The sequence below is a fragment of the Nocardia cyriacigeorgica genome (assembly GCF_010868145.1).
In the GTDB taxonomy this organism is placed as follows: Bacteria; Actinomycetota; Actinomycetes; order Mycobacteriales; family Mycobacteriaceae; genus Nocardia; species Nocardia cyriacigeorgica_D.
The window spans coordinates 1-55525 of the sequence record NZ_JAAGUY010000004.1; the positions used below are offsets into that span (position 1 = coordinate 1).

59 protein-coding genes (1 of these 59 cut by a window edge) are annotated in these 55525 nt (G+C 67.5%); 22 read left to right on the forward strand and 37 right to left on the reverse strand.

Features of this window, described 5'->3' with window-relative positions; translation table 11 throughout:
- Nucleotides 1-95: 95 nt before the first annotated feature.
- From GV792_RS07910 to GV792_RS07930, 5 genes are all read right to left on the reverse strand, one after another.
- Nucleotides 96-1658, reverse strand: coding sequence for a bifunctional uroporphyrinogen-III C-methyltransferase/uroporphyrinogen-III synthase (locus tag GV792_RS07910; protein ID WP_163823265.1), 1563 nt, complete (start codon nt 1656-1658; stop codon nt 96-98).
- Complete coding sequence (gene hemC / locus GV792_RS07915) at nt 1655-2692, reverse strand: hydroxymethylbilane synthase (protein ID WP_163823267.1); 1038 nt, start codon at nt 2690-2692, stop codon at nt 1655-1657. The genes GV792_RS07910 and hemC overlap by 4 nt, the downstream gene beginning before the upstream one ends.
- Nucleotides 2689-4128: a glutamyl-tRNA reductase gene (locus tag GV792_RS07920; protein WP_163823269.1), complete on the reverse strand. Its 1440-nt coding sequence runs from the start codon at nt 4126-4128 to the stop codon at nt 2689-2691. Before GV792_RS07920 ends, hemC begins: the two co-directional genes overlap by 4 nt.
- Complete coding sequence (locus GV792_RS07925) at nt 4125-5087, reverse strand: redox-sensing transcriptional repressor Rex (protein WP_163823271.1); 963 nt, start codon at nt 5085-5087, stop codon at nt 4125-4127. The genes GV792_RS07920 and GV792_RS07925 overlap by 4 nt, the downstream gene beginning before the upstream one ends.
- Before the next feature lie 262 nt (nt 5088-5349).
- Complete coding sequence (locus GV792_RS07930; protein ID WP_163823273.1) at nt 5350-5634, reverse strand: glutaredoxin family protein; 285 nt, start codon at nt 5632-5634, stop codon at nt 5350-5352.
- A gap of 185 nt (nt 5635-5819) precedes the next feature.
- On the opposite strand from GV792_RS07930, the gene GV792_RS07935 reads away from it, so the two are divergent.
- Entirely contained in the window at nt 5820-6776 is a 957-nt protein-coding gene (locus GV792_RS07935; protein WP_256668019.1) for an HAD family hydrolase, read from the forward strand.
- 108 nt (nt 6777-6884) lie between these two features.
- Here GV792_RS07935 and GV792_RS07940 read toward each other — a convergent pair whose 3' ends face one another.
- From GV792_RS07940 to GV792_RS07980, 9 genes are all read right to left on the reverse strand, one after another.
- Nucleotides 6885-7898, reverse strand: a complete 1014-nt coding sequence (locus GV792_RS07940) for a lysophospholipid acyltransferase family protein (protein WP_163823277.1) — start codon at nt 7896-7898, stop codon at nt 6885-6887.
- Nucleotides 7895-8971, reverse strand: coding sequence for an NAD-dependent epimerase/dehydratase family protein (locus GV792_RS07945; RefSeq protein ID WP_163823593.1), 1077 nt, complete (start codon nt 8969-8971; stop codon nt 7895-7897). The genes GV792_RS07940 and GV792_RS07945 overlap by 4 nt, the downstream gene beginning before the upstream one ends.
- 205 nt (nt 8972-9176) lie before the next feature.
- Nucleotides 9177-9278: a 30S ribosomal protein bS22 gene (locus tag GV792_RS07950; protein ID WP_003402602.1), complete on the reverse strand. Its 102-nt coding sequence runs from the start codon at nt 9276-9278 to the stop codon at nt 9177-9179.
- 186 nt (nt 9279-9464) lie between these two features.
- Entirely contained in the window at nt 9465-9710 is a 246-nt protein-coding gene (locus GV792_RS07955) for a helix-turn-helix domain-containing protein (RefSeq protein ID WP_036540611.1), read from the reverse strand.
- Between the two features lie 144 nt (nt 9711-9854).
- On the reverse strand, nt 9855-10673 hold the full coding sequence (gene proC / locus GV792_RS07960) for a pyrroline-5-carboxylate reductase (RefSeq protein ID WP_163823279.1): 819 nt from the start codon (nt 10671-10673) through the stop codon (nt 9855-9857).
- 96 nt (nt 10674-10769) lie between these two features.
- Entirely contained in the window at nt 10770-11660 is an 891-nt protein-coding gene (locus GV792_RS07965) for a thioesterase family protein (RefSeq protein WP_163823594.1), read from the reverse strand.
- Nucleotides 11661-11757: 97 nt separating this feature from the next.
- The gene (locus GV792_RS07970) at nt 11758-12669 is read right to left on the reverse strand and encodes a sugar phosphate isomerase/epimerase family protein (protein ID WP_163823595.1); all 912 of its coding nucleotides are present in this window, start codon (nt 12667-12669) and stop codon (nt 11758-11760) included.
- A gap of 70 nt (nt 12670-12739) precedes the next feature.
- Entirely contained in the window at nt 12740-14626 is a 1887-nt protein-coding gene (locus tag GV792_RS07975) for a hypothetical protein (protein WP_163823281.1), read from the reverse strand.
- A complete protein-coding gene (locus GV792_RS07980; protein ID WP_309139084.1) occupies nt 14623-15654 on the reverse strand; it encodes a Ppx/GppA phosphatase family protein in 1032 nt (343 codons plus the stop codon). Before GV792_RS07980 ends, GV792_RS07975 begins: the two co-directional genes overlap by 4 nt.
- Nucleotides 15655-15844: 190 nt before the next feature.
- Here GV792_RS07980 and GV792_RS07985 point away from each other — a divergent pair, with 190 nt between their 5' ends.
- The gene (locus GV792_RS07985) at nt 15845-16672 is read left to right on the forward strand and encodes a hypothetical protein (protein ID WP_163823597.1); all 828 of its coding nucleotides are present in this window, start codon (nt 15845-15847) and stop codon (nt 16670-16672) included.
- 34 nt (nt 16673-16706) lie between these two features.
- Here the strand turns inward: GV792_RS07985 and GV792_RS07990 are convergent, their stop codons facing one another.
- The 3 genes from GV792_RS07990 to GV792_RS08000 form a co-directional block, all read right to left on the reverse strand.
- Nucleotides 16707-17396 carry a response regulator transcription factor gene (locus tag GV792_RS07990; protein WP_163823283.1) on the reverse strand — a complete coding sequence of 230 codons (690 nt, stop codon included), beginning with the start codon at nt 17394-17396 and terminating at the stop codon, nt 16707-16709.
- Nucleotides 17393-18628 carry a sensor histidine kinase gene (locus GV792_RS07995; protein ID WP_163823286.1) on the reverse strand — a complete coding sequence of 412 codons (1236 nt, stop codon included), beginning with the start codon at nt 18626-18628 and terminating at the stop codon, nt 17393-17395. The genes GV792_RS07990 and GV792_RS07995 overlap by 4 nt, the downstream gene beginning before the upstream one ends.
- Nucleotides 18629-18795: 167 nt before the next feature.
- Nucleotides 18796-19161 (reverse strand): winged helix-turn-helix transcriptional regulator, encoded by a 366-nt coding sequence (locus GV792_RS08000; RefSeq protein WP_309138563.1) that lies wholly within the window; start codon nt 19159-19161, stop codon nt 18796-18798.
- Between the two features lie 93 nt (nt 19162-19254).
- Between GV792_RS08000 and GV792_RS08005 the strand changes: the two genes are divergently transcribed.
- Nucleotides 19255-19920: an NADPH-dependent F420 reductase gene (locus GV792_RS08005; protein WP_163823287.1), complete on the forward strand. Its 666-nt coding sequence runs from the start codon at nt 19255-19257 to the stop codon at nt 19918-19920.
- 228 nt (nt 19921-20148) lie between these two features.
- On the opposite strand, the gene GV792_RS08010 is transcribed toward GV792_RS08005, so the two are convergent.
- The 3 genes from GV792_RS08010 to GV792_RS08020 all read right to left on the reverse strand — a co-directional run bounded on the left by GV792_RS08010 (nt 20149) and on the right by GV792_RS08020 (nt 24260).
- Nucleotides 20149-22200 (reverse strand): CocE/NonD family hydrolase, encoded by a 2052-nt coding sequence (locus GV792_RS08010; RefSeq protein WP_163823290.1) that lies wholly within the window; start codon nt 22198-22200, stop codon nt 20149-20151.
- 243 nt (nt 22201-22443) lie between these two features.
- The gene (locus tag GV792_RS08015; protein ID WP_163823292.1) at nt 22444-23181 is read right to left on the reverse strand and encodes a phosphoglyceromutase; all 738 of its coding nucleotides are present in this window, start codon (nt 23179-23181) and stop codon (nt 22444-22446) included.
- 182 nt (nt 23182-23363) lie between these two features.
- Nucleotides 23364-24260 (reverse strand): ROK family protein, encoded by an 897-nt coding sequence (locus GV792_RS08020; protein WP_163823294.1) that lies wholly within the window; start codon nt 24258-24260, stop codon nt 23364-23366.
- Nucleotides 24261-24421: 161 nt separating this feature from the next.
- Here GV792_RS08020 and GV792_RS08025 point away from each other — a divergent pair, with 161 nt between their 5' ends.
- Nucleotides 24422-24757, forward strand: coding sequence for an antibiotic biosynthesis monooxygenase family protein (locus GV792_RS08025; protein WP_309138564.1), 336 nt, complete (start codon nt 24422-24424; stop codon nt 24755-24757).
- 107 nt (nt 24758-24864) lie between these two features.
- Here GV792_RS08025 and GV792_RS08030 read toward each other — a convergent pair whose 3' ends face one another.
- The 4 genes from GV792_RS08030 to GV792_RS08045 all read right to left on the reverse strand — a co-directional run bounded on the left by GV792_RS08030 (nt 24865) and on the right by GV792_RS08045 (nt 27700).
- Nucleotides 24865-25485, reverse strand: coding sequence for an antibiotic biosynthesis monooxygenase (locus GV792_RS08030; RefSeq protein WP_163823298.1), 621 nt, complete (start codon nt 25483-25485; stop codon nt 24865-24867).
- Between the two features lie 124 nt (nt 25486-25609).
- Nucleotides 25610-26380: an SDR family oxidoreductase gene (locus GV792_RS08035; protein ID WP_175583329.1), complete on the reverse strand. Its 771-nt coding sequence runs from the start codon at nt 26378-26380 to the stop codon at nt 25610-25612.
- Nucleotides 26381-26459: 79 nt separating this feature from the next.
- The gene (locus GV792_RS08040) at nt 26460-26906 is read right to left on the reverse strand and encodes an SgcJ/EcaC family oxidoreductase (RefSeq protein WP_163823300.1); all 447 of its coding nucleotides are present in this window, start codon (nt 26904-26906) and stop codon (nt 26460-26462) included.
- A 56-nt stretch (nt 26907-26962) separates the two neighbouring features.
- On the reverse strand, nt 26963-27700 hold the full coding sequence (locus GV792_RS08045) for an SDR family NAD(P)-dependent oxidoreductase (RefSeq protein WP_163823302.1): 738 nt from the start codon (nt 27698-27700) through the stop codon (nt 26963-26965).
- 168 nt (nt 27701-27868) lie between these two features.
- Between GV792_RS08045 and GV792_RS08050 the strand changes: the two genes are divergently transcribed.
- The 3 genes from GV792_RS08050 to GV792_RS08060 all read left to right on the forward strand — a co-directional run bounded on the left by GV792_RS08050 (nt 27869) and on the right by GV792_RS08060 (nt 30714).
- Nucleotides 27869-28690, forward strand: coding sequence for an alpha/beta fold hydrolase (locus GV792_RS08050; protein WP_163823304.1), 822 nt, complete (start codon nt 27869-27871; stop codon nt 28688-28690).
- A gap of 135 nt (nt 28691-28825) precedes the next feature.
- A complete protein-coding gene (gene mshA, locus GV792_RS08055) occupies nt 28826-30205 on the forward strand; it encodes a D-inositol-3-phosphate glycosyltransferase (protein WP_163823306.1) in 1380 nt (459 codons plus the stop codon).
- Nucleotides 30202-30714, forward strand: coding sequence for a type III secretion system chaperone family protein (locus GV792_RS08060; RefSeq protein ID WP_163823308.1), 513 nt, complete (start codon nt 30202-30204; stop codon nt 30712-30714). Before mshA ends, GV792_RS08060 begins: the two co-directional genes overlap by 4 nt.
- A 10-nt stretch (nt 30715-30724) precedes the next feature.
- On the opposite strand, the gene GV792_RS08065 is transcribed toward GV792_RS08060, so the two are convergent.
- Entirely contained in the window at nt 30725-31966 is a 1242-nt protein-coding gene (locus GV792_RS08065; RefSeq protein WP_175583065.1) for a L,D-transpeptidase, read from the reverse strand.
- Between the two features lie 153 nt (nt 31967-32119).
- Nucleotides 32120-33208, reverse strand: a complete 1089-nt coding sequence (locus tag GV792_RS08070; RefSeq protein ID WP_375154325.1) for a UDP-N-acetylmuramate dehydrogenase — start codon at nt 33206-33208, stop codon at nt 32120-32122.
- 42 nt (nt 33209-33250) lie between these two features.
- Here GV792_RS08070 and GV792_RS08075 point away from each other — a divergent pair, with 42 nt between their 5' ends.
- From GV792_RS08075 to GV792_RS08085, 3 genes are all read left to right on the forward strand, one after another.
- Nucleotides 33251-33736 carry a DUF2505 domain-containing protein gene (locus GV792_RS08075; protein ID WP_163823312.1) on the forward strand — a complete coding sequence of 162 codons (486 nt, stop codon included), beginning with the start codon at nt 33251-33253 and terminating at the stop codon, nt 33734-33736.
- Between the two features lie 104 nt (nt 33737-33840).
- The gene (locus GV792_RS08080) at nt 33841-34356 is read left to right on the forward strand and encodes a DUF2505 domain-containing protein (protein ID WP_163823314.1); all 516 of its coding nucleotides are present in this window, start codon (nt 33841-33843) and stop codon (nt 34354-34356) included.
- Nucleotides 34353-35111 carry a class I SAM-dependent methyltransferase gene (locus tag GV792_RS08085; RefSeq protein WP_309138567.1) on the forward strand — a complete coding sequence of 253 codons (759 nt, stop codon included), beginning with the start codon at nt 34353-34355 and terminating at the stop codon, nt 35109-35111. Before GV792_RS08080 ends, GV792_RS08085 begins: the two co-directional genes overlap by 4 nt.
- A 13-nt stretch (nt 35112-35124) precedes the next feature.
- Here the strand turns inward: GV792_RS08085 and GV792_RS08090 are convergent, their stop codons facing one another.
- Entirely contained in the window at nt 35125-35766 is a 642-nt protein-coding gene (locus GV792_RS08090; protein ID WP_256668018.1) for a hypothetical protein, read from the reverse strand.
- Nucleotides 35767-35884: 118 nt separating this feature from the next.
- On the opposite strand from GV792_RS08090, the gene GV792_RS08095 reads away from it, so the two are divergent.
- Nucleotides 35885-36610: an LmeA family phospholipid-binding protein gene (locus GV792_RS08095; RefSeq protein WP_163823318.1), complete on the forward strand. Its 726-nt coding sequence runs from the start codon at nt 35885-35887 to the stop codon at nt 36608-36610.
- Between the two features lie 47 nt (nt 36611-36657).
- Here the strand turns inward: GV792_RS08095 and deoC are convergent, their stop codons facing one another.
- Nucleotides 36658-37326, reverse strand: coding sequence for a deoxyribose-phosphate aldolase (deoC, locus tag GV792_RS08100; protein ID WP_163823320.1), 669 nt, complete (start codon nt 37324-37326; stop codon nt 36658-36660).
- Between the two features lie 107 nt (nt 37327-37433).
- Between deoC and GV792_RS08105 the strand changes: the two genes are divergently transcribed.
- Both GV792_RS08105 and purU read left to right on the forward strand, forming a co-directional pair.
- The gene (locus GV792_RS08105; RefSeq protein WP_163823323.1) at nt 37434-37955 is read left to right on the forward strand and encodes a GNAT family N-acetyltransferase; all 522 of its coding nucleotides are present in this window, start codon (nt 37434-37436) and stop codon (nt 37953-37955) included.
- Between the two features lie 60 nt (nt 37956-38015).
- Nucleotides 38016-38906: a formyltetrahydrofolate deformylase gene (purU, locus tag GV792_RS08110; protein WP_163823325.1), complete on the forward strand. Its 891-nt coding sequence runs from the start codon at nt 38016-38018 to the stop codon at nt 38904-38906.
- 52 nt (nt 38907-38958) lie between these two features.
- On the opposite strand, the gene GV792_RS08115 is transcribed toward purU, so the two are convergent.
- The 5 genes from GV792_RS08115 to GV792_RS08135 form a co-directional block, all read right to left on the reverse strand.
- Nucleotides 38959-39999 (reverse strand): alpha/beta fold hydrolase, encoded by a 1041-nt coding sequence (locus tag GV792_RS08115; RefSeq protein ID WP_163823328.1) that lies wholly within the window; start codon nt 39997-39999, stop codon nt 38959-38961.
- Nucleotides 40000-40239: 240 nt separating this feature from the next.
- The gene (locus GV792_RS08120) at nt 40240-40536 is read right to left on the reverse strand and encodes a DUF2516 family protein (RefSeq protein ID WP_104360649.1); all 297 of its coding nucleotides are present in this window, start codon (nt 40534-40536) and stop codon (nt 40240-40242) included.
- A 145-nt stretch (nt 40537-40681) separates the two neighbouring features.
- Nucleotides 40682-41362, reverse strand: coding sequence for a heparin-binding hemagglutinin (locus tag GV792_RS08125; protein WP_163823330.1), 681 nt, complete (start codon nt 41360-41362; stop codon nt 40682-40684).
- Nucleotides 41359-41859 carry a helix-turn-helix domain-containing protein gene (locus GV792_RS08130; RefSeq protein ID WP_163823332.1) on the reverse strand — a complete coding sequence of 167 codons (501 nt, stop codon included), beginning with the start codon at nt 41857-41859 and terminating at the stop codon, nt 41359-41361. Before GV792_RS08130 ends, GV792_RS08125 begins: the two co-directional genes overlap by 4 nt.
- Before the next feature lie 104 nt (nt 41860-41963).
- Entirely contained in the window at nt 41964-43313 is a 1350-nt protein-coding gene (locus GV792_RS08135; RefSeq protein ID WP_175583066.1) for a DUF445 domain-containing protein, read from the reverse strand.
- Between the two features lie 252 nt (nt 43314-43565).
- Here GV792_RS08135 and GV792_RS08140 point away from each other — a divergent pair, with 252 nt between their 5' ends.
- The 9 genes from GV792_RS08140 (at nt 43566) to GV792_RS08180 (ending at nt 51794) form a co-directional block, all read left to right on the forward strand.
- Nucleotides 43566-44276 carry a TetR/AcrR family transcriptional regulator gene (locus tag GV792_RS08140; protein ID WP_163823334.1) on the forward strand — a complete coding sequence of 237 codons (711 nt, stop codon included), beginning with the start codon at nt 43566-43568 and terminating at the stop codon, nt 44274-44276.
- A 139-nt stretch (nt 44277-44415) separates the two neighbouring features.
- The gene (locus tag GV792_RS08145; RefSeq protein WP_163823336.1) at nt 44416-45828 is read left to right on the forward strand and encodes an ABC1 kinase family protein; all 1413 of its coding nucleotides are present in this window, start codon (nt 44416-44418) and stop codon (nt 45826-45828) included.
- An 8-nt stretch (nt 45829-45836) separates the two neighbouring features.
- On the forward strand, nt 45837-47087 hold the full coding sequence (locus tag GV792_RS08150) for a saccharopine dehydrogenase family protein (RefSeq protein WP_163823338.1): 1251 nt from the start codon (nt 45837-45839) through the stop codon (nt 47085-47087).
- A gap of 48 nt (nt 47088-47135) precedes the next feature.
- Entirely contained in the window at nt 47136-47768 is a 633-nt protein-coding gene (locus tag GV792_RS08155) for a class I SAM-dependent methyltransferase (RefSeq protein WP_163823340.1), read from the forward strand.
- A 261-nt stretch (nt 47769-48029) separates the two neighbouring features.
- Nucleotides 48030-48419: a hypothetical protein gene (locus tag GV792_RS08160; RefSeq protein ID WP_163823342.1), complete on the forward strand. Its 390-nt coding sequence runs from the start codon at nt 48030-48032 to the stop codon at nt 48417-48419.
- Between the two features lie 27 nt (nt 48420-48446).
- Nucleotides 48447-49046, forward strand: coding sequence for a hypothetical protein (locus GV792_RS08165; RefSeq protein ID WP_163823344.1), 600 nt, complete (start codon nt 48447-48449; stop codon nt 49044-49046).
- Entirely contained in the window at nt 49043-49774 is a 732-nt protein-coding gene (locus GV792_RS08170) for an ESX secretion-associated protein EspG (RefSeq protein ID WP_163823346.1), read from the forward strand. Before GV792_RS08165 ends, GV792_RS08170 begins: the two co-directional genes overlap by 4 nt.
- A gap of 30 nt (nt 49775-49804) precedes the next feature.
- Entirely contained in the window at nt 49805-50650 is an 846-nt protein-coding gene (locus GV792_RS08175; protein WP_163823348.1) for a polyphosphate kinase 2 family protein, read from the forward strand.
- A gap of 154 nt (nt 50651-50804) precedes the next feature.
- Nucleotides 50805-51794: an AurF N-oxygenase family protein gene (locus GV792_RS08180; RefSeq protein ID WP_163823350.1), complete on the forward strand. Its 990-nt coding sequence runs from the start codon at nt 50805-50807 to the stop codon at nt 51792-51794.
- Between the two features lie 124 nt (nt 51795-51918).
- Here the strand turns inward: GV792_RS08180 and GV792_RS08185 are convergent, their stop codons facing one another.
- The 4 genes from GV792_RS08185 to GV792_RS08200 form a co-directional block, all read right to left on the reverse strand.
- Nucleotides 51919-52323, reverse strand: a complete 405-nt coding sequence (locus GV792_RS08185) for a hypothetical protein (RefSeq protein WP_163823352.1) — start codon at nt 52321-52323, stop codon at nt 51919-51921.
- Nucleotides 52324-52332: 9 nt separating this feature from the next.
- On the reverse strand, nt 52333-53064 hold the full coding sequence (locus tag GV792_RS08190) for a DUF6745 domain-containing protein (protein ID WP_163823354.1): 732 nt from the start codon (nt 53062-53064) through the stop codon (nt 52333-52335).
- A 484-nt stretch (nt 53065-53548) separates the two neighbouring features.
- Nucleotides 53549-54361 (reverse strand): alpha/beta fold hydrolase, encoded by an 813-nt coding sequence (locus tag GV792_RS08195; protein WP_309138568.1) that lies wholly within the window; start codon nt 54359-54361, stop codon nt 53549-53551.
- A 15-nt stretch (nt 54362-54376) separates the two neighbouring features.
- Nucleotides 54377-55525, reverse strand: partial view of an FAD-dependent oxidoreductase gene (locus GV792_RS08200; protein WP_163823358.1) — the 3' portion only. Its footprint extends 30 nt past the window's final position; the window shows 1149 of its 1179 coding nt (coding positions 31-1179); the start codon falls outside the window, past its right edge — the gene reads right to left on this strand; it ends in the stop codon at nt 54377-54379.

Genomic DNA, 55525 nt, shown 5'->3' on the forward strand with positions numbered 1-55525 from the left:
GGGGCGAGGTGGGGGTGGATGACCCCCGAACACCAGCAGCGCGATCAGTGATCGCGCTGCTGGGTCGAACAGCGTGGTGCCGTGCGGCCGCGGGGCTAGCGGCTGCGGCGGCTCTTCTTACGCGGCGGCGGCAGCAGGCCCTCGGCACGCAGCCGGGCGGCGTGCTCGGCCAGCGCCTCCACCAGCGGGCCGACCTGGGCGGTCTCGGGCTGCACATCGACACGCAGACCGAACTCGATCGCGGTCTCGGCGGTCTTGGGGCCGATGCACGCGACGATCGTGCGCGCATGCGGCTTGCCCGCGATACCGACCAGGTTGCGGACCGTGGAGGACGAAGTGAACAGGACCGCGTCGAAACCACCGGTCTTGATCATCTCGCGGGTCTCCGCGGGCGGCGGCGAGGCACGCACCGTGCGGTAGGCGGTGACGTCATCGATTTCCCAGCCGCGGTCACGCAGACCCTCGGCCAGGGTTTCGGTGGCGATATCGGCGCGCGGCAGCAGAACCCGGTTCACCGGATCGAAGACGTCGTCGTAGGGCGGGAAGTCGGCGAGCAGGCCCTCGGAGGACTGTTCACCGCTGGGCAGCAGCTCCGGGTTGATGCCGAAGGAACGCACCTTGTCCGCGGTGGCCTCACCGACGCAGGCGATCTTCACACCGGAGAACGCCCGCGCGTCCAGCCCGAATTCGGAGAACTTCTCCCACACCGCGCGCACCGCGTTGGTGGAGGTGAACACCACCCACTGGTAGCGGCCGTCGACCAGGCCCTTGACCGCACGTTCCATCTGCGCGGGGCTGCGCGGCGGCTCGACCGCGATGGTCGGCACTTCCATCGGGATGGCGCCGTGGGTGACCAGTCGCTCGCTCATCTCGGCGGCCTGATCCTTGGTGCGCGGCACGAGCACGGTCCAGCCGTAGAGAGCGCGCGACTCCCACCACGACATCTTCGACCGCTGCGCGACCACCTTGCCGATGGTCACCACCAGCGGGCCGACCAGCTCGGAGGCGGCGCTGTTGAGCGTGGCAAGGGTGGCTTCGATGGTGCGCTGCTGGCGGGTGGTGCCACGTACGGTCACCGCGACCGGCGTCTGCGGGGCCATACCGTGCTCGACCAGCGCGCTCGCGGTCTCGGCCAAATGTCCCGACGTGGCATGCAGCACCAGCGGTCCGGGTGCGGCGGCGAGTGCCGCCCAGTCGACCTCGCCGCGCACATCGGCCTCGGTGTGACCCGAACCAAGTGCGATACCCGCGTAGCTCGGCACCGCCGACCCACCGGGCAGACCGGGCAGCACCTCGAACACCATGTGCGACCGGGTCACGGTGGTGACCTCGGCGATCACGGCGTCGGTGGTCAGCGGATCACCGGCGACCACGCGGACCACATCGTGTCCGGCGCGCGCCTCGGCGATCAGCGTTTTGGCGACCTCGGCCGGCTCACCGAGCGCGGGGCGCACATCGACGGCGGACTCACCGTCGGGGCCCGGCTCGACGGCGGTCCCGATCAGGGCGAGCACGCCCTTGTCGACATCGGGGTCGGTGAAGGCGAGCGTTGCCCGGCCGAGCACCTCGCGCGCCCGCACGGTGAGCAGCGCCGGATCGCCTGGACCCGACCCGACGAAAAGGATCCGACCGGGATGCTTCTTTGCGGCTCGACTCATCGGTTGTTCTCCATTGGACTGGGATCGGTGACGTCTGTGGGGGCGGCCGCCGCCGGGGCGGGTTCGGCGGCGAGCAATTCGCGCGCGCCGAGCTCCAGCAGCTCGCGGGCCAGCGCCCGCCCCAATTCGGCGGCATCAGCGGGCGCACCCACCACCGACGCGCGCAGCACGTCGGAGCCGTCGATGGCAGCCGCGCAGCCGCGCAGCGAGAGTTCCTCGACGATGCGGCCTTCGTCGTCGAGGGATTCGACCACCTCGGCGATGGCGCCGACCGGTGCGGTACAGCCGGCCTCGAGTTCGGCCAGCAACGCCCGTTCGGCGATGACGGCGGCGCGGGTGGCGAAGTCGTCCAGCGCGGTCAGCAGCTCGATCAGTTCGGCATCGTCGCTGCGGCATTCCACCGCGAGGGCGCCCTGCGCGGGCGCGGACAGCATCTGCACCGGTTCCAGCGCTTCGGTGACGGCATCGAGGCGGCCGATGCGGGACAGGCCGGCGCGGGCGACGACGATCGCGTCGAGTTCGCCCTCGCTGACCTTGCGCAGCCGGGAGTCGAGGTTGCCGCGCAGCGGCACGATCTCCAAACCGAGCCCGAGGGCACGCAGCTGGGCACCGCGGCGCGGGGCCGAGGTACCGACCACCGAACCGGAAGGCAGCTCACCGAGTACCAGGCCGTCGCGGGCGACCAGGGCGTCACGCGGGTCTTCGCGCGGCGGGATCGCGGCAATCGTGAATCGGTCGTCCGGTGCGGTCGGCAGGTCTTTATAGGAGTGCACCGCGATATCGACGGTGCCCGCGGCGAGTTCGTCGCGTAGCGCGGAGGTGAACACGCCGACACCGATCTTCTCCACCGGATCGGAGGACAGATCGCCGGGTGTCTTCACCACGACCAGTTCCGCGGGACGTCCTGCGGCGATCAGCGAGTCACGCACGGTCCCCGCCTGGGTCAGCGCCAGCAGGCTTCCTCTGGTGCCGATCCGCAACGGGGCGCGCACCTCCGAAGCCGACCGCGTGGTGGCCGTCATCGAAGCGTTCATGCCGTCTGCTCCTCTTCGTCGCCGAAATGACCGGCGGTGAAATCGTCTGCCAAAGTGACCTCGCCGTCCTCGATGGCAAGGATTACGCCATTGCGCTCGCCCGGCGCCGGGACCGCGTGAATTTCCATCGGCGTGGCAACCGCCTGCGCCGCACCGGGTTTGAGCTCGAATAGTTCGCGCAGCGCCTCGGCGTAGCTGTCGCCGCCCGGTGTCGAGGCCAACTGCTTGACCCGGACCGTCGGGGCGTGCAGCAACTTGTCCACCACCCGGCGCACGGTGCGCGCGACCTCGTCGCGGTCGGGATCGGCCAGATCGGGCAGCCGCGAATCCAGCCGCATCAGTTCGGCTTCCACCACTTCGGCGGCGCGCTGGCGCAGGGCCGCGACGGTCGGCGTGACCTCGGCCATCCGCTGTCCGGCAAGGTATTTGGCGAGTTCGTCGGCGACGATCGTGCGGGCGGCCACGGTGTCGTCGGCGGCCGCACCCGCGGCGGGATCGCGCTGCAGGGTCTCGATATCGATGACGGTGACGCCGGGGAGCCCGGCCACCGCATGCTCCACATCGCGGGGCAGGCCCAGATCGCAGAACACCAGCGGACGCTCGCCAACCCGGTCCCGATCGGCCAGCGCGGTGTGGGTGTCGGCCAGGGTGACCACGGCGCCGACCGCGCCGGTACAGGTGATCACCACATCGGCGACCGACATCGCCTCGGTTAGCCGCGACAGCTCCATCGCCTGCGCGGCGACACCGTGTGTCTCGGCGGTGGCGGCCAGGCGAGCGGCCCGCTCCATGGTGCGATTGACGACGATGATGCGGCCGATACCCGCCCGCGACAGGTGCGCGACGGCGAGTCCGCCCATCGCGCCCGCGCCGACGACGACCGCGGTCCGTCCGGTGAGCGGTCCGAGCACAGCGTTCGCGCGATCGAGGGCCACCGACACCACCGAGGCGCCTGCCCGGTCGATCCCGGTCTCCGAATGCACCCGCTTACCGACCCGAAGCGCGTGCTGGGCCAGCTCGTGCAGGGTGCGACCGACAGCCTGCTGGGCATCGGCGGTGGCGTAGGCGCTGCGGATCTGGCTGAGCACCTGCTGCTCGCCGATCACCATCGAATCCAGGCCGCTGGAGACCGCGAACAGATGCTCGGCGGCGGCTTCGCTGTAGCGGACGTAGGCGTGCTTGGTCAGATCCGGGAGCGGAAGTCCGGAGTGCTTGGTCAGCAGGTCGCCGACCTCGGCGAGACCGCCGTGGAAGGCGTCGACCACCGCGTAGACCTCGACGCGGTTGCAGGTGGAGACGATCATCGCCTCGGACACGTGGCTCGACGTCAGCAGCCGGTCGATCAGCTTGGGCCGATCGGAGTCGGTGATCGCGACCTTCTCCAGCACCGAGACCGGGGCACTGCGATGGGAGATGCCGACGAGAAGAACACTCATGGTGTGACCACCGATCCCTTGCTGGTTGGCTCCGTTGCCGAATGCGAGGTTGCCGGATGCTGTGGGGTTGCCGGATGTTGTGTGGCCGGCGCCGGGTGGGCGCGGCCGGGATGGGCGGGCTGCGGATGGGTATTCGACGCCCGGCGTGCTACTCGTCCGGACCCGAGCGCGTGGGCGACCGGGATCGAGTCACCGCGCTCGTCACCGACGGCAGCTTGCTGCTGTTCGGCATCGGCATTGCGGACCCGCTCGAACGACAGCATCTGCATCTCGACGGCGAGATCCACCCGCCGCACCTCCACCGTGGCCGGTACCACCAGCTCACAGGGGGCGAAGCTCAGAATCGACTGCAGACCCGCGGCGACCAGGGCGTCGCAGACGTCCTGCGCGGCGTCGTCGGGGACAGCAATGACGGCGATCGTGGGCTCGAGGGCGGTCACCGCCGCGGCCAGCTCGGCGGCGTCACGCACGCTGAGCCCGGCCACCGACCGACCGATCACCGCGGGATCGTTGTCGAACATGCCGACCACGGTGAAACCACGGCGCCGGAATCCGCCGTAACCGACCAGCGCACGTCCGAGATTTCCCGCGCCGACCAGCACGACGCGGTGGCCCTCGGACAGGCCGAGGACGTCTTCTATCCTGGTCCGCAGCTTGGCCACGTCGTAGCCGACGCCGCGAACACCGTTGGGGCCGAGGAACGACAGGTCCTTGCGCAGCTTCGCGGAATTGACACCCGCCGCGACAGCGAGTTCCTCACTCGATACGATGAGCACACCGTCATCGGCCAACATGGCGAGGACTCGAAGGTAGGTGGCCAGCCGCGCCACCGTCGCCTGCGGAATGTCCTTATGGGTACGATTGGCGGCCTCGTGGTTGCGCGAGCTGCCGCCGCCGGACCCGTCGTTCGACCGCAGAGCCTTGGAGACGCCACCCGGCGCCTCATGTTGCTCTGTCACGTCCTCGGCTCCTCGCCCGTCCTGAGTTCAGGTCCGGTTCGTCTGTGACCTCCGTCCCGGGCTGCTCCGGTGACGGGATCGAATGTCGGGTTGATTCACCGCGCGCCGGCACACTCGAGAACGCTGCTCGAGAAGCCTCTCGAGAATCCTCGGCCCGCGGGTCGCGTGCCACCACCGTAACCGCTTGTGAAGCCCTGCACAAAGTCGGTGAAATTGGCCTCATTTTCCCCCGCGACCAGCACAGCGCCGTTCGGCGCGCCGATCAACGGCTCAGGTCGGCCCGCAATCGGGGTTCGTCGACGTCGAAATAGCTGTGCTCACGACCGTTGAGCAGCACCACAGGAAGCCGGTCGCCGTACTCCGCGCGCAGGCCAGGGTCGGTGGCGGCGGCCTCGTCGACGTCGACGGTGGCGACCTCGATGCCGAAGTCGGCGCAGATGACACGCAACTGTTCGAGTGCTGTACCGCACATTCCACAACCCGCCCTGGTCAGCAAGGTCACCACCGGGCGCGCGCCGGATTCGGCATTTTCTGTGGGATTGGTCATGGAGGCTATTAAATCCCCTTGCGACGCGAGTGCCGCTGCGCACGGTCCTCGGGTGACGGGGCCGGAATCCGGTTACTGTTGGACGTGGCTTGCGACGGGCGGAGGTACTGGTGCCGGAACGATCGAGGGTGGCGAGGACCGGATTCATCGCGGGACGGTTCGGCGAGTTTCCTGCGCGATGGAATCTGGGTCCGCTCGGCCATGGGCTGACCGATCAGCTCGCCCGCATCTCGCGCAGCCCGTTCGGCCCGAGCGAGGAGGAGCTGCGGGCCAATCTGGCAGGTGAGGCCAGTGCGGATGCGGCGCTCGCACTGCACGATGCGGAGCTGGCCTCCGCGGCCGAGGAGGAGACCGAGGGGCCGGAGGTTCCCCGCGACCTGACCGCGGCGGCCTTCTTCGACGTCGACAACACCATGGTGCAGGGCGCCTCGATCGTGCATTTCGCGCGCGGGCTGGCCGCCCGCAAATACTTCAAGACCTCGGATCTGGTGGATATCGCCTGGAAACAGGTGAAGTTCCGGGTCACCGGCAAAGAAAACAGCACCGATATGGCCTCGGGTAAGGAAAAGGCGCTGGAATTCATTGCCGGGCGCCCGACCGCCGAACTGGCCGCACTCGGTGAGGAGATCTACGACGAGATCATCGCCGACAAGATCTGGCCGGGCACCCGCGCGCTGGCCCAGATGCATCTGGACGCCGGTCAGCAGGTGTGGCTGGTCACCGCCACACCGGTGGAGCTGGCGCAGGTGATCGCGAAACGACTCGGGCTCACCGGAGCGCTCGGCACGGTGGCCGAGAGCGTCGACGGCAAGTTCACCGGACGCCTGGTCGGCGACATCCTGCATGGGCTCGGCAAGGCGCACGCGGTACGCACCCTGGCCATCCGCGAGGGCCTCAACCTCAAGCGCTGCACCGCCTACTCCGACAGCCACAACGATGTGCCGATGTTGTCGCTGGTCGGCACGGCGGTGGCGATCAACCCGGATTCGGACCTGCGTGAGGTCGCCAAGAACCGCGGCTGGGAGATTCGCGACTTCCGCACCGGCCGCAAGGCCGCCAAAATCGGCGTACCGACCGCATTGGCCGTCGGCGCGGCGGGTGGTGCGGTGGCTGCCGCGATCACCCGGCGCCGCAGTATCTAATTGCCGCTGGCGCGGCGTGTTCGCGGCCCCTGTGTGGCTCGTGTTTCCGCGCCGGGCCGCGAACGGGGCTCCTCGGGGTCGCCCCTAACGTGACCGGCCCAGTGGTCCCTACCCCGTGAACGGGTTGCGGCGCTTGGTGAGCAGTTTGTAGAGGGTCTGCTGGATGGTTTCGCGGACCTGGTCGGTGACCTCGAACATCGTCATCGGGTCGTCGGCCGCCTCGGGCTCATAGCCGGTAGTGGCGATCGGCTTACCGAATTCGATGTACCACTTCGACGGCAGCGGCACCGCGCCGAGCGGGCCGAGGTGCGGGAAGGTCGGCGTCACCGGGAAGTACGGCAGGCCGAGCAGCCGGGCCAGCGGCTTGATATCGGCGAGCTTCGGATAGATCTCCTCGGACCCGACGATCGAGCACGGAATGATCGGCACCCCGGTGCGCACGGCGGCCGCGACGAAACCACCGCGACCGAAACGCTGCAGCTTGTACCGGTCGGCGTACTGTTTGCCGACACCCTTGAAGCCCTCGGGGAACACGCCGGTCAGCTCACCGGAGCGCAGCAGCCGTTCGGCGTCCGGCCGGCAGGCCAGGGTGTGTCCGGCCTTGCGGGCGAGCACGCCGAGCATGGGTGTCTCGAAGACCAGATCGGCGGCCAGCAGACGCAACGCGCGCTGTTTGGGGTGATGGTCGTGGATGGCGAGCTGAAGCATGAGCCCGTCCAGCGGAACCGTGCCCGCGTGGTTGGACACGATCAGCGCGCCGCCCACCTCTGGAACGTTCTCCATGCCGCTGACCTGTACCCGGAACCAGAAATCCGAGAGCGGGCGCAGCGCGGGCAGGATCACCGATTCGAGCAGGTGCTCGTCGAAGCCGAATTCGTCGACCTGATAGTCGCCGGTCAGCCTGCGGCGGGCGAATTCGGCGGCCTTGCTGATCTGTGAACCGAGCGCACCGCGCACCAGTTCCGAGAGCGATTGCGGTGCGGTGGGGGCCGCCGCGGCCAGCCGTTCGGTCAGCGACGTCACGGCGGGGACGGGTCCACTCCAGTCCCGTGGCGGCGCGGACCGCGGACGCGGTTCCACGGCGAGGTCGTGCAGCTGAATCACTTTCGCTACGTCGTTCATGTATTGGCTCCCGTACCGGCCCTAACCAGGCCGAGCAGTTTGTGTTCTGCGGCATCGATCCACGTGGGATCGACTACGGGCCGCAGCGCTGCGCCCCCGATGAAGTCGTCGAACGCCTGTACCGTCGTCCAGCGCGGCTCGAATCCGAGCTCGGTGCGCATGCGCGTGGTGTCCAGGCCACAACCGAAGTGAAAGTAGTCGAGCTGTTCGGCGCTGAAATCGCGCATCACCGGGCCCATCAAACCCCGGCCGATGGTGCGGAACAGCGCCCACGGGACCGGCATCGCGACCCGGCCCGCACGGCGAACTGCTTGGGACAAGGCCAGCGCCCCATCGCCTGCGATATTGAACGTTCCTCCGGGTGCACCCAGCGCTGCGTGCACCAAGGCGGCGACCGCGTCTTCTTCGTGCAACAACTGCATCCGTGCGTCGCGGCCGAGCACCGTCGGTGTCAGCGGCGAACGCAGGAACTGGGCGCCACGTCCGGCCAGTCTAGGCCCGACGATGGGCGCGAAGCGCAGAATCGGCGCGGCGATATCCGGGCGACGCCGGGCCAGCCCGCGCACGAACCCTTCGATCTCGATCATGTCGCGGGCGAACGCGCCGCTGGGCGGCGTGCGCGCGCCCATCTCTTCGGTGAATTTCGCGGGGTCCTTGGCGCTGCCCCCGTACACCGCCGACGACGAGCGCAGCACCACGCGCCGCACAGCGGGCGCCTTCTGGCACACCGCGAACAACTGCATGGCGCCGAGGACGTTGAGGTCTTTCATGGCGGCTCGGCTACCGCCGGCGGGCGGATGCGACAGTACCGCGGCGTGGACAACGGTATCGACGTCCTTGCCTGCGATGACCTTGCGGATCAACGGGTTACGGATATCGGCGCGGACGAACTCGGCGCGGCCCATCCGGCGGCGCAGCTCGGGGTTCGGGGTCAGCGAATCGACCGCGATGACGCGCGAGATCCGCTCGTCCTGGGCCAGGCGGGAGACCACATTGCCGCCGAAGAACCTGGCCGCACCGGTCACCATCACCACGTCGGGCAATCGTGCACCCCTACTAGCCTCAACGTCCATACGCACCGGGCCGTCCCACCATTCGAGCCCCCTCGGATTTATTCCCGTTCCAGCCTAACTGCTGCGCTACCCACTGCCGGGAAATTTAACCGGCTTCTAACGATGACTTCAATCACCAGCAACACGCCAGGTTTCAAATCTCTGTATTTCAAAATGAAAGACCCGCCACCTGATCGGTGACGGGCCCTTCTGCTGTCATCAGCGCTTACTTGCCGAGTTTGCGCCGCTGCACGCGGGTACGACGAAGCAGCTTCCGGTGCTTCTTCTTCGACATGCGCTTACGGCGCTTCTTGATCACAGAACCCATAGGGTGTTCCTCGCGTTCTCTCTACTCGGCGCGCACGCGCTCACGTACGCCAACTGTCCGGTCGCTCGGCAAGCCTCACTCCCAATGTTCGCGCCACCTGGGCTAACGAACATGCGGTAGCCGCGGTGCGTGAACACGAACCGAGGGTCCATCGTACCGGCCCGCACACACGCGCCGGTAATCGACTCATCCCGCGTCGAAGTAGGACGTCTCGAGGTATTCGTGCACCGCTTTGGCATGCACCCGGAACGACCGGCCGACGCGCACCGCGGGTAGTTCACCCGAGTGCACCAGCCGATACACCGTCATTTTCGACACCCGCATCAGATTCGCAACCTCGGCGACAGTGAGGAACTGGGTTCCTCCGCCGAGCACGGGTTGTCCCTGTGGCGAACCGCCACCACTTGGAGACATCTTGTTCGAAGACATCATCGCACCACTGACCTCCGGCACGTCCGCGCCGCCGGCTTCCCCACCGGCGGAACAGACACGCACGTGCTCCTTGAAGCTTAGCGGGACCAGTGGGATTGCTGCGACGGGAGTGAGAAATCGGTTCGTATGCTGGGAATGCGCTGTCTACTCGGCGGCCATACCCTGTTCCATCGACCGATGCTTGGCCGCATGCAGGGCCTCGAGGAACGCCGAACGCACACCGCCGCGCTCCAGTTCGCGAAGCGCCGCCGCCGTGGTTCCGGCCGGCGAGGTGACCGCGGCGCGCAGGTCGGCGGCATGCTGACCGGATTCCTCCAGCAGCGCCGCAGAGCCGACCATGGTCTGCACGACGAGCTTGGTGGCGACATCGCGGGTCAGGCCGAGGCCGACGCCCGCATCCACCATCGCCTCGACGACGAGGAAGAAGTACGCGGGGCCGGAACCGGATACCGCGGTCACCGCGTCCATCTGTGTCTCCGGCACCACCGCGACCTCGCCGACGGCGCCGAGCACCTCGGAGACCAGATCCAGCTGGTCGGCCTTGGCATAGCGACCGGGCGAGACGACGCTCATGCCCTGCCCGACGAGCATCGGAGTATTCGGCATCACCCGCACCACCGGGAAACCGGCGGGCAACTTGTTCTCCAGCCTGGCGGTGGGTACACCCGCGGCCAGCGAGACCAGCACCTGATCACGATCGCCGCCGAGTTCGGCCTTGCCGAGGTCGGTCAGCACGGCGTCGACATCGCCCGGTTTGACCGCGATGACGAGCAGATCCGCGCCGACGGACGCGTCGGTCACCGAATCGGTCACCCGGATACCGAACCGGTCGGCGAGCACCTCGCCGCGATCGGCATGGGTCTCCACGACCACCAGATCCTTGACGGCACGCCCGGACTCGAGCAACCCCGCGATCAACGCCTCGCCGATCCGCCCGCCACCGATCACAGCAATTCTGGTCATGAGCCATAAGGCTAGACGGCCTACTGGACGTACTGCCAATACCGCGGCCTATCGGCCGCTCGGTCGTACGAGCCGGTTACTCGACTCCTGCCACGCTCAGCGCGGAGTCGGCATCAGGGCGAGCTGGCGGCTCTGCGCGACAACAGAACCCGTGGAATCGATGACGAGCTGGTCTTCGTCGAACATCCGGCCACCCACTTCGTGCGTGGTGGCGATGATGCGCAGCCAACCGGGTGCGGGCCTGCGCCGCAGATACGTGGTCATCTGCACGGTCGGCGCCCAGCCGAAGCTGCCGAGGTTCGCGGGCACCGGCGGGCTCATATCGGCGGCCATCATGGCGAAGTACATGGCGACGTCCGGATCGTTCTGGTCGGCCTCGCGCGGGCGCATCCACAGCCGCAGTCGCGGCTCGCCGGTGGCGTTCGCCAGGAACCGGGCCCATTCGGAATCGATGCAGAGATCGGCACCCTGCGCGACGTGCACGATCCGGCCCATCGGCGAATCCGGGTCATACGAGACCGCGGTGGCGCCCGGCTCGGCGGGCATATCGGTGTGTGACGGGGCGTAGGCGGGCGGGGTGTCGGCGTCGTCGAGATGACCGAACGTGAACGTTGTGCGCACCATGACCCGGCCGCCCTGGCTCAGCGTGGTGTCCAGTAGGCAGATCTGGCGGCCGACCTTGCGCACGCTCACCTCGTACTCGACCGCACCGGGCTCCGGGGCGCCCAGGAAGTCCGAGCTCGCCGCGATCGGTGCCATGTCGGTGCGCTCGGGGTCGACGGTGCGCAACCAGGTGGTCGCAGCGGCGGCCGACGAGGCGACCATGGTGCCGCCGTGCACCTTGGAGCCGATCGTCCAGATCGGATCGATGGTGCCCGCGTAGCGACCGGTGTCCTGGCCCGTCGTGGTGACTTCGGTGAGGGCACACACCTGGCTGAAGGGGGCGGCGGTGGCCTGATCGGGGTCGGCGGTCAGCTCCGGCGTCATCATCACTCCTGTCGTGCGACCTATGCGTCGTTCGTACAGCGTACAAGTCAGCACCGGCGCATCGATATTCCCGGGTGCCGGAATGCGACCCTCGCTATCAGACCGATTCGCTGCGCGGCGACGTCGGTGCCGGCGCGGGGGCGAGCCCGTTGAGGTGCTCACGGGCGAAGGCCAGCGTTCGGCCGAGCATGCCCGCCCGGTCGGCGGTGGTGCGCGCGTTCTGGGTATTGATCTCGGCGACCGCGTGGCCGGTGAATCCGGACTCCACCAGCGCAGCGCACACCTCGACGCACGGTTGTGTCCCGTCACCGGGGACCAGATGTTCGTCGTGTGCCGCACCACGGCCGTCGGCCAGATGCAGATGTGCGAGGCCGGGGCCCATCCGCGCGGCCAGCGCGAGCGGATCTGCTCCTGCGGTCGCGGTATGCGACAGGTCGAGGGTGTAGTGCTGGAAACCGGTGTCGGTCGGGTCGTAGGACGGGCTGAACGCCGTCAATGCCAATCCGGGCCCACCGCGCCGTTCCAAGCGCTTGGCTGCTCCGCCGCGGCGTCCGAACAGGGTGTCGGCGCGCATGGGGAACATGTTCTCCACCGCGACCACCACGGAGCTGTCGGCCTCCAGTTCTGCCACCTGTTCGGGGAAACCCTCGGCGTAGCGGCGCTGCCAGCGGAACGGCGGATGCACAACCACGGTGTCGGCACCGAGCGCTTCCGCGGTACGGACACTGCGCTCCAGCTTGGCCACCGGATCCGGACCCCACACCCGCTGGGAGATGAGCAGGCACGGGGCGTGCACCGCGAGGACCGGCACCTCGTATTTGCGGACGTAGGCCTGCACCGTGGCGATGCTCTGGCTGGCCGGTTCGGCCCAGACCATCAATTCGATGCCGTCGTAACCCAATTCGGCGGCGTAGCGGAAGGCCGACTCGGTGTTCTGCGGGTACACCGAGGCCGTGGACAAACCGACGCGGATCCGTCCGCGCTCGGGCGAGGCATCGGAGTCCCCCACCGCGCCTGTGTGGCCCGGCACCACTCTGGGCTCGTCCGCCTGCCCGATATTCCCCACAGCCGCTCCCTACTCAGTTCGTACTGAGAAGAAAGGCTAGCGGTCCGAGCGTCACAAAGATGCCGACGACGACAGCAATCACAGTGCTGAGGATGTCGTCGGTGCGCCGCAGTATCCGCACCAGGGCGACCAGACCGAGAATCACGACCATGGCCAGCGCGAGCGCCACCCAGGGCAGCATCTCCCACATCCGCTCGAAACCCTTGAACAGCAACATGCCCGCGACCGCCGCGCCAGCGCTCTGGCCGCCGAGGATCATCCACTGCCGTTTGTTGGCGTCGTACTCGGCCTTACGAGCACTGCGCGTGCCACGCGCGGCTGGAACGGCACCAGCGGAGGAGCTCTTGCCGAGCGTCGCGGCCTTCGCCCCGGCGAGGGTCTTCACCTTGCCGAGGGCGCCTGCCTTGCGGCGCAGCGAACTCGACGTGCGGCTCAGCGCCGCGGTGCGGCGGCCCCAGGACGATTCGGCCTCGTCCTCGTCGTCGAGCTCCTCGTCGAGCAGATCATCGTCGTCGTAGAAGTCGTCGGCCTCGTCGTGGTCGAGGTCATCGTCGGCGACCGGCGCGAAGAAGTCGGTGCGCTGATCATCGGGCTCGACGACATCGCCGCGGCCGCGGCCCTTGCGACCAGCCGCGGCCCGCTCGGCGCCGTCGCGCAGCAGATCACCTGCGACGGTTTGACCGGACACCAGCTGCTGGTCCTGACTGGCCAGCGACCACGCGGACGTCGGAATGCCACCGGTCTCGGGCCCGGAACCGGGCCGATGCCTGCGCGCAGACCACGCCGGTAGCCCGTTCTCGCCCTGCGCCTCGCGACGACGCGGCAGTTCGGGACGAGTATCGCGGACGGGTGGTTCGGGTTCGGCCTTCGGACTCGGCGCGAAACCGTTGATGGTCGGCGACCAGGCGGCGGTCGCCTGGCTCTGGTCGTCGGGAGGTTGCGGGCCGGGCGAGTAGCCGTTGACCGGCGGCGGGGTCCAGGCGGCCGTGGCAGGCCCCGGATCCTGGGAGCTCAGCGGGGCGGGCGGACCGATCTGCTCGGTGGGCTGCCACTGCGGTGCCGGTGCGGGACCGTAGCCGTTCGCCGGCGGGGTCCAGGCCGCTGGGGGTGAGCCGACCTCGGGTCGAGTGGCCCTGGCCCGAGCGGCATTGGCTTGCGCCGCGGCCTCCGCTGCCGCGGCAGCCCGGGTTTGCGCCTCAGCGGCAGCCTGCGCGTCGGCAGCGGCCTGCGCCTCGGCAGCCTCTGCCGCCCTGCGGCGAGCGGCCCGGCCGCTGACGGAGCTGTCCCGGCCGTTGGGTGCCTCCGGCGCAGGCTGCCAGCTCCGGCGCATCGGGTCGGTCTCGTGGGTGGTGGCCGGCGCCTGCGGTTCGGCGTCGTACTCGTCGTCCGGATCGGCGCGTCTGCGACGTCGACCGGTGCGGCCCGAACCGGCGACGTCGGTGGACAGCGGCTGACCGTTGACGATGGGACCCGAGTCGGACTCCGGCGCGCTGTGGCGCGACCTGCGCCGCTCTTGTGGCTCGGTACCGGTCTCACCGGCGAGTGGGTCGAATCGGGTGATCGGACCCGACATCGGCGAATAGACCGGGTCCGGCTCGTAAGAAGCCGGTTGCGGCGCAGGGGATTCGTAGGACGGGGCCGGATAGTGCGTGGGGGCCGAAGCGGGTCCGTAGCCGTTCACGCCATACGAGGCGGGCGGTTCCGGCTCGGCCGCCTCCTCGTCCGGCGCGGAATGTGCCGAGCGACCGCCGTCGATCACCGGCAGATCGCCGGTCAGTTCGGCGACCGAGAGCCCGCGCCCGCCGCGACGGCGTCGCCCGCCACCGGACGAACCGGCGCCCTGCTGGCCGTTACGGGCCAGCAGTTCGGCGACCGATAGCTGTTTGGAATCCTCACTCATGAAGGCACCGTTTCGATCGGGCCCGCCGACGTGGCGCCGCCGGGTGCGGCCGCGCTGTTGCCAGAGGCCGTTCCCGGTGCGCGTGTGACAAGCGGTCCACCGTTCATATCGGTATCCAGTTTGCGCAGGATCAGTCCCTCCCGCAGCGCCCACGGACAAATTTCGATGCTATCCAGCGATAGAGCCCGCATACTCGCCTCCGCGACCAATGCACCGGCCACCAGTTGCTGGGACCGGTCCGAACTCACGCCCTCCAACTCCGCCCGGTCCGAGGCGGTCATTCTGGAGATGAAGCCGATCAGTTGACGAAGACCTGAGCTGGTGAGTGTACGTCGCACCCGCGGTCCCGCGCCCGAGGGCGCCGCACCGGTGAGGCGGGCAAGGGAACGGAACGTCTTCGAGGTGCCGACGGCCAGATCGGGTTTACCCGCATCGATCACCTGCTTGGCCGGTGCGACCAGTTCTGCATCCAGCCAATCGCGCAGCACAGCGACCCGCCGCTTGCCCGGCGGGTCCTCGTGTAACCATTCCCTGGTCAGCCGCCCCGCCCCGAGCTGCAGCGACAGTGCGATATCGGGATCTTCGTCGCCGCCGATGGTCATTTCCAGTGAGCCACCGCCGATATCGAGATTGAGGATGCGGCCCGCGCTCCAGCCGTACCAGCGGCGGACGGCGAGGAAGGTCAGCCGGGCCTCGTCTTCGCCGGACAGCACCCGCAGATCGACGCCTGCCTCGGCCCGCACCCGCGCGAGAACCTCATCGGAATTGGTGGCGTCGCGCACCGCGGACGTGGCGAACGGCATCAGTTCGACGCACCGGGAGGTTTCGGCGATACTGGCGAACTCTTTGACCGTGGCGATCAGTTTCTCGGCGCCGGCGGGGATGAGTTTCCCCTCGTCATCCATGTTTTCCGAAAGCCGCAATGTTGCTTTCGTTGAACTCATCGGCATCGGATGGCCACCCCGATGCGCGTCCACCACCAGTAGGTGAACGGTATTGCTGCCCACATCGAGTACCCCGAGACGCACATGAACACGGTACTCGTGACCGAGCGGCATGCCAGGAGGCGGTAGCCGAGCGGCACCCTATGACCTGGGACGCCGACCGCGGATTCGGTGGAGGCGAGCTTCAGGTCAGGCGACCGAACTGTTAGCGTCGACAGGTGTGACGGCAGGCGCAGCGGCAACCGGCCAGACCCGGCCGCGACCAGCGGGAAAGATGGACCCGACCCCCGAAGTCGACCTCGATTTCCCGCGTGAATGGATCGAATTCGTCGATCCGGCAAACGATGAGCATCTCATCGTCGCCGACCTCACCTGGCTGCTGTCGCGGTGGACATGCGTGTTCGGCACTCCGGCCTGTCAGGGCATCCTCGAGGACCGACCCGATGACGGCTGTTGCTCGCACGGCGCCTTCCTCGCCGACACCGACGACCGTAAGCGCCTGCAGAAGGCTGTGAAAATGCTCACACCCGAGGACTGGCAGCTGATGGATGAGGCCCGCAACGACGAGGGCAAGGTCAGCAAGAAGGGCTATCTGGAAGTCGACGACCTCGAGGACGAGCCCGCACTACGCACTCGCCGCTACGACGGCGCCTGCATCTTCCTCAACCGTCCCGGTTTCGCGGGCGGAGTGGGCTGCGCATTGCACACCATGGCGTTGCGCCGCGGCATCGAACCGCTCGAGGTCAAGCCGGATGTGTGCTGGCAGCTACCGATCCGGCGCACCCAGGACTGGGTGGACCGCCCCGACGGCGTGCAGATCCTGCGCACCGTGATCACCGAATACGACCGGCGCGGTTGGGGCCCCGGCGGCGAGGACCTGCGCTGGTATTGCTCCGGCTCTCCGGATGCCCATGTCGGTGCCCGCCCGGTCTGGCAGTCCTATGGTCCCGAGCTGACCGAACTACTCGGCAAGCCCGCCTACGACGAGCTGGCGCGGCATTGCAAGCGCCGCGCGGGGCTCGGGCTCATCGCCGTGCACCCCGCCACCGTGCACGCCGACCGGATGCGCGCCGACGCGCCGGCCACCGAACAATCCGCATAGGCCCTCGGGCTACGGCGCCGGCGAGCGGATCCGATCAGGCTTCGAGCTTGTAGCCGAGCCCGCGCACGGTCACCAAGTGCTCCGGCCGGGCCGGATCGGCTTCGATCTTCGACCGCAGCCTCTTGACGTGCACGTCGAGGGTTTTGGTGTCGCCGACGTAGTCCGCGCCCCAGACCCGGTCGATGAGCTGCCCGCGGGTCAGCACCCGGCCGGAGTTGCGCAGCAGGTATTCGAGCAGGTCGAACTCCTTGAGCGGCAATGTGACCGGCTTGCCGTTCACCAGCACGGTGTGCCGGTCGACGTCCATCCGCACCGGCCCGGCCTCGAGCACACCGTTCTCGTTGGCGCCGTCGAGTTCGTCGCCCGCGCCACGGCGCAGCACGGCCCGGATACGGGCGATGAGCTCACGCGCCGAGTACGGCTTGGTGACGTAGTCGTCGGCACCGAGTTCCAGCCCGACGACCTTGTCGATCTCGCTGTCGCGCGCGGTCACCATGATCACCGGCACGCCGCTGCGGGCACGCAGCTGCTTGCACACGTCGGTGCCGCTCATACCGGGCAGCATCAGGTCGAGCAGCACGATGTCGGCACCGGACCGGTCGAACTCGGCGAGCGCGGACGGGCCGTCACCCACGACGGTGACCTCGAAACCCTCCTTCTTGAGCAGGAAGGCGAGCGGGTCGGCCAGCGACTCCTCATCCTCGACGATCAACACACTCGTCATCTGCGTGCCTCCACACCATTGGTTCGGCCCGGCCCCGGGGGACGCGGGCTGGTTTCCTTCTTGCTCATCACCACGCCGCCGGATTCTTCTTCTCCGTCGGCTTCGTGATGTGCCGGTATACGCAGGGTGAAAGTCGAGCCGGTGCCCAACTTGCTCCACAGCGTGATCTCACCGTTGTGGTTGGCGGCCACGTGTTTGACGATAGCCAGCCCGAGGCCGGTACCGCCGGTCGAGCGCGAGCGCGCCTTGTCCGAGCGGAAGAATCGTTCGAACACCCGCTCCTGGTCTTCCTTGGCGATACCGATACCGCGGTCGGTGACGGCCATGGCGACGTGGTCGCCGCGCAACGAGCGGCTGACCGAGACGTGCGAGCCGGCAGGCGAGTAGGCGATGGCGTTCTCGACCAGGTTCGACAACGCGGTGACCAGCAGTGTTTCATCGCCGAGCACCTCGAGCCCGCTGGGCCGGTCGGTGCTGACGGTAATGCCTGCGGCTTCGGCGGTGGTGCGCGAGCGGTCGACGGCATGCATGACGACGGTGTCGACGTCGACCACTTCCAGCTGCGGCAGCTTCTCCGCGCCCTGTAGCCGCGACAGCGCGATCAATTCGGTCACCATCTTGCCGAGCCTGCGCGACTCGCCGAGGACGCGTTCGCCGAAGTGACGCACGGCGTCGGGATCGTCGGCCGATTCCAGCAGGGCCTCGGCGAGCAGGCTCATCGCACCGACGGGGGTCTTGAGTTCGTGGCTGACATTGGCCACGAAGTCGCGGCGGGTGGCCTCCATGCGGGCCTGTTCGGAGTCGTCGTCGGCGAACAGGACAGTGAAGTTGGTTTCCTCGCGCGACAGTGGCCGGGCCACCCCGCGGACCGCGATGCGGCTGCGGCCGGGCACCGGGTTCTTGGCCGTCAGATCGAATTCGGCGGACTCACCGCTGGCCAGCACCTTCTCCACCGCGGCCCAGGCCCGTTCGTCGAGCAGCCGGTTGCGGACCAGGCCGAGTTCCTCGGCGCGCGGGTTGACCAGCACCACGTCGCGGTATTCATCCACGACCGCGATACCGCTTTCCGAAGCCAGCACGATGAGGTCGAGCACCTGGGACATGGTGAGCCCCGACTCGGCCTGCCTGCGAGCGGCCTGCCTGGCATTCATATACGGGATGAGCAGCCCTCCGATGGCCAGTCCGACGACAGCCGCCAGAACTGCCAGCAGCACGGCCTGGGGAACACTCACACCTTGAATCGTACGGTCGCCAGGATCGCTCCCGACGGCAGGTCCGGGAAGTTTCACGCAGGTCACAGCCGCTTACAGCGACGTTAGCCAGGCGTTCACTTGCTGTTCGGCCAAAACCGCGGCGGTCTGGTCGCGGCCGTGGATCGCGGCGTGTCGTCGATCGTCGATCACGACGTGTGGTCGTGCACCGCGGCGTTGACCGCGGCACCGTGCTTGTCGACCCAGGCGCCGAGCGCATAGATGGGGCCGAGCAGATCGTGGCCCGCGTCGGTGAGGGCGTATTCCACCCGCGGCGGGGCCTGTGCGTATTCGCGGCGCTCGACCAGGGTCATGCGCTCCATCCGGCGCAGCGTCTGCGTCAGCATTTTCTGGCTGATGCCACCGATCGCCGCCCGCAGGTCGCGCGGACGCATCTGCCCGTCCCGCAGCATGTACACCACGACCGGCAACCACGAATTGCCGAAGATATCGACGGCCATGCGCGCCGGGCAGTCCGATTCGAAATCGCCGTACGGGGCGAACTCCACCTCCACGGCTCCAGAGTGCCATCCGGCTCGGGCACCCGAAGGTGCCTATCGGAATGCCTAACGTCGGCGCAGGCAGATCTTCGAGCAAAGGGAATCGGCATGCGAATCGGAATCATCGGCGCCGGGCAGATGGCGCAGGCACTCGGCGGAGGTTGGGCCGCGGCCGGGCACGACGTCCTCATCGGAGCAAGAGACCGGGCAGCGGCAGCCGCGGCAGCACATCGCATCGGCCACGGCGCGGACAGCGGCGATATCCGCGACGCGGCCGGATTCGGCGAGGTAGTGCTGCTCGCCGTCCCGGTCGGCGCACTCGACGACATCCTCTCGGCGGCCGCCGACGAGATGGTCGGCCGCGCCGTCATCGACTGCACCAATGCCTTCGCCCCGGACACCGCGGCCCCCGAGGGTGTCACCGCTTTCATCCTCTCCGAGGACGCAGTCGCGGAGCGGATCGCCGCGGCCGCACCGGGCGCGCAGGTGGTGAAGGCGTTCAATGTGTGCGCCGCCGAGGTATTCGCGAGCCCGACAAGGGTTTTCGAGAATCGGCCGCTAGCCGTGCCGATCTGCGGTGACGATCCGGCCGCCCTGCAACTGGTCAGTGGGCTGGTGGAGGACCTGCGGCTGGTCCCGGCGCTCGCAGGCCGCCTGCACCGCGCCCGCTACCTGGAAGCTACTTCGGTGTTCACTGTCGGGATGTGGTTCGCCGGGTATGACGTGCGTGCCGTGTTCCCGCCTGTCGAAGCTGCGTTCGCGGTGACCGACTGATGCCCCCGGGGTGCGGGCGGACGTGTCAGCGATAGGCCCTGGCACCGCCGGGCTGAACGAGGCGATGCGCGCAACCCCCCGTGGCCCGGGGTTCACCGCGTGAAACGAGCAACGGGGCCGCGCGAGTGCGAACACTCACGCGACCCCGCTGGGCCGCAGGCCTGTCGGCGCGGCGATTCCCCTCCGATGATCGCCGCGCCCGATTCGGGTTCGGTCGACGGGCGGGCACTACCAGCCGGTGTTGCCCCGCACCGGGATGTTGACGAAACTCGGCCGCTGCGGATCCAGCTGGACGTGCTGGGGCTTCAGCCCCGTGTCGACCAGCATCGGCAGGACCGGAAGGCCCTTCGGGAAGTTGCCCGCATAGACGTCAACGCGCAGGCGGTGGCCGGGCTTCAGCAGGGCTTCGGTCGCCGGGAGGCCGATATCGAGGGTGGTGGCCTCGCCGGGGACGGTAGGCTCGCGCTTCTCGATCGAGGTGAACGGGCGCGGATCGGTGTAGTCGCCGTTGGCCGAGCGAGTGCTGTTGGCCTGGTCGACCTCGCGCAGCGAGGCCATCAGCTGCCCGGACGACAGCACGGTGGACTGGCCGTCGGGCGCCACATCGTTCACGGTCACCACCCAGTAGCCGTCGGCCGCGTCCTGAACGGTGTTGAGCCGCACTGCGATCGGACCGGAGATGGTGGTCGCCTCCGCGACCGGCGCACTGGTGAAGGTCAACCCGTTGAGCTCTTGGATGCGGGAGTCCTTCGCGCAACCGTCGATCACGGACAGCACGCCCGCACTCCCCTGCGCGGCGTCGTTGGAGCACAGGCTGGTCAGCCCGGGCGCCACCGACAGGCGGGCGGTGTCGCCGTTGGCGGCGGCGGTCAACGAACCGTCGTGCACGCTCTGCGCGGTTCCGCTCGGAGCGGCCGACAGATACATCCGCCGGTGGTCGGCGCGCTGATCGGCCGGAGCCGAGGCGCCGAAGCCTTCGCGGGTCACCCAGCCGCCGCCCTGCTGACGCAGCGTCACCGGACCGTAGCTGTCGATGCCGTTGTCGATGCCCTTGAGCCACTTGTCGAACCATGCGCGCTGCAGTACATCCAGGCGCGGCGGCAGTCCGGGCTTGCCGTACTCGTTACCGGAATTCAGGTGATAGGTGTTGCCCATCAACAGCTGCTTCTGGCCGGGCGGCAGCGAGATCTTGTTGTAGATCTTGGATTCGGAATAGGTGAACAGGTCGTGCCACCCACCGACCACGAAGGTCGGGGTCGTGATCTTCGCCGGATCACCGAGCCACGCCTGCCGTTCCGGGCTGGTGTGGTCGAGCATGCCGTGCAGGCGCGGGTCGATGTCGTCGATGTTCACCTTGGTGTAGGCGTTCAGGAAGACGTCGAGGTAGGTGAAGGGCGACGCCATCCGGTCTGCCAGCCACTTCTGGTCGAAGTTGCCGAGGGCGAGTGAGGACACATCGGGCACCCATTTGAGGCCGTTGATGGCGGTCAGCCACAGCGGGATGAAGTTGAAGCCGAATCCGCCGCCCGGCATGAGGACGTCGTTGGCCAGGTCGCTGCCGGGCACGACCGGGAAGATCGCCTTCAGTGCGGCGGGCTGCTTCTCGGCGGCCTGCACTTGGTTGATGCCGGAGTAGGAGATGCCGTTCATGCCGATCTTGCCGGTCGACCACGGCTGGCGGGAGGCCCAGTCGATCACCTCGACGGTGTCGCGCTGTTCCCGATCGCGCAGCATGTCCCAGACACCCTGGGAGAACCCGGTTCCCCGGACATCCACCACCACCTGCGAGTAGCCACTCTTGACGAGCTGGCGGTCGACGGCGAAATTGCGCAGCTCACCACCGGCGAAGGCCTTGGTCAGGTCGGTGACGCCGGACAGCGGCGTACCGCTGAGGTCGATATCGCGCAGCAGTTGCAGCAGGGCGTCCGACAGGCCGGGAATCGAACCCGCATGATCGGCCAGATTCGACACCAACTTGGTGTAGGGCGTCATGTTGACGATGGTCGGGGTTTTCGTGTCAACGGGCCGCCCGGACTCGTCGGCGGGCCGATAGACGTTGCCCTTGAGCACCGTCCCGTCGTCCATCGTGATGGGCACGTCCCATTCGATGTGGATCTTGGGGTACTGCTGGGGGCCGTCGTGGTTCGCCGCCCAGCTCGCACCCGCCGCACCACCGTCCGGGCCTGCCGCTACCGGTGCCGCGAATGCGCTCTGTCCCAGTAGGGGAAACAGCAGCACCGCCGACACCATCATCACAACGGCCCGTAAGACGTACTTCATCGGACGTGACCCACCTCTCGCACTGGTCAGACGCTGAGCAGCCTACACACCACTTACCGGGGAGTAATAATCGTCAGTCACTTAATGTGCTCACGGCTGGTCACGCGGCGGATTCGCGGGGCCGCCCGCGCCGAAGAACACTGACCGACCCAGACGGAAGGGTGCGGGCATCGGGCCGAAACGCTAGCGCGCCGCGCCCCTGAACGGGACGCGGCGCGCTGATCGAAAGGTAGTGCCCGGGCTCTATTTCCCACCCTGGCTCGCCACGGCGGCCGCGCCGGCAGCGGCAGCCTCCGGGTCGAGGTACTCGCGCGGACGCACCGGACGAAGGTCGTCGTCGAGTTCGTAGCGCAGCGGGATGCCGGTGGGGATGTTGAGGCCGGCGATGTCGTCGTCGGAAATCTGGTCAAGGTGCTTGACCAGGGCGCGCAGCGAGTTGCCGTGCGCGGCGACCAGCACGGTCTTGCCCGAAAGCAATTCCTTGGAGATGGTCGACTCCCAGTACGGGACCATCCGGTTCACCACATCGAGCAGGCATTCGGTCTGCGGAACATCGATACCGGCGTAGCGGGGGTCGCCGGTCTGGCTGTACTCGTTGTCGGCTTCGATCGGCGGCGGCGGGGTGTCATAGCTGCGACGCCACAGCATGAACTGGTCATCGCCGTACTTGTCGCGGATCTGCGCCTTGTTCTTGCCCTGTAGCTCGCCGTAATGCCGCTCGTTGAGACGCCAGTCGCGCACGACCGGGATCCAGTGGCGGTCGGCGGCGTCGAGCGCGATATTGGCGGTGCTGATCGCGCGACGCAGCAGCGAGGTGTAGACGATGTCGGGCGCGATGCCGTGCTCGGCGAGCAGCTCGCCGGCCCGCTTGCCCTCGGCGATGCCCTTGTCCGTCAGATGGACATCCACCCAGCCGGTGAACAGATTAAGGGCATTCCATTCGCTCTCGCCGTGGCGCAGCAACACGAGGGTGTACGTCATGCGGGCCATCCTGCCATGGTCGGATCGACGCCGTGCGTGCACCTCGAGCGGCTGACCCGCCGGTCAGGGGGTTGGGTGGAGATACGTCGCGGCGAGGGTTCGCGGGGCAGGCGGCCGTTCGGCGGGGACGGACCGGTTCAGCGCGCGGGCGGACCGGTCCAGCGCAGGCCGGGCGGGCAGGTTCAGTCCGGCGCGGGCAGGTCGGCTGCGAGGATGGCGGCGCCGACCAAGGTCGCACCGTCGGCCAGCGCGGACAGCTCGACCCGCAGGTCTCGGATGAAATTCAAACCCGCGTGCCGGGTAATGGCCGCGCGCATCGGCGCCCACAGCGGTTCACCCGAATCGGCGAAACCGCCCCCGATGACGACGGTGTCGACGTCGAGCAGCGCCGCCGCGGAGCTGATGGCCTGACCGAGCGCCGTCCCGGCACGTTCCAGCGCGGCGCGCGCGATCGGATCGCCGGCAGCCGCCGCCTGCGCCAACTCGACCCCGTTATCCCCCACCCAGCCCTGTTCCCTCGCCCACCGAACCGACGACAATCCGCTGGCGACCGCTTCGACACAACCGACCCCACCGCAGGCGCAGGGCACCTCGCAGCCCGGCACCACGATGTGGCCGATATGCCCGGTGTTGCCGGTCCGGCCCGAGGACACTCGTCCGTCGACCAGCAGCCCGCCGCCGATTCCCGATGACACCGTCATCGCCAGCGCGTTCCGCACACCACGCAACGCACCCGAATGTTGTTCGGCCAGTGCCAGACACGCACCGTCGATGGCGAATCGCACTGCGGCACCGGGAAACAGCTCGCCGACCGCAGCCACGAGGGCGAACCCTTCGCGCCATTCGGGGATATTGAGCGGCCCCGCGATCCCGCCCGGCACATCCACCGGCCCCGCCGATCCGATCCCGACCGCCGTCACCGGCTTCCCCTCGGCGACCTCGAGCAACAGCTGTCGGCAGGCCGGCCACACCCCAGCCGCCGGCACCGGAACCTTTCGCACCGCACGCACCCTGCCCGCGCTGTTGACGAGCCCCGCGGCGAACTTCGTCGCCCCGATATCGAGTGCCAGAACCGCCACCGAGCCTCCCTGATCGTCGTCGCTCGGGAACGATTGTCGCCCAATGAGCCGCGGTCGGCCGGCGCCACGACCTCGAGCGGCAGTGCTTGCCGCGCCCGGGTCTGTCCGCCGATCTCGAAAATCACTGGTGCTCGGTCATCGGCCGACGCATGCTCAGGAACGTGACCGACGACGACCCGCAGATAGTGACCATCTTCCGTTCGCGCCTGCGCCCCGACGCCGAAGCCAACGGCTACTCCGCGATGGCGGACCGCATGGAAGAACGCGCCAGGACCATGCCCGGTTTCCTCGACATCAAATCCTTCACCGCCACCGACGGCGAGCGCGTCTCCATCGTCGTCTTCGACAACCGCGCCCACCACGACGCCTGGCGTGCGGACCCCGAACATCGTCGCGCCCAGCATCTCGGCCGCACCGATTTCTACAGCGAATACTCCATCACCGTCAGCGAACAGTGCCGTCACCACAGCTTCCGGCACATACCGGAACAGGCCTAGGAGTCGCACCCAGCGCGGGTGATTCGGTGGCAGCGGACGCTGACCCGGCGGGCCGCTCGCCCGCGACCCGCCGGTTCACCTGCGCTTCACCGAACTCGCAGAACCCCTTACGCCATTTCCGGCACCCGCAGATGCGCCAACGCCAGTTCGAACTCACGAACGTCGAGTGCCTCGACACCGGCCTCCCGAGCGGCGTCGACCCGCAGGGAAGCCGACTGCTCACGGCCGCGCCGCATGGCCTCGGCGTTGTCGTAAGTGGTGCAGGAGACGGCTCGGCCGGACTTGCGGTTGATCATCAGGCTCGCGCTGCAGAACCCGTCGAGTTCCTCCATCGCGGGCAGTGTGCTGGCCTTGTAGACCTCGACGGCCGCATCGACGCGGCTCGGATCGGTCTTGACCCAGGTTGCCCTCACACAGGCACCTTCGCGGGACAGATGGGCCCGGTGCAGACCGGCGATCTCCCATTCTTCTACGTGCGCGCTCCCGCCGAACAAGGCGATCGCGCGTTCGCGAATCGGACCGACCCGCTCCATGCTGTCGCGCATGGCCGCTTCCGATTCCCAGGAACTCGTGGCGATGCACCGGCCGTTGGTCCGGTCCACCATCAGCGACAATCCGACACACCCTGGTATTTCGTGGAGTTCAGGCAGCACGACATCACGCATATGCGCGATCCCGGCGTCGATAGCGGAGGGTTGCGCCTGAATCGTGGTAGATCGCGCGAACACGACCCACCCCCTCTCTGCTCAGGGCAGCGCCCGGCGGCGCCACCGGTGCCCTTCACGATGCTCCCTCGTGGTCGCGGAGGCAAGGGGCGAAGCTGATCTTCCGGTGACGCCGAAAACCGGCAGGCTAGCTGTTCGCGGGATAGTGCTGGTCGAGCCACTGCTCGAAGGTCGGGCCCGCGATGATCGCGCCGGGACACGGCAGCAGGGCACCCGCGGCCTGCGGGTCCCGGTTCGGATCCTCGTTGTCGGTTATCTCCTGCACCCTGGCCGGGGCACCGCGACGGGCGGCGAGGCGCGCCGTGGCCGCGGCCAGGTTCAGTTCTTCCGGGCCGGCGATCTCGGTCATCTCGAGGGCAGAATCCGCCGTCGCCAGCTTCGCCAGTTCCTCGGCGACCGTGCGTGCGGCGACGAGCTGGGTGCGCGTCGCCGGGACGTAGGCGGTGTCACCGCGGGTCGTCCACTCCACCATCATCTCGGTGAACTCATGGAACTGCGCGGCCCGCAGAATCCGCACCGGCACCGGACCTTCCCGGTAGGCGCGCTCATGGGTGAGCTTGCCCGCGTAGTGGCCAGCGGTGAACGCATCGATGCCGATGATCGACACCAGCACGATCCGTTGTACGCCCGCCGGCGCCGCCCGCTGCACATTCCGGGCGATGGTACGGAAGAAGTCTTGTACCGCAGCGGTTTCCGTCGTCGACGCATTGGTCGCGTCCACCACCGCGTCCACCCCGGTAAGCGCCGATTCCAACCCGGCACCGGTGTAGGCGTCGACCCCTGCCGCCCGAGTCAGTTCGGCAACCTCATGCCCCTGATTCTTCAGCACATCCACGACCTCACGGCCGATCCGTCCACTTGCCCCGAGCACCGCAACCCGCATCATTACCTCCTCCATCCGATGTCCTTCACCGCATCGACGACGTAGGACAGGCGAGTGTGACAACGCTGCGTGCCGCGGCGGAGTTCGGCTCGGGTCAGGCGGCTGGGACCGGGGTGTTGTGACGGGTGGCGACCCACCAGCGGTTGTTCTCCTTGACCAGGACATAGAGGGCGACCATCGCGGGGTCCTCGTCGATGAGGGTGCCGTCGGCGGTGGTTGCCCTCGCCGCCTTGTGCGCGATAGCGATATCGGGGCGGAGGAAGGTGATATCGGTGACTTCGTAGTGGACGTACTCGTTCTTCAGAAAGCCGGCGAGCCCGCGGCGGCCGGCGTCGAGCAGGGCGTCGCGGCCGGTGATCACCGTGCCGACCGCATTGCCCGCCGACGCGTTCGCGGTGAATCCGCTGATCATCAATTCGGCGTCGTTGGTGTTGTAGCCGGTCTCGACATCGGCGACCAGTTGTTCGATCGCGGCGATATCGGCGGTGTGGTCGACGGAGGTGTCTTCGACGACCGGTGGCTCGGATGTTGTTGCGCTCATGATGAACAGCGTGATATCTGAACCATTCTTCAGGTCAAGCGCCACTCGTGCCGGTATCAGGAGGTGCGGCGGGCGAAGCGGCCTGGGTCGGCCTGGTCGCGGGGTTTGACGATGATCTGGTCGAGATTGACGTGGGATGGGCGGGACGCGGTGAAGGCGACGATCTCGGCGATGTCCTGGGCGACCAGCGGGTCGATGCCCTCGTAGACCTTGGCGGCGCGCTCCTCGTCGCCTTCGAAGCGGACGAGGGAGAACTCGGTTTCCACTGCGCCGGGAGCGATTTCGGTGAGGCGGACCGGTTTCCCGAGCAGCTCGCCGCGCAGCGTGCGGTGCAGGACGGCTTGGGCGTGCTTGGCCGTGGTGTAGCCGGAGCCGTTGTCGTAGGCGTGGAAGGCGGCAACGGAGGTGATGGTGACGATGAGTCCGTCGCCGGAGTCGATGAGCTTGGGCAGCAGCGCCTTGGTCACCCGCAGCGTGCCGAGGACATTGGTTTCCCACATCCAGCGCCAGTCGTCGAGATCGGCCTCGGCGACGGTCGCGAGGCCCTTCGCGCCGCCGGCATTGTTCACCAGCACGTCCACCCGCTCGATCGCGTCGGTGAACGCCTGTACCGAATCCTCGGAGGTGACATCGAGTTCGAGCGCGGTACCGCCGATCTCGTCGGCGAGCCGCTGCAGGCGGTCGAGCCTGCGGGCACCGACGTATACGTGGTAACCCTGCTGTGCCAGCTCCCGGGCGGTGGCCTCCCCGATTCCCGAGCTGGCTCCGGTGACGACGGCGGTGCGTTGGCTCATGCTTCCACCTCGCTAGCGCTCGGCTCCAGCACGAGCAAACTCGGGGCTGTGGTGAATGTTCGCTCGCTGCGCTCGCTCATGCGCCAAGCCTAAAGGGATGGATTTCGCCGGCGACCGCCCCGGCCCGAGCCCGACCTGTCCACCGGGGGGAACGCTAGCCTGACGGGCATGGCTATTCGGGACGTCGTCAGTGCTGACGGAACAAGCATCGTCTACCGGGTCAGCGGCCCGGCCGAGGGCAGGCCGCTGGTGCTGTTGCACGGCTGGTCGGCGAATCTGCGGTGCTGGGGTCGGGCTGCCGACGATCTCGCCGAGCGGTACCGGGTGATCGCGGTCGACCTGCGCGGGCACGGGTACTCGGAGGCACCGGAGACCGGCTACGACGACCCGAAGAACTGGGCCGCCGATCTGGCTGCCGTCCTTGCCGCCGAATCGATCGAGTCGGGCGCGGTGCTGCTCGGCTGGTCCTACGGCGGCATCGCGATCAGCGATTACCTGACCGCCTGCGGTACGGCCGCGCTGGCGGGCGTGATCTACACCGGATCGCTGGCCAATATCGGCCCCGACATCCCCGGTGCGGGAGTCGGCCCGGCGATGCAGACCGCGATTCCGTCGGTGTTCGAGGAGAGCGCGGGCCGGGCCATGCGCGGATTCGCGGCGTTCGGCAACTCCAATACCGGACCGGGCGCGGACAAGGGCGCCGACGCCCAGCGTTTGTTCGGCGCGAGCCTGTCGACCCCACCGTTCGTGCGCAAGGCGCTGTTCTATCGCACCGTGGACAACTCCGAGACCCTGCGCAACCTCGATATTCCGGTGCTGGTGCTACACGGGACCGCCGACCCGGTGGTGCCGTTCGACAACGGCCGATACATCGCCGAACTGGCCCCGAAATCGCGCACGTCGTTCTGGGAGGACGCCCAGCACGGCCTGTTCATCGAGGATCGCGAACGCTTCGTCCGCGAGGTCGGCGAGTTCATCGACGACCTCTGAACCACCTGAGCCGAGCACTGCACGACCCGGGCCCGAGCGTCCGCCTCGGATCGGGTGACCACCCTCACGGCCGCTTTGTGATGGCTGTCACTCGTCGGGAAGCGGGCGCCTGAACGCAGCGTTACACCATGCAGTATGGACATCGTGAGTGAACGCCCGGAACCACCGCCCCGTCGGATCGCGGTGTTGTCGGTGCACACCTCACCACTCGCGCAGCCCGGTACCGGCGATGCGGGCGGCATGAATGTCTACGTGCTGCAGACCGCCATCGAGCTTGCTCGTCGCGGCACCGAGGTGGAGATCTTCACCCGCGCTACCTCTTCGAATGTTCCGCCGGTGCAGGAAGCCGCGCCGGGCGTGCTGGTGCGCAACGTGGTTGCGGGCCCGTTCGAGGGCCTGGACAAGCACGATCTGTCCACCCAGCTGTGCCCGTTCACCGCCGAGGTGCTGCGCCAGGAAGCTCGGCATCTGCCCGGCCACTACGACCTGGTGCACTCGCATTACTGGCTGTCCGGTCAGGTGGGCTGGCTGGCCCGCGACCGCTGGCGGGTGCCGCTGGTGCATACCGCGCACACCCTCGCGGCGGTGAAGAACGCCGCGCTGGCCGAGGGCGACTGTCCGGAACCGGCGACCCGCGAGATCGGCGAGAAGCAGGTGATCGCGGAGGCCGACCGCATGGTGGCCAATACCGGTGAGGAGGCGCGTCAGCTCGTCGAGCTCTATGGCGCCGATACCGACCGCATCGACGTGGTCCCGCCGGGCGCCGATCTGAGCCGCTACTGTCCTGGCGACAAGGCCGCCGCCCGCGCCGAGTTGGGACTGTCGACCGATGAGCAGGTCGTCGCGTTCATCGGCCGCATCCAGCCGCTGAAGGCTCCCGACGTCCTGGTGCGCGCCGCAGCCGCGGCCCTGCAACGCGATCCACACCGGAAGCTGCGGGTGCTCATCGTCGGCGGGCCGTCGGGTAGTGGGCTCAAGCGCCCGGATGCTCTCATCGAACTCGCCGCCGAACTCGGCATCGCCGATCGGGTGACGTTCCTGCCGCCGCAGTCCGCGGACCGGCTGGTGCAGATCTATCGCGCCGCCGACCTCGTCGCGGTCCCGAGCTACAACGAATCCTTCGGCCTGGTCGCGCTGGAGGCGCAGGCCAGCGGCACCCCGGTGCTCGCCGCCGATGTGGGCGGGCTCGGCACCGCGGTCCGCGATCAGCACACCGGTCTACTCGTTCCCGGCCACCGCACCGATGATTGGGCCGACGCCCTCACCGGCCTCCTCGACGCACCCGTCAGGCTCGAGCAGATGGGCGCCCGTGCCGTCGAGCACGCCGCGGAATTCTCCTGGGCGCACACCGCCGACGGCCTGCTGGCCAGTTATTCGGCGGCGCTGTCGCGGTTCGCCGGCGAACGCGCCGGGCTCGGCGGCATCACCGCCGCCGCGGGCAGGCCCACTATCCTCGGCGACAGTCAGGCCAGATCGCGGGCGCTGTGGCGGCGCCGGACAGGAGCACGCCGATGAGCCGGGCATCCGAGGCAGCGGCCACCGCGGACGTGATCGACGCGACGCTGGCCGACCGCGAGATCGAATACACCCGGCCCGCCCACGACACCTTCGTCGTCGTCCTGCCCGGTGAGCGCAAGCTGAAGACCACGCTGATGCTCACCGTCGGCAAGCACGGTGTGCGCATCGAATCGTTCGTCTGCCGCAAGCCCGACGAGAACTTCGAGGGCGTCTACAAATACCTGCTTCGCCGCAATCGCAAGCTCTACGGCGTGGCCTACACCCTCGACCGAGTCGGTGACATCTACCTGGTCGGCCGGATGTCCACGCACGCCGTCATTCCCGACGAGCTCGACCGCATCTTCGGCCAGGTGCTCGAAGCCGTCGACTTCGACTTCAACACCCTGCTCGAACTCGGATTCGCCGAATCCATCCGCAAGGAATGGAAATGGCGGGTCTCGCGCGGGGAATCATTGAAAAACCTGCGCGCGTTCGAGCATCTCATCGAGGAGTCTCCCGACACCTGAACCGACCGGGTCAGCGCCCGCCCGCCGGTTGCGGGGGTACCGGGGTCGCGGAGACCGTCGTCGCGGGCTTGCCGGTGAGCGCCGACATCGACTTCCACGTCGCCCAATCGATGGTCCAGTCGTAGAGATCGCCATCCGCGGCCGAGAGTTCGATCCTGGTGCCGGTGACCTCGACGGGATCGCCGTAGCGCGCGGTCGGGAAATACGCCTCCGCATCGCCGGGTGAGAGGTTGATGCAGCCATTGGTGACATTGGCCGCGCCCTGTGCCGATAGCGACGCCGGGTTGGCATGAATGAATTCGCCGTTGTTGGAGATGCGCACGGCCCAGCGTTCACGAACGTTCTCGTAGTACGGCGGATTCGACATCATGAAGTCCTCGTACTTCTCGGTCACCACATGGATGCCCGAGCGGGTGACATTGCGCGCCTCGTTGCCCTCGCCGTAGCTGACCGGGAAATCGAAGACGACGGCACCGTCGCGCACCACCTGCATGCGGTGGCTCGGCGCATCGGCCTTGACGATCTGCGCCCGTCCGATGGTGAAGTCGGAGGTGATGTCGGAGTCGCCGTAGGTGCCGTTGCCGAGGTCGAGGCCATAGAGCATGGCCGAGACATGCACGGTGGTGCCGGGCGCCCAGTACTCCTTGGGGCGCCAGTGCAGCCGGGAGCCACCGTTGTCGTCGGGGAACCAGGCCCACGCGCCTTCGGTGGGCGGATCGGTGGTGACGGTGAGCGCCTTCTCCACCGCGGCCTTGTTCTGCACCGACCCCTTGAATTGCAGGATGATCGGCGCGGCGATACCGACTTCCTGACCGTCGCCGATATTGAGCGTGGCCGGGACGGTCGCCTTCGGAGCGAGCGTGCTGAAGGTGCCGTCGATGGGGACGGGTTTGCCGTCGGTGCCGATCGCGGTGCCGGTCCAGGTGTAGGACGAGTCGTAGCCCAGCGGTTCGGTGGTGCGGTAGCTGCGCTTGTCCGGTGACACCTCGCCCGTGACCTGCTTGCCGTTGGCGTTGGTCAGGGCGATCTGATTGATGGTGCCGTTCTCGACGGTCACCGAAACGGGGGCGGTCGGGCTGACGTCGGCGGCATCGTCGTCCGGTGTCATGGTGACCGAGGCGATCGGATCGTCGGCAGCCGGTCCGGAACCCGCACCCCGGTCGATCGTGCACCCGGCGACCAGCGCCACCACCGCGAGCAGCACGCCCGCCACAGCGACAGCCGGCCGGAACGTGTCTGGTCGGTTGCTCACTCCATCGAATCTACGCTCGGCAAACCGCCCGCCCGACCACACCCGCGCCGGATCGCCTGCGTACGGGTGTGTGATCGACCACGTCGGCGGGAAAGTTTGCTACCGGCAAACCAGCGCGACAGCAATCTGTCAGCTATCGACCCGGGTGAGCTGTCAGAGGGTGATCCCGACGGTGACCGGCTCGGGCACCAGCCGGATGCCGAACCGTTCGGCAACCCCGTCCCGGACGATGCGGGCCAGCTCGACCAGGTCGGTCGCCGTCGCCGCACCCCGGTTGGTCAGCGCCAGCGTGTGCTTGGTCGACAACCGGGCAGCCGCGCCCGGGCCCGGGAACCCCTTGGCGAAACCGGCGCGCTCGATCAGCCACCCGGCCGACAGCTTCACGCCATCCGGCGCGGGATACGTCGGTATGGCGTCTCCGCCGACGTATGCGCTGATCTTCCCGAGTACCTGCTCCGCCTCGGCCTGCGGCACCACCGGATTGGTGAAGAACGAGCCCGCGCTCCACGTGTCGTGGTCGGCGGAGTCGAGCACCATCCCCTTACCCGCGCGCAGCGTCAGCACCGCCTCCCTGACCTGCACGGCGGGCCGGGTCTGCGCATCGGTCGCGCCGAGCACCCGAGCGAGCTCCCCGTACCGCAGCGGTGCACTGGCACCACTGGGGTCCAGCGCGAACTCCACCGCCAGCACCACCGCACGATCGCTGTGCTTGAGCACACTGGTTCGGTAACCGAAACCCAGTTCGGCCGGATCGGCCCAGCGGACCCCGCCGGTGGTGCGGTCGAGCAACTGGACCCGGCGCAGCAATCGGTCGACCTCGACGCCGTACGCGCCGACGTTCTGTACCGGCGTCGCCCCTGCCGAACCCGGAATCCCGGACAGGCATTCCAGCCCGCCGAATCCGGCGTCGACGGTGGCCGCGACCACCGAGTCCCAGTTGGCCCCGGCCTCGGCGAGCACACTGTCGGCACCGAAAGTGACCGCGTCGTTGGCCACCCGCACTACCACACCGGCGAACCCGGCATCGTCGATGAGCAGATTGGAGCCACCGGCGAGCAGAAGCAGCGGCACACCGGCGCTATCGAGGGCACGGACAGTCGCCACCAGGGCATCGGTGTTCGCGCAGTCGGCGACGGTGGCCGGTCCGCCGACCCGCAGCGTCGTCAGGTCCGCGAGGCGTACCCCATCGCGGACCGCCGCACCGGTCCCCGACAGCAGGTCACGCACTTGTTCCGATGACACCAACCGTGAAGTTCGCACAGCCAGACGGTAGCGTGTCCGACCATGGCTACACCCCTGGCGTATACGGCCCGCTACACCCATCCGGTCGCTGCCGTGCGCGCGGCGTTCGGCGACGAGCAGTACTGGAAGGACCGGATCGCGGCCGTCGGCGGGCCGAATGCCCGGCTGGAGTCGGTCACCGTCGAGGGTGAACAGGTGCACGTCGAGGTGGTGCAGGCCATCGCCGCCGAACTGCTGCCCGCAGCGATCACCGCGGTTCGCCCCGGTGACCTGATCATTCCGCGTACCGAGAGCTGGACCGGCAATTCCGCCACGTTCGAGGCCCGCGTGGAGGGTGCGCCCGCTGAAGTCCGCGGGACGATAACCCTCAGCGATGTCGACGCGGGCGCTACCGCTGTGGTCGACGGCGGGATCGAGGTCAAGGTTCCACTGTTCGGCGGCAAGATCGAGGCCGCGATCGCCGAACGCCTCACCGAACTGCTGGCCGAGGAGACCGAGTTCACCAACGCTTGGCTCTCCGAGAACTGACGCGCTGCGACGCCGACGGCGTCGCCGGGGACCGGTGTGTGGCCGGTCCCTTCTTCCACCGCCCGGCGATGCCGTGGCAACCGGTCCCGGTAACGTAATCGCCCATGGCTCGACGACTGGACTACTCCGCCCGCTACCCGCTGCACACCACCAAAGAGCTGTACGCGGCGCTGTCGAACCGGGATTACTGGGAGGCCCGGATCGAGGAGATGCGGAAGTACTCCCCCAACGACGTGGTCAGCCTCGAATCCGATGACGACGGGATCGAGGTGGTACTGCACCACATCCTGCCGCGCGACACTCTGCCCGAGATCGCGCAGACGGTGATCCGCAAGGACATGGTGATCACGCGTAAGGAAAGCTACGGTCCGTTCGGACCCGAGGTCACCGGAAAATACTCCGCCTCCATCCCCGCGGGCCCTGGCAGCCTCACCGGAACCATGCACCTGTTCCCCACCGAGACCGGCTGCACCATGCGCTTCTCCTCCGAGGCGAAGGTGTTCATCCCGATGGTCGGCCCGCGCCTCGAGCAACTGATGCTGGTCAACCTCGTCGACCTGTTCCGTGCCGAGGCCGAGGTGACCCAGACGTGGTTGGAAGAGCAAAACCCCACGCAATAGGCGTGATCACTCGCGGCACCACCGGCGTCAACCGGTTGCGTCGCAGTGACCGCTGGCTGATCAACGACGACCTGGTCACCGCAAGGCTCGGCGCGGCCACCGACCCGCTGGTGGTCGATCTCGGCTACGGCGCGAGCCCGTGGACGACCTTCGAGCTGGCCGAACGACTGCGGACGATACGGCCGGACGTGCGCGTGGTCGGTCTGGAGATCGACCCGGAGCGCGTGGTGCACGGACGCGACGGCGTGAGTTTCGCCCGCGGTGGTTTCGAACTCGCCGGACTGCGACCGGTGCTGGTCCGCGCGTTCAACGTCTTGCGCCAGTACCCGGAATCGGCCGTCCCCGACGCCTGGTCGACGATCCTGTCCGGTCTGGCCCCCGGCGGCCTGCTGGTCGACGGCACCTGCGACGAGCTCGGGCGACGGAGTGCATGGGTGCTGCTTGACCGCGCCGGCCCGCTGTCGCTCACCCTGGCCTGGGACCCGTTCACCGTCGAGCGTCCTTCCGATATCGCCGAACGTCTCCCGAAGGTGTTGATCCACCGCAACATTCCCGGCGAAGGCGTGCACGCGCTGCTCACCGCCGCCGACCGCGCCTGGTCGCATGCCGCGGCGCTGGCACCGTTCGGCCCGCGCGTGCGCTGGCGGGCCGCCGCGAAACTACTGCGCGAGCAGGGCTTTCCGGTCCGGGACTATCGCAGGCGGATGCGCGACAACGTGTTGTCGGTGCCGTGGCAGACGGTCGCACCGTCGTAGCACAGGGACCGGATCAGCCTGCGGCGAGTGCGCGCCGGACCCGCACCGTCGCCCAGGTGCCGAGAGTTTCCCCCGCCGCACGGATCTCGTCGGCATCGCAACGGTGAATGGCGAGCGCATCGGCAACCACCTCGTCCAGCGCCGACTGAGCGATATCGGATTCGGCGAGATCGAGCACCGTGCGTACGGGTGTGGTCACCAGAAACGGGCCGGCCGATTCGAGGTCGGCGCTCGGTAGCCGCCTGCGCAGCACCACCACCCGCTGAGTGACCGGCGGACGACCGGCGGCCGCGGACAGATGCAGGAAGTTCGGATGCAACCGCCCGATCCCGTGCAGATCCGCGGCACTCTGATGCGATACCGCCACCGCACCGTCGAACCAGGCCGCCCACATCGCGCATTCGTCCAGGGGACCCTCCGGCCAATTCGCCATCCGCAGCATGCCGACGCCGGTCCTGGTCACCGAGCCGTTGCCGAGGCAGGCACGCACGCGATCGGCGCAACCGGTGCGCAACACCTGACGGGTGGTGAAGAAGCCTGCGTGACGCCCGGCCAGCCGGCACAACACCCGCCAGCCGCGACCGGAATCCCCGCTTGCGGGCGCGAGAGGATCGGGAAGGAAACCAGGACTGCGCCTCGCCGCTTCACCGGCCATGGGAACCAGGCTACCGGGCAATCTTGTGGCACATGTCACAATCAGTGCGGCTCGCCTACAAGACATCCCTCACCGCACCCTCAGAGCCGACACAGAAACGTCGGGAAGAATCTGCTGCATGCCCACGAAGATCCGCTCCGCACTGACGGTCAGTCGCCGCACCCTGGTGATCGCCCTGATCGCGGTGACCGCGTTGCTGGCCACCGTGCTGGTCGGCGGTGAGGCGTATGCGCGCCATGCGGTCTCGAGCTGTGTCAGCAGCCAGTTCGAGAAGGAGATGGGCTCCAAGATCGACGTCGGGTTCGGCGTCAAGCCGATGCTGGTGACCTGGGTCGACGGCAAGCTGCCCGAGGTGAACGTCAACAGTGACGACGTGAAGTTCGGCCCGGCCGTCGGCATGCGGGTGCATGCGAAGTTCCATGACATCGAGGTCACCGACAACGGCCGCGGCGGCGCCGCGATCGGTCGCTCCACCGCCGACGTCACCTGGAGCAACGACGGCATCCGCCGGACTCTCGGCGGACTGGTGAGCGATGTCAGCTCCTCCTCCGCCGACGGCAAACTGACCATGGATGTGCTCGGCGGCCTCGCCCAGGTAGCGGTGCAGCCGCGGATCGCCGATGGCACCGTGCAGGTCGATATCGAATCCGCTCATGTGCTCGGCATCGGTTTGCCCACAGACCTGGTCCAGGACATCGCCGATCTGCTGTCGCAGAGCCTGCAGGTCTACCCGTTCGAGATGCAGCCGACCGGCCTCGAGGTAACCGACGACGGCCTCCGGGTGCAGCTGGCCGGCGGCCCTGCCGAGCTGCCCGCCGGGAACGAAGGCAGCTCGTCCTGCTGAGCGACGCGGCCGCGCACCGATGCCGCATCAGCGCTGCGCACCTGCGTTCAGACCGCGAAACCCTCCAGTACCGCACGGGATTTGGACAAGCCGAGACGGGTGGCGCCCGCCGCGATGAGTTCGGCGGCCGCCGCCGCGGTGCGGATACCACCGCTGGCCTTGACGCCGAGCCGTCCGCCGACGGTCTCCGCCATCAGCTCGACCGCATGCACGCTGGCACCGCCGGCAGGATGAAATCCCGTGGAGGTCTTCACGAAATCGGCGCCCGCCCGTTCGGCGGCCCGGCAGACCTGCACGATCGCCTCGTCCGGCAACGCGGCGGATTCGATGATCACCTTCAGCAGCGCCCGATCCCCGACTGCTTCACGCACCGTCACGACATCGGCGAGCACGGCCGTGTATTCGCCCGCGACGGCGGCACCGACGTCGATGACCATATCCACCTCGGCCGCGCCCTGATCGACGGCGAGCCTGGCCTCGGCACCCTTGACGAGCGAATGATGTTTGCCGGATGGGAATCCCGCGACGGTGGCCACCGCGAGTCCCGGCGCCCGCACCGGCAACATCGACGGCGACACACAGATCGCGTACACGCCGAGCTCGCGGGCCTCGCGCACCAACTCCGCCACATCGTCGGCGGTCGCCTCCGGCGCCAGCAGGGTGTGGTCGATCATGTCGGCCACTTCGGCACGGGTCAGCGACGCGGAATCTGGCATGGGCAAAGTCTGGCACATCGGCGCAGCGCCCCGCCCCGGGCAGGAATCGGATTGCGCGCCAGGGACAGTTCACGCACACTTCTACTGGTCGCGAAGAGAGGACAACCGTGCTGATCCGACGCGAACGCGCCGGCGACACCGACGCCATCGCCGCAGTCCACCGCAGCGCCTTCGGCCCGCAGTACTCCGGCCGAGACGCCGAAGAACCCCCCGAAGTCGATCTCGTCGAGCGCCTGCGCAGCGATGCCGGCTGGATACCGACGCTGTCGATGGTCGCGGTGGAGCACGATGCCGTCATCGGACACGTCTGCCTGACCCGCGCGGCCGTCGGTCCTTTCCCGGTGCTCGCCCTCGGCCCGATCGGAGTGCTCGGCGACCATCAGGGCGATGGTGTCGGCGCGGCGCTCATGCACGCCGTGATCGGCGCCGCCGACGCACTGGACGAGCCGCTCATCGGCCTGGTCGGCCATCTCGACTACTACCCGCGCTTCGGCTTCGTCCCCGGCACCCGCGTCGGCATCGCGCCCGACGAGCCGAGCTGGGCGAGCCACTTCCAGGTCCGCGCACTCACCGCGTACGACGCGCAGATCCTCGGCGAGTTCCACTACGCGGAACCGTTCTACAGCTGATTACCGATGAGGTGGCGCACTCGGTGCGGGTGAGACTTTCTCACCTGCGAGGATGGGCGCATGAGTGCTGCACCCTCCGTCTCCGACGAACGTCGCTATGTGCTGACCCTCGGCTGCCCGGACCGCCCGGGCATCATCGCCGAGATCACCTCGTTCATCGCAGGTTTCGGTGGGTCGATCATGGAGGCCGGCTATCACTCCGATGTGGAGACCGGCTGGTTCTTCACCCGTCAGGCGATCAAGGCCTCGACGGTGCCGTTCGACCTCGGCGAGCTACGCACCCGCTTCGCCGCTGTGGCCGCGAGCCTCGGCTCCGAGACCGACTGGCAGTTGCACGATTCGGGGGCGCGGCGGCGGGCGGTGCTTCTGGTCAGCAAGGACGGGCACTGCCTGCACGATCTGCTCGGCCGGGCGGCCTCCGGTGAGCTACCGGCCACCATCGAAGCCGTCATCGGCAACCACCTCGATCTGGCCGAGATCACCGAGGCACACGGGGTGAAGTTCCATCACGTGCCGTTCCCGAAGAATCCGGCCGAACGCGGTCCAGCCTTCGAACAGGTCCGCACCCTGGTCGACGCACACGATCCGCATGCGGTGGTCCTGGCACGCTTCATGCAGGTACTGCCCCCGGAACTCTGCGAGCACTGGGCCGGCCGGGCGATCAACATCCACCACAGCTTCCTGCCGTCGTTCGTCGGCGCGCGCCCCTACCACCAGGCGTTCGTGCGCGGGGTCAAGCTCATCGGCGCCACCTGCCACTACGTGACGCCGGAACTGGATGCGGGCCCCATCATCGAACAGGACGTGATCCGCATAGATCACGCCGACGAGGTTCGCGACATGGTGCGTCAGGGCCGCGATATCGAGCGGGTCGTGCTCGCGCGCGGGCTGCGCTGGCATCTGGAGGGCCGGGTGCTGGTGCACGGCCGCAGGACCGTGGTGTTCAACTAGGAGAACGTCCCGCCATCGCTTCTGCCGTGCGCGGTCTGACGACGGGCTTGAATCAGCCGACGGCTTCGACCGGCTGATGCACCGCGTCGAGGACGCGCGCGAGTTCCTCGTTGAACCGCTCATGGGCCTCGACGTTGCCGAGGTGACCGGTCGGCAGGACCTGGTAGCGGACCAGGCTGCCTGTTTCGGCGAGGATGTCGGCGAGCTGGTCGGAGTGCACCACCGGGGTCATATCGTCGAATTCGCCGGCCAGCAGAGTGGTCGGAACGACCAGGTTGCGGGCGGAATCGGCGAGGTGCATATCGGCGAGCAGGAAACCGAACTTCGCGCGGACCGAGGCCGGGCATGAGCGCACGACTGCCATGCTGAAATCGACCAGTTCGCGCGGCGCCGCAAGACTCATGATCTGGCGGGCGAAGACCCAGCGGACCGGGGCGATCGGCGGGAAGAGGACGGGGGTACCGAGACCGAGGCGGCCGAACCAGAACGGCAGCGGGATGGTGCGGCCGCCCAGCCAGGACAGCGGCTTGTTGAACGGCGGCACCACGGTGGTCTCGGCGACCAGCGAATGTGGGCCGGTGTTGGTGAGCAGCACGGCCTCGGCCTGTGCGGTGACGCGATCGGGGTGCTTACCCGCCCATGCTTGCAGCGTCATACCGCCGAGGCTGTGCCCGACGAGCACCGCGCGCTGCCCCGGACGCAGAGCGGCATCGAGCACCGCGCACAGGTCGTCGGCGAGCAGATTGCAGTCGAGGGGGCTGGACCCGAGCTCGCTCTCCCCGTGCCCGCGCTGGTCGTAGGCGACCACGCGGTAGTCACCGGCAAAGGCGTTGATCTGCGGGTACCAGTACTCGATGGCGCAGGTCCACCCGTGCACGAGCACGATGACGTCGCCGTCGGCAGGTCCATACGCGTGCACGCGCAGCCGAGCACCGTCCGAAGCCGTCACCGGGATGACGTCGTGCGGGACGGTCGGCGGATTCAGCGCGGCGTTGTCATAGGTGCGCGACCGCAGGTTCGCACGGTGCACATCCAGCAGGCCCCGAAGCTGGGTCGAGACGCTCGCCAACGCATTCGGCAACATTGCACGCATTGGACACTCCTTTGTGTTACTGCGAGATACAGTAACCAATGGAGCGCGCGCTAGCTAGTGCTAGCACCGAGGAAAATCGGGAGAACAGTCGTTCACCAGCGGGGACGGCGCCGAAATTCTCTTCGACCCGGCCGGATCTCGAATGGGCACTGCCGGAAGAGCCCGCCCGCAGACCGTGCCTGGCCGCAGCGAATGGGGAGGTACGGACCGCGCATGGCCGCCGCGACGGCGGAGGTCCGCTTACCAGCGGGGACCGCGCTGGATCTCGTCCACCTTCGGACGCACATCGGCGAGGTAGATACCGGTCGCGATGATGGCGATGAACGCGAACAAGCCGAGCCCGGCAAACGACAGCAGCAGAAGTAGCACCGCTACACCGAGGATGGCGAGCCAGATCGGCTTGGTCAGCTTGTCTACCGCCGTAAACGCGTCAGGGCGCTGACGTAGGGCATGGATCAGCGCGAATATGGTCGCGCCGAAAGCCAGCAGCCACAGCACGAGCACGATCAGGCCGGTAACACCCTGCGCAATTTCCACTCCACCATGATAGGAGCAACGGCCGCCGCTCAGCCGGATCCCGCCGCGGTCGGCACTGAAAAGGCAGCGACCCCGCACACCAGTGGTGTACGGGGTCGCCGGAAAGCAAGCCCGGTCCGCCCTCAGCGGGCGTCCGGCATGCGGATCAAGCCTTCTTGGCAGCAGTCTTGCGCGCCGGGGCCTTCTTCGCCGGGGTGGTGGCCTTGGCAGCCGCGGTCTTGGCCGGAGCCTTCTTGGCCGGCGCCTTCTTGGCGGCCGGGGCAGGAGCGGACTCGGTGGTGACCTCGACGACCTCGGCGTCGACAACAGCCTCGGCGGCAGCGTCGGCCTCGTCCTCGATGGCATCGGCCGAACGACCGATCAGGTCGTTGACCCGGCCGAGCACGTCCTCGGCCCGCTCGGCGGCATCCTTGTACAGCGACTCGACCCGCCCGACCTGCTCCTCGACCAGGTGGTTGGCGCGCAGCCGGTCCACGGTCTCCTCACCGCGCGTTGCGAGGTCGGAGTACAGGTCGACGACCTGGCGGTAGTACTGCTCGGCCAGTTTGCGCAGCTCATCGGAGGTGAACTTCTCGCGCAGCTCTGCGAGGTCCTCTGGCAGCTCGGACGGCAGGCCCGACAGCCGCTCGCGCAGCGAATCGAACTGGCCCTGCACGTCGGCAGGCAGGTTGGCGATGCGCTCGCGGGCCTCGTCGACCCGGCCGGTCACATCGGCGGACTGAGCGCGCTCGCGCACCTGGGTCACGGCATCGAGGACGGCGGTGTAGACGGCGTCACCCGCACCGACGGTGGCGTAGAGCGGCTTGGTGGTGGCGTTGTCGGTCATGTTTCGTTCTCCTGGCGTGGCGGAGTGTCGGTCGTAATATGCGGAACGGCGCTGTCCCAGTCATCCCCCCCTGATTCGTTCCCTCCGTTTTCCCGGCGAAACGATTCATAGATCTCCAGCAAGACCTGCTTCTGCCGTTCACTGATCGATGTGTCGGCAAGCAGGGCATCCCGGACCGGGCTGTGCGGCCGTTGCTCGAGATAGCCGGCCCGGACGTACAGCACCTCCGAGGACACTCGTAGCGCCTTCGCGATCTGCGCGAGGACCTCGGCGGACGGGTTACGCAATCCGCGCTCGATCTGACTGAGATACGGGTTACTCACCCCCGCCAGCTGCGCGAGCTGCCGCAGCGAGACCTGAGCGGCCTCACGTTGCGACCTGATGAAACCTCCGATGTCGTGCGCCGCGTTGGTTACGCGGCCCGCCCTTTCCCCGAGTCCGGAACCATCGTCCGGCTCCTCGGCGTGCTGGGCGGAAACCTCGGGCTGGTCTGCCATCACTCACCTTCTGGCGGTAGTACGTAACCAATGCTAGGACAGGGTGCTAACTATTGCAAGCACTTGTGTTAGCACCCTTCGGGCAAACGTCCGGCGTATCTGTCTCAGCCGCCGAACATCAGATGCGAAATCGTGTAGATCGCAAGCCCGGCAAGCGATCCAACCACCGTGCCGTTGATCCGGATGAACTGCAGATCGCGACCGACCTGCAACTCGATTTTCTTACTCGCCTCTTCCGCATCCCACCTGGCAACGGTATCGCTGACGATGGTGGCGATCTCGTCCGCATAGTTGGCCGCCAGATACCGCGCACCGCGCTCGATCCATCCGTCGACCTTGGCGCGGGTCTGCTCATCATCGCGCAGTTGCTCGCCGAGCGCCTGGACGTTCTCGGCAACCTTGCGCCGCAATGTGCTGTTGGGATCATCGGCCGACTCCAGGATCAGCCGTTTGGCCGCGCGCCAGGTGGCCTCCGCCATCCCGGTGATCTCCTCGCGGCCCATGATCTGGGACTTGATCCGCTCGGCCTTGGCGACCATCGCCTCGTCGTGCTGCAGATCGTCGGCGAACTGCTCGAGGAAGCGATTGGCCGCGAGCCTGACCTCGTGATCCGGTGTCGAGCGCACCTTCCAGGTGAATTCGACCAGTTCCCGATAGATCTTCTCCGACAGCAAGATGTTGACGAACTTCGGCGCCCACTGCGGCGCGTCGCGCAACACCACCCGGTCGATCGTCTCCTGGCTGCCGAGCGCCCATTGGTGCGCGCGCTCGGCGAGCAGATCCAGCAGCGGCAACTGACGGTTGTCGGCCAGCAGTTCCGCGAGCACCCGCCCGATCGGCGGACCCCACTGCGGTTCGGCGATCCGCTTGACGATCGTGTTGTCGATGACCTGCTCGACGTCCTCATCGCGCAGCACCCCGACCACCGCACGCAGGATCGTCGAACTCTCCTGCGCCACCCGCGCGGCATTGCCCGGATCGGCCATCCACCGTCCGACCCGCCAGGACACCTGCGCCGAATTGACCTTCGCGGTCACCACCTCGGGAGAGAGGAAGTTGGTGCCGACGAAGCTGCCGAGGCTGGCGCCGAGCTGATCCTTCTTCCGTTTGATGATGGCCGTATGCGGGATGGGCAGGCCGAGCGGATGCCGGAACAGCGCCGTCACCGCGAACCAGTCGGCCAGTGCGCCGACCATGCCCGCCTCGGAGGCGGCCCGTACATAGCCGACCCAGTCACCGCCACCGCCACGCGACTCGAGCCAGCGGCAGCCGAGGTAGATCGCGGTTGCCACTGCGAGCAGGCCGGTGGCCAGCGACTTCATCTTCCACAGGTCGCGCCGTTTGCTCGCGTCGTCGGTGAAGGACGCGAAGCTGCTCGGCATCTTCGCCTGCGCATCGGCGGCGTCGGAGCGGCGGTCACCGATGACCGCGGTATCGCCGGGAGCGTTCTGCATGTCCTCCATTCTGCTGGCGTTTTCCGGTTCCGGACCGCTGCCGTGACCAAGTGGAGGGTCGCGAGCGGCAGCCTGCGGGCGTGACTTAGCTCGCATCGACCCCCCGAATGCGGTGATCGGCACCCCCAAACCGGCCTGCCGGGGAGTAATGGGACCTAAGCTGGACCCACGGATCCGTAACGAACGAGGGAGCCCACCCTGTCCACCGAAGACCTTGTCGACGTCGGCGAGCGCGCCGAGCGACCGGCGGCGGTGCGCACCGGCCATACCGATGGCCGCAAACGCCGGTGGCGACAGCACAAGATCGACCGCCGCGAGGAGCTGGTCGACGGCACTCTCGCCGCGGTGCGCGCCCGCGGCAGCAGCGCGGGTATGGATGAGATCGCCGCCGAGATCGGCGTCTCCAAGACCGTGCTGTACCGCTATTTCGCGGATAAGAACGATCTGGTCCACGCCACCATGCAGCGGTACATCGAGATCACCCTGATGCCCCGCGTCTACGGCGCGATCAGCCTCGACGCCGACGAGTACCAGCTGGTCCGCACCGCACTCGGCGAATATGTCGGCGCGGTCGACGAGGACCCAGAGGTCTATCGATTCATCATGGGCAACGGCTCGGCCGACCAGTCCTCGCTGGCCGAGTTCGAGAAGCTGTTCGCCGAGGTCGTCGCGGCCGCCATCATCAGCAGGGCCGCAGATCTCGACCTCGAAACCGAGGGCGCGATGCTGTGGTCGTATGTGCTCGTCGGCGGAATCCAGCTGGCGACGCACTGGTGGACCACCGACAAGACCATGTCGCGTGAGGCTGTCATCGACTACCTGTCGATGATGGCCTGGAGCGCCATCGAGGGCATGGCGCGCGCCGGCGGTTCCCGCACCAAGTTCAATGCGATGTCGCATGTGCTGCCGGAGCAGGCAGCCACCACCGAGGCCGCTGCGGAAAACACCGAAGGCACCGTCTGAGCCAGTACCCGCGCCGACGCGTTCCCGATGTGCCGCGGGACTCGACATCGTCGCGCGTTTGGTTAGTCTGAACCCCTAGCGGGGCGCTGCAGAGGGGTTGCGTCTCCGTTCGCGCGTCGGCACCAACGGAGGTACCTCGATGGCGAAGCAAGTGCCGACATCCCGGCTCACTCGCGGGACGAAACTCGGCGCGGTCGCAGCCGGATCCATGCTGCGCACCCAGCGCGCGCGACTGTCCATGCGCGGACGCTCGGAAGCGGTGCGCGCGAAGATGGCCGAAGAGTCGATGATCCGCACCACCGAACAGGTGGTCATGGTGCTCGGCACTATGAAGGGCGTGGCCATGAAGCTGGGCCAGATGATGTCGGTGCTCGATATGGATCTGGTGCCGCCCGATCATCGCGAACGCTTTCAGAAACGCCTGGCAGTGCTGCGCAATGCCGCGCCGACGGTGTCGTTCGAGGCCATGCGTGCGGTGATCGAGGAGGATTTCGGCCGCCCGCTCGATAAGGTATTCGCCGAATTCGAGTCCGAACCGGTGGCGGCGGCCTCGATCGGTCAGGTCTACCGCGGACGGCTGCACGACGGACGCAAGGTCGCGGTGAAAGTGCAGTATCCGGGCATCGATATCGCGGTCCGCGCGGATCTGAAGAACCTCGCGATGTTTCGCCGGGTGCTGCAATCGGCCATGCCGTGGGTGACGCCAGCTGTGCTCGACGAGTTGCGGCTCAATATGGAGGCCGAACTCGACTATCACGCCGAGGCCGAGACCCAGCGCCAGATCTCCGAGCTCTACGCCGGACATCCGTTCATCGTGGTGCCCCAGCCGGTGCTGGAGTTGAGCACGCGGCGGGTGCTGGTCAGCGAGTATCTGGAAGGCAGCGGCTTCGACGAGGTCAAGGAAATGCCGCGGGCCGACCGGGACCGGATCGGCGAGATCATCTACCGCTTCTATGTCGGTTCACTGTTCGTGTTCAACGAGTTCTGCGGCGATCCGCATCCGGGCAATGTCATGCTCACCACCGACGGTCGGGTCGGATTTCTCGACTTCGGCCTGTTCAACCGGATGGACCCCGAGCACGTCCGGTTCGAAGCGGCCTGTCTGCGGGCGGCCGCTGAGGATCGGGCCGAAGACCTGCGGCAGTTGATGATCCAGCGCGGCGTGATCGACTCCCCCGACGAGATCGGGCCGGACGAATGCCTCGAATACGTGCTCGCCGCCTCGGAATGGTGTCTGATCGACGAAGATCTCACCATCACCCCGGAGCTGGCCAGTGGCGCGTTCCTGCTCGCCGTCGACCCGAGGGCCAGTGAGTTCACCGGGATGAAGCAGCAGAATCTTCCGCCCGAGCATCTGTTCTCGCGGCGCGCGGACTTCCTCACCTTCGGGATGCTCGGCCAGCTCGAAGCGACGGCGAATTGGCATCGCATATCCCGTGAATGGCTGTATGACGAGCCTCCGGTGACCGAACTCGGCAAGGAACATCAGCGTTGGCTGGCCGTGCGCACCGGCGGCGACAAGTCCGGTAAGACTCGACACAACAAAGCGTGAGGGCACCCATGGCGGACAACCGCGAATTCGATCTGATTCTCTTCGGTGCGACGGGCTTCGTCGGAAAGCTCACCGCGCAGTACTTGCTGGATGCGGCGCCCGCAGGCGCGAAGATCGCGTTGGCCGGGCGCTCGGTGGACAAACTGTCCCTGGTGCGCGATGAGCTCGGTCCCGCGGCCGCGGGCTGGGAGCTGGTGGTCGCGGACGCGGCCGATCAGCCGGCCCTTGACGCACTCGCCGCCCGCACCACCGTCGTGGTGACGACGGTGGGTCCGTACTTGCGTTACGGTCTGCCGTTGGTCGCGGCCTGCGCCAAGGCAGGTACCCACTATGCCGATCTCACCGGTGAGCCGCTGTTCATCCGGGAGGCGATCGACCGGTCCGGCGACGAGGCCGCACGCACCGGCGCAAAAATCGTCAATTCCTGTGGCTACGACTCGATTCCGTCGGATCTGAGCGTGTATCAGCTGTACCGGCGTTCGGTCGAGGACAACACCGGCGAGCTCACCGACACCACCCTGATCGCCTCGTTGAAGGGCGGGGTCAGCGGCGGAACCATCGATTCCGGGCGCGCGATGATGGAAGCGGTGGCCGCCGATCCGTCCAAGCAGTCCGTGCTCAGCCACCCGTATTCGCTCAGCCCGGACAAGTCGATGGATCCCGATGTCGGCAGGCAGTCCGATCAGGCCTTGCAGCGTGCCAGCGCCATCGACCCGAGCCTGGACGGTTGGGTCGGCACGTTCGTCATGGCGATGCACAACACCAAGATCGTGCGCCGCTCCAATGGTCTGCTCGGTTGGGTGTACGGCAAGAACTTCCGCTACCGCGAAGTGATGAGCGCGGGCAAGTCCGCGGCCGCACCGCTGGTCGCGGCCGGTATGTCCGGTGGGATCATGGCCACCATGGCGGCGGGTGCGCTGCTGTCGCGGGTGAGTGCGGGCCGCAAGCTGCTGGATCGGGTGTTGCCCAAGCCGGGGACCGGACCGAGCGAGCAGGCACGGACCAGCGGCTGGTTCACCATGAAGACCTATGCGCACACGACCTCGGGTGCGAAGTACGTCGCGACCTTTGCCGCTCAGGGAGATCCGGGGTATCAGGCGACGGCGGTGCTGCTCGGTGAGAGCGGCCTGTGCCTGGCGTTCGACGGCGCGAAGCTGCCGGAACTGGCTGGCGTGCTCACTCCCGCCGCGGCGATGGGTGACGCGCTCACCGAGCGTTTGCGCGCAGCCGGGATGACCATCGCGGTGGACCGGGTCTGAATGTAGATCACTGATGACGGATCTACTGCGGACAACGGAGTCGGCACGATGAATCTCGCTCGGCGCACCATGAACAATCCGGCCCTGGCCGCGGTGTACGAGCGGGCGTGGCGGCCTGCGTTGTTCTACCTCGCCAGTGGTCGTACGACCGATTCGGATCGTCGTTTCGCGGCCGAATCGCTGCGGTTGCCGAGCGCGCACCGGGTACTCGATATCGCGTGCGGGCCCGGCAATTTCACTCGCTATCTGAGCGAACAGTTGCCCGGTGACGGTTATGCGGTTGGTGTGGATTTCTCGCCGCCGATGCTGGCCAGGGCCGTGGCCGATAATTCGGGCCAACGCGTGGGTTATCTGCGTGGCGATGCACGGTTTCTGCCGTTCGCGGACGGCTCCTTCGATGCGGTGTGCTGTTTCGGTGCGCTGTATCTGATCCCGGATCCGCTGGCTGCGGCGCGGGAGATGATTCGGGTGTTGGCGCCGGGTGGGCGGATCGCGATCACCACGAGCCATCGCGGTGATTCGGCGTTCGGGCAGGCGACGCGGATCGTCGGCGGCTGGTCGGGCTTACGGGTGTTCGACACCGATACCTTTCCCGCGCTGTTCGCCGAGCACGGGTTGATCGAGATCGATCAGGAGGTCCACCGGTTGTTGCAGTACGTATCGGCGACGCGTCCAACCTGACGTCCGGTGCGCTGAATCGGCCAGAGCCCTGGAACGTCCGCGCTTCGATCAGCCAGGGAGGCCGTCCGGCCCGGCGGCTGCTCGTTCGCGCACCGCAGCGCGCGGCAACCATCGGAGACAGTAGCCGCCGCTATCGTGCGCGACATCACAGCCGGGCCTCGATACCGGCCCACGAACGGGCAGCCGCAAGGCATTTCGGACCGGTAGAGTCCGAATCGAACCGGTGGGGACGTGATGGACCGAGCGGAAGGGGGAGCCCAGGTGGCGGTACCGGAAACGGGGCAGAGCCGGGCTCGGCAGTTGTATATCGCGGCGGTCGACGGAGGTGCGGCGGCGTTCGAACTCGCGGAGGACGTGGCATCGAATCTGGCCGCGGCCTGCGACGTCCTTGTCGACGATCTGCAACGAGCCAGAGCCGAATCACACCTGATCACCGAGGTCTCCGGCTTCCCCGATCTGCCGACCGGCCATGGGCTCGCCAGGGGATTCGGCACCAAGGGCCGCGAGTACCTGGACACGCTGACCGCGCTGCAGGAGACCGCGCTGCTCTACAAAGCGGCCTATCTGGCGGCGGGCAAGAAGTTCGTCGACGCCGACGCCGCCAACAAGGCCGCGATCGACCTCGTCGCCGCACATCTGGCGCCGCGATGACGCCGGGCATCGAGTGAGGAGCGCCCCATGGCAGATCACGCCGAACCCGAAGGCCTCCCCGGTGACACCGACCCCGCCTACGCACCGGAGCGCGAACACTTCATCGGGTACACCCATCAGGAGATCTGGGATCGCGTGCACGAGGTGATGGACCCGGCCCTACTCGACCGGGCTGCGGCCGTGTGGCGGGCGAATGCCGTCGCGCTGGGCGAAGCGTTCCGCGTCTTCGGCGATGCCACCAATCGCGAATTCGCACGATGGTCGGGTCACACCGCCGACGCCGCGGCGCGGGCCACCGGCGAGTTCGTCCACGCGGGCACCGACACGCACGAGGTCTGTGCCGCGGTCGCCGCGCTACTGGAGCTCGATCGCGATGCGGCACAGACGGTTCGAGCTGCGATTCCGCCGCCGCAGCCGTATTGTCCGCTCGATGATCCGGCCGCCGAAGCGATCCACGGCGGACAACGACGAATGGATCACGACATCGCGGCGGCGGCCGTCACCGCCGACGTCCAGGACCTCATGACACACGTGTACTCCCCCGCCATCCCCGCGTCAGGAGATCGGGTACCCCGCTTCGCGGTCACCCGCACCGACCCCACCGGCGGCGGGGGCCTGCCACTGTGAAATGGGTACTCACCCCGGACGAATTCAGCTACGTCTGGCAGAACGAAACCGATCTCGATCGACGGCCTTACCCGGTCAATATGGCGGCCGGCGCCACCGCGCGCACCGAGACCGAATACCTGGACCTGCGATTACCGCAGCGGTTCGCCAGACAGGCCGATCCCGATCTGGCTGCCGCGCTCATGTTGTGCGCCCGCGCCGACGCCACCACCATCACCGTGTCCGGTGAGCGCACCGCCTCCACCGACGAAGGCTGCCCCGAACGGATCCTGGCCTTCGCCGCCGTGGTGCATCAGCACGCTGCCATCCTGGTGGCCGCACCGAGCAACGTGTCGGTGCTGATGTGTCACGCACGTGGTCTCGGTGAGCACCTGGTCGAGGTGATCGGACCGGCGCGACCGGGCCGGTCCGGCACTCTGCGCGAACCGCAGGATGCCGTACTCGGCGCCACCGACCACTCGGGCAACGGCCAGACCCTCTCCGCCAATGGTGAGCGCGGCGCCGCCCGTTTCCGCCGTGCGCTACGCAAACCGGTCGACGGCCGCGGCTTCATCACCGTCACGGTCGAGCCGGACAATCCGATGTCGCCGCCCACCCGCCATCGGACCTGGCTCGATGTCACCGGCGACGGCCGCTATCTGCTCACCACAGCCGACGAGCTGACCCTCACCCCGGTCACCGATGCCGATTTCGCCTGCCAGCTGCTCCGACTGGCGCAGATCCGCTGATCGCAGCCACGGATGTGGTAGGTCTGACGGATGGTGAAGCACTGGTCGGTTCCAGCACGGCAGGCACTGAAGGCAGACGGCCTGCGCATCGCCGATCTGGACACCTCGGCCCGCCCCGGTTTCGACGGCGATAAAAAACTCGGTGAGGCGCTGCTCGCCGAGCGCGGCACGGTGCTGTCGGATCTGCAGGAAAAGCTGTACGCCAATGGCCGATCCGGCGATTCGCGCAGCGTGCTGCTGGTGTTGCAGGGTATGGATACCGCGGGCAAGGGCGGCATCGTCCGTCATGTGATCGGTTCGGTGGATCCGCAGGGTGTCGACCACGCCGCCTTCGGTGTGCCGACCGAGGAGGAGAAGCGCCACCATTACCTGTGGCGCATCCGCAAGGCGCTGCCACGCGGTGGGCAGATCGGCGTGTTCGACCGCTCGCACTATGAGGACGTCCTGGTAGTGCGGGTACACAATCTCGTTCCCGCCACGGTCTGGGGTGAGCGCTACGACGAGATCAATGCCTTCGAGCGCGAACTCACCGACGAGGGCATCACCTTGGTGAAGGTCGCGATGTTCGTCTCCCTCGAAGAACAGAAGAAGCGGCTGCGCCAACGCCTCGAACGCCCGGACAAGTATTGGAAGTTCAATCCCGCCGATATCTCCGAGCGTGCCTTCTGGCCCGCCTATCACGATGCCTATCAGGCCATGCTCGACCGCACCTCCACCGAGAACGCCCCCTGGCACGTCCTGCCCGCCGACCACAAATGGTATTCCCGCCTCGCCGTGACCGAACTGCTCATCGATGCCCTGCAAAGCCTCGACTTGGACTGGCCACCTGCCGATTTCGACGTCGAGGAGCAGTTGGCCCGCCTCGACAAGGCTTGATCACACGGAGCAGCAGGCTGCTCGACTGTTTCCCAGCGCCGAACAACACGACAGATCCATACATACTTGTATGGAAGTGGGACGAGCGTCTACCATTTACTGAGACTTCGGGTCCCAGGTAATTTGCCCGGAAGCTGGAACAAGGGAGACACCGATGACGCTGTCCGCTGTATCGAAGCCGGAATCCGCAGAACAGGCGTACCGCGAGGTCCTACAGGGACTGTCCGAGGGGTCGGTCAACCGGCACTTCGACCCCTATGTGGATATCGACTGGGACTCCCCCGACTTCGGGGTCGACAAGAACGATCGGCGCTGGGTTCTCCCCGAGGCGGATCCGCTGGGCCGCCACCCCTGGTACAAGGCGCTGCCCGTCGAGAAACAGATCGCCATGGGGATGTGGCGCCAGGCCGGGATCGCGAAGGTCGGGCTCGACTTCGAACAGCTGTTGATTCGTGGGCTCATGCAGTACGTGGTGTCGCTGCCCAACGGTGATCCGGAGTTCCGCTTCATCACCCATGAGGCGGCCGAAGAGTGCAACCACACGCTCATGTTCCAGGAGATGATCAACCGTATCGGCGAGGACGTCATCGGCATGGGGTCGATCGACCGCAAGCTGACAATGGTCATCTGGCCCGCGGTGAAGTACTTCCCGGAATTCTTCTTCACCATGGTGCTCGGCGGCGAGGAGCCCATCGACCACCTGCAGAAGTCGATCCTGCGTGGTGGCGACGAGATGCATCCGATGGTGCAGCGGGTCATGCAGATCCACGTGGCCGAAGAAGCGCGCCATATCTCGTTCGCGCACGAGTACCTGCGCCGCAACGTACCGAAGATGCACCCCGCCACCCGATTCGCGCTATCGCTGCTGTTCCCCGCAGCGATGCGCATCATGTGCGAGATGATCGCGACTCCTCCGAAGGAATTCATCGAGAAGTTCGATATCCCGCAGTCGGTCATCAAGGACATGTACTGGCGCAGTGAGGAATCCAGCTCCGCCCTGCGCGATATCTTCGCCGATGTTCGCGCGCTGGCCGAACAGAGCGGGTTGATCAACCCGGTGTCGAAACTGGTGTGGAAGGTGCTCGGAATCGACGGGCACGCGTCGCGTTACCGCAGCGAGCCGGCGCGTCGCGCGGCTGCCTGAGCTTCGGCTCTGACCGAGCTTCGGCGCCCGTCGATCACGACGGGCCGGTCAACGGCCCGATGCGCCGATTTCCAGATTCGCGAGGACGTCCCACCGCCAACGAAACAGCGGTGGGACGCCACGTTCAGTCGGCGACGAGCCGGGTGCGGGAATGGGAATGCTCACGCTGCCGCCGGATCACATACGTCCCCGCCGAACTCCCGGTCGCACCGTGCTCGGGGTGCATGAGATAGGCGACGGCATTCGCGGAGAATATGCCGAGCGCCAGGCCGGTGGGGTCGAAGACCTCTCCGGTCCAGCGGCAGGTACCGGGTTCGGCGACGAGCACATGCGGGTTACCGCCCGCGGCGCCGCGCAGCACCTCGATTCCGTCCGGCGGGACCTGACGCCAGCTCGCGTCGGAACGCGGCTCGACCGAGTCGAGCATGGACAGCGGAATGACGATCAGATCGCCTTGGGCGTGGATACCGTCGATGACGGGGCTGCGCACGGACTGGTCGAGTTGTTCGAGGACAAGGGATTCGGTCATATCGTCACCTCAGGTGCGGTGGAGGAGTTGGGAGTACTGCGCGCCGGTCAGGCCATAGGTCCAGGCCGCGGCGTCGACGGGGTCGGTGAAATAGCCGGGGACGGTCAGGCCGTACCGGCGGCGCGTGCCATCGCGTTCGATGGAACCGTTCACCGCGACCAGGACCCGCTGATTGCGCGGAGCCTCGTAGAGCATCAGCTCGAAGCCGTGATTTCCGGGATCGGGAGCGGTCGCCATCAGCTGCGTCCCCGCTTCTTCGAGATATGCGGGCCAGCCTAGTTTTTCGATAGCGCACCGTCTGACCTCGACATTGGTTTCTCGGTCGATGGCCTCGGCGGTGGGATCGGTGATCACCCAGGCGGGCACCTGAGTGCCGTGCCAGAAGTACAGTTCCCAGCCATCCGCGTAGCGAACCGCAGGGCCGTCGGCACAGTGCAGCCGTACCTCGTCAACAGTCTCATCCACCAGTTCGGTCGCCAGTAGTTGCGGCCGTTCGGAGACGACGCACACTCCATCATCGGGCCACCACGGCCCGCACGAGTCCGCCACGGTGGCCCACAATTCCCACAGCCGTGCCGAATCGCCGTGCCGAGCAGGCGAGCAATCGGCCCATGCCGAACCCCAGCAGCTCTCCATCCGATACCGCGACTGGAATCGACGGTCGTCTGCCGCACCGAGGATCCTTTGCGTGACCGCGCTCCATGAGCGCGCCAACAGCCAGGACACCTGGGGCTCGTACACCCGGCAGGACCTGCCCATATCGAGCGAAGCATCGACATGTATCGACGAAAGTTTCCGGGCGACCGGATGTTTCAGCGGAGGAATCTTGTTCACCGATCCGCTGACCACCGATCCCGGATCTCCGGTAGTCAGAGCGATGAACGGCGACGAGGCCCACCGGAATCGCGGCGGACTCAGCCCCACCAACTCATAGATTTCAGAAATGGCCGCTTGGGCGACCGAACGTTCGGCTGGTTCGGTGCACAGCATCCGACCGAGCCATTTTCGACGGGTTTCCGCAGCTTCCCGCTGCCCGAGACCACTCACCGGATGACGGTGGTGTCGTCCTTTCCAACGATCATGGGAATCAGCGTGACAGATCTACCGGGAATCAGCAACCACGTCCACCGCGCCCGAGTAGGAACTCGGGTGCGCTGCACGGCGTCGGTGGGAGCCGACGCGCCGCGAGGTGCGCCGGTTCTGCGCCGGTCGGGCGGCGCGGGATTCAGCCGACGCGAGCCGAGCCGATCAGGTCGAACAGCTCCGAAGCCACGTGCTCCGGTAGTTCCAGCCCCGGGAAATGGGTTTCCCCGTTGAGGCGCGTGTAGCTGAACCATGGGTTGCGGTCGGCGAATTCGGCGTGCAGTGCGTCGTATTCGGGCGAACTCGGATGGGAGAAGACGTGTCGGATCGGGCGTGGCTCCTTCATCCGTTCCATTCGGCCCATCGGTGAACCCCAGGTCTGATAAGCCTTTTCCACCTCGCGCCCAGAACGCGCCCACATGTCGTAGCCGTGGCCGCCGGCTTCGAAGCGAACATGGTTGAGCACTGTCTCGTTGGTGCTGCCGTCGAGCCATGAGCGCAGCAGTTCGTCGCGGGCGGCCTTCCAGGTGGCGGGGTTCTGCAACGCCGCCACACCGGCGGCGAATTTTGGCGGTGGCGGGGTCATGATGAGGTCGAGTAGCAAGACGGCGGGAACTCTTTCGATGCCGAGTTGGTCGGCCATATCCAAACTCACCCAGCCGCCATGGGCGTGTGACAGCGGCACGAACGACTCGACCTCGAGCGCGTCGAGCAGAGCGATGGTGTCGGAAACTTGTTCGGCTACACCGAAATCCGCGACGGGTGTTCGATCCGGTCCGTGGCTGCGCCAGCATACTCGAATGACGCGATGCTTCGCACGTAGGAATGGCAGCAGCGGATTCCACGCGCGAAGGTCGTGCGCCCACCCGTTCAGCAGGACGATCGCCGGGGTCTGCGGCGCATAGCCCTGGTCGTCGAAGGCGATCTCGACGCCGTTGATCCGCATGGTGTTGATCATGTTTGTCTCCTTCTACCGAGTCCCGCGACGCTCCGGGAGCGGAATATCTGCGTCGACACCGCTGGTGGCCGGTCGCAATCTGGTGGCAGCCAGCTGTGAATGGGTGAGGCCGGGCAGGCGGCCTGCCGTTATGAGCAGTGGGTCGCGGACGCGGTCGGGCACGCTGTTCAGCAGCCGCATCCGGTACGAAGTCTTCTGGGTGCGTTCGATTCCTGGACGTTGCTCGCGTTCCCAGCGGGCGAGGGCGTCGGACAACGGCAGGTCGTCGCTGACGGTGGCCGCCAGCGAGACCGCGTTGATCATCGCCGTTCCGCCGCCCTGCCCCAGATAGGGCGGCTGAGCGTGGGCGGCGTCGCCGAGGAAGGCGACCTTTCCTCGTGACCAGGTGCTCAGCCGGATGAATTCGAAATTGTCCCAACGGATCTGCACCTCGGGCGCGGCCCGCAATATCGGCGCCAGGTAGGGGAAGCTGCGTACCCAGGAATCCACGTCGATGCCATCGCCGCGCGTCGCGGGGTCATCGGCGTCGGCGACCAGCGCGAGGTACACCGACTCCGGTGTGCACGGGGTGTAGAGCAACCGGCGGCGGCCCTGGAAATGCTCGAGATGTTTGACGCTGTCCTCGGGCGGCAGATAGTCCACCGACGCGGGCACCATGAGCCGTGCGGCGCCTTCGCGCATTCGCACGCGACGAGCGGTGAGGCCGAGACGGTCGCGCAACCGAGAATGCACGCCATTGGCGACGACGATCAGATCGGCTGTGATGCTGCGTCCGTCCTCGAACTCCACCCGCCCACCCGGATCGGCGGCCACCGCCGCAGAATCGGCGATCAGCTCGACGCCTGCCGTCGTCGCGGCTCGAACCAGTGCCGCGATCAGCCGGTCCCGTAGCAAGGTGTAGCAGCGCGGCCGGCCCTGTCCGTTGATATCGATCCGGTACAGGGTGCGGCCGGTGCGTGAGCGCGCCTCGATCGCGGGGCCGATATGCGCGCCTCGGGTGGCATCCGCAAAGGCACCGATCTCTTCGAGCGCTGACAACCCGTTGTCCCACACGTAGATTCCGGCGCCGATCGCGCGGATCGCCGACTGACGCTCATGTAGCCGTACGGTCCAGCCCCGCTGGGCGAGTGCGGTGGCGGCGGTGAGTCCGCCGATGCCGCC

What these genes read in the sequence shown, in the direction of transcription:
- GV792_RS07910 (WP_163823265.1), bottom strand. Translation starts at nt 1,658, where the DNA reads ATGAGTCGAGCCGCAAAGAAGCATCCCGGTCGGATCCTTTTCGTCGGG.
- hemC (WP_163823267.1), bottom strand. Translation starts at nt 2,692, where the DNA reads ATGAACGCTTCGATGACGGCCACCACGCGGTCGGCTTCGGAGGTGCGC.
- GV792_RS07920 (WP_163823269.1), bottom strand. Translation starts at nt 4,128, where the DNA reads ATGAGTGTTCTTCTCGTCGGCATCTCCCATCGCAGTGCCCCGGTCTCG.
- GV792_RS07930 (WP_163823273.1), bottom strand. Translation starts at nt 5,634, where the DNA reads ATGACCAATCCCACAGAAAATGCCGAATCCGGCGCGCGCCCGGTGGTG.
- GV792_RS07940 (WP_163823277.1), bottom strand. Translation starts at nt 7,898, where the DNA reads ATGAACGACGTAGCGAAAGTGATTCAGCTGCACGACCTCGCCGTGGAA.
- GV792_RS07945 (WP_163823593.1), bottom strand. Translation starts at nt 8,971, where the DNA reads ATGGACGTTGAGGCTAGTAGGGGTGCACGATTGCCCGACGTGGTGATG.
- GV792_RS07950 (WP_003402602.1), bottom strand. Translation starts at nt 9,278, where the DNA reads ATGGGTTCTGTGATCAAGAAGCGCCGTAAGCGCATGTCGAAGAAGAAG.
- GV792_RS07955 (WP_036540611.1), bottom strand. Translation starts at nt 9,710, where the DNA reads ATGATGTCTTCGAACAAGATGTCTCCAAGTGGTGGCGGTTCGCCACAG.
- proC (WP_163823279.1), bottom strand. Translation starts at nt 10,673, where the DNA reads ATGACCAGAATTGCTGTGATCGGTGGCGGGCGGATCGGCGAGGCGTTG.
- GV792_RS07965 (WP_163823594.1), bottom strand. Translation starts at nt 11,660, where the DNA reads ATGACGCCGGAGCTGACCGCCGACCCCGATCAGGCCACCGCCGCCCCC.
- GV792_RS07975 (WP_163823281.1), bottom strand. Translation starts at nt 14,626, where the DNA reads ATGAGTGAGGATTCCAAACAGCTATCGGTCGCCGAACTGCTGGCCCGT.
- GV792_RS07985 (WP_163823597.1), top strand. Translation starts at nt 15,845, where the DNA reads ATGGACCCGACCCCCGAAGTCGACCTCGATTTCCCGCGTGAATGGATC.
- GV792_RS07990 (WP_163823283.1), bottom strand. Translation starts at nt 17,396, where the DNA reads ATGACGAGTGTGTTGATCGTCGAGGATGAGGAGTCGCTGGCCGACCCG.
- GV792_RS08005 (WP_163823287.1), top strand. Translation starts at nt 19,255, where the DNA reads ATGCGAATCGGAATCATCGGCGCCGGGCAGATGGCGCAGGCACTCGGC.
- GV792_RS08010 (WP_163823290.1), bottom strand. Translation starts at nt 22,200, where the DNA reads ATGAAGTACGTCTTACGGGCCGTTGTGATGATGGTGTCGGCGGTGCTG.
- GV792_RS08015 (WP_163823292.1), bottom strand. Translation starts at nt 23,181, where the DNA reads ATGACGTACACCCTCGTGTTGCTGCGCCACGGCGAGAGCGAATGGAAT.
- GV792_RS08035 (WP_175583329.1), bottom strand. Translation starts at nt 26,380, where the DNA reads ATGGAGGAGGTAATGATGCGGGTTGCGGTGCTCGGGGCAAGTGGACGG.
- GV792_RS08040 (WP_163823300.1), bottom strand. Translation starts at nt 26,906, where the DNA reads ATGAGCGCAACAACATCCGAGCCACCGGTCGTCGAAGACACCTCCGTC.
- GV792_RS08045 (WP_163823302.1), bottom strand. Translation starts at nt 27,700, where the DNA reads ATGAGCCAACGCACCGCCGTCGTCACCGGAGCCAGCTCGGGAATCGGG.
- GV792_RS08050 (WP_163823304.1), top strand. Translation starts at nt 27,869, where the DNA reads ATGGCTATTCGGGACGTCGTCAGTGCTGACGGAACAAGCATCGTCTAC.
- mshA (WP_163823306.1), top strand. Translation starts at nt 28,826, where the DNA reads ATGGACATCGTGAGTGAACGCCCGGAACCACCGCCCCGTCGGATCGCG.
- GV792_RS08060 (WP_163823308.1), top strand. Translation starts at nt 30,202, where the DNA reads ATGAGCCGGGCATCCGAGGCAGCGGCCACCGCGGACGTGATCGACGCG.
- GV792_RS08075 (WP_163823312.1), top strand. Translation starts at nt 33,251, where the DNA reads ATGGCTACACCCCTGGCGTATACGGCCCGCTACACCCATCCGGTCGCT.
- GV792_RS08080 (WP_163823314.1), top strand. Translation starts at nt 33,841, where the DNA reads ATGGCTCGACGACTGGACTACTCCGCCCGCTACCCGCTGCACACCACC.
- GV792_RS08090 (WP_256668018.1), bottom strand. Translation starts at nt 35,766, where the DNA reads ATGGCCGGTGAAGCGGCGAGGCGCAGTCCTGGTTTCCTTCCCGATCCT.
- GV792_RS08095 (WP_163823318.1), top strand. Translation starts at nt 35,885, where the DNA reads ATGCCCACGAAGATCCGCTCCGCACTGACGGTCAGTCGCCGCACCCTG.
- deoC (WP_163823320.1), bottom strand. Translation starts at nt 37,326, where the DNA reads ATGCCAGATTCCGCGTCGCTGACCCGTGCCGAAGTGGCCGACATGATC.
- purU (WP_163823325.1), top strand. Translation starts at nt 38,016, where the DNA reads ATGAGTGCTGCACCCTCCGTCTCCGACGAACGTCGCTATGTGCTGACC.
- GV792_RS08115 (WP_163823328.1), bottom strand. Translation starts at nt 39,999, where the DNA reads ATGCGTGCAATGTTGCCGAATGCGTTGGCGAGCGTCTCGACCCAGCTT.
- GV792_RS08125 (WP_163823330.1), bottom strand. Translation starts at nt 41,362, where the DNA reads ATGACCGACAACGCCACCACCAAGCCGCTCTACGCCACCGTCGGTGCG.
- GV792_RS08130 (WP_163823332.1), bottom strand. Translation starts at nt 41,859, where the DNA reads ATGGCAGACCAGCCCGAGGTTTCCGCCCAGCACGCCGAGGAGCCGGAC.
- GV792_RS08135 (WP_175583066.1), bottom strand. Translation starts at nt 43,313, where the DNA reads ATGCAGAACGCTCCCGGCGATACCGCGGTCATCGGTGACCGCCGCTCC.
- GV792_RS08145 (WP_163823336.1), top strand. Translation starts at nt 44,416, where the DNA reads ATGGCGAAGCAAGTGCCGACATCCCGGCTCACTCGCGGGACGAAACTC.
- GV792_RS08150 (WP_163823338.1), top strand. Translation starts at nt 45,837, where the DNA reads ATGGCGGACAACCGCGAATTCGATCTGATTCTCTTCGGTGCGACGGGC.
- GV792_RS08155 (WP_163823340.1), top strand. Translation starts at nt 47,136, where the DNA reads ATGAATCTCGCTCGGCGCACCATGAACAATCCGGCCCTGGCCGCGGTG.
- GV792_RS08165 (WP_163823344.1), top strand. Translation starts at nt 48,447, where the DNA reads ATGGCAGATCACGCCGAACCCGAAGGCCTCCCCGGTGACACCGACCCC.
- GV792_RS08175 (WP_163823348.1), top strand. Translation starts at nt 49,805, where the DNA reads ATGGTGAAGCACTGGTCGGTTCCAGCACGGCAGGCACTGAAGGCAGAC.
- GV792_RS08180 (WP_163823350.1), top strand. Translation starts at nt 50,805, where the DNA reads ATGACGCTGTCCGCTGTATCGAAGCCGGAATCCGCAGAACAGGCGTAC.
- GV792_RS08185 (WP_163823352.1), bottom strand. Translation starts at nt 52,323, where the DNA reads ATGACCGAATCCCTTGTCCTCGAACAACTCGACCAGTCCGTGCGCAGC.